Source organism: Salinarimonas sp. NSM (assembly GCF_052380005.1).
Taxonomy (GTDB): domain Bacteria; phylum Pseudomonadota; class Alphaproteobacteria; order Rhizobiales; family Beijerinckiaceae; genus Salinarimonas.
The window spans coordinates 1-55309 of record NZ_JBQTCJ010000025.1 but is presented as its reverse complement, the minus strand read 5'-3'; the positions used below and the strand labels follow the sequence as shown (position 1 = coordinate 55309).

51 protein-coding genes, 1 pseudogene and 1 riboswitch (1 of these 53 cut by a window edge) are annotated in these 55309 nt (G+C 72.0%); of the genes and pseudogenes, 33 read left to right on the top strand and 19 right to left on the bottom strand.

Features of this window, described 5'->3' with window-relative positions:
• A protein-coding gene (locus ACTZWW_RS11140; protein WP_444781029.1) for a hypothetical protein crosses the window boundary here: on the top strand, positions 1 to 187 show its 3' portion. Its footprint begins 65 nt before the window's first position; only the last 187 of its 252 coding nucleotides appear in the window; its start codon lies off the left edge, out of view; it ends in the stop codon at positions 185 to 187.
• Here the strand turns inward: ACTZWW_RS11140 and ACTZWW_RS11135 are convergent.
• Positions 184 to 1422: an NAD(P)/FAD-dependent oxidoreductase gene (locus tag ACTZWW_RS11135; RefSeq protein WP_444781028.1), complete on the bottom strand. Its 1239-nt coding sequence runs from the start codon at positions 1420 to 1422 to the stop codon at positions 184 to 186. The two genes, ACTZWW_RS11140 and ACTZWW_RS11135, sit on opposite strands and share 4 nt — an antisense overlap.
• A gap of 144 nt (positions 1423 to 1566) precedes the next feature.
• Between ACTZWW_RS11135 and ACTZWW_RS11130 the strand changes: the two genes are divergently transcribed.
• The 10 genes from ACTZWW_RS11130 (at position 1567) to ACTZWW_RS11085 (ending at position 10101) form a co-directional block, all read left to right on the top strand.
• The gene (locus ACTZWW_RS11130) at positions 1567 to 2553 is read left to right on the top strand and encodes a hypothetical protein (RefSeq protein ID WP_444781027.1); all 987 of its coding nucleotides are present in this window, start codon (positions 1567 to 1569) and stop codon (positions 2551 to 2553) included.
• A 13-nt stretch (positions 2554 to 2566) separates the two neighbouring features.
• On the top strand, positions 2567 to 3241 hold the full coding sequence (gene rpe, locus ACTZWW_RS11125; protein ID WP_444781026.1) for a ribulose-phosphate 3-epimerase: 675 nt from the start codon (positions 2567 to 2569) through the stop codon (positions 3239 to 3241).
• Complete coding sequence (locus tag ACTZWW_RS11120; protein ID WP_444781025.1) at positions 3238 to 4176, top strand: hypothetical protein; 939 nt, start codon at positions 3238 to 3240, stop codon at positions 4174 to 4176. Before rpe ends, ACTZWW_RS11120 begins: the two co-directional genes overlap by 4 nt.
• A gap of 114 nt (positions 4177 to 4290) precedes the next feature.
• On the top strand, positions 4291 to 4869 hold the full coding sequence (locus ACTZWW_RS11115) for a papain-like cysteine protease family protein (RefSeq protein ID WP_444781024.1): 579 nt from the start codon (positions 4291 to 4293) through the stop codon (positions 4867 to 4869).
• An 84-nt stretch (positions 4870 to 4953) separates the two neighbouring features.
• A riboswitch (TPP riboswitch) is annotated at positions 4954 to 5059 on the top strand.
• Positions 5049 to 5852: a hydroxyethylthiazole kinase gene (gene thiM / locus ACTZWW_RS11110; protein ID WP_444781023.1), complete on the top strand. Its 804-nt coding sequence runs from the start codon at positions 5049 to 5051 to the stop codon at positions 5850 to 5852. Its footprint overlaps the riboswitch before it by 11 nt.
• Positions 5849 to 6547, top strand: coding sequence for a thiamine phosphate synthase (gene thiE, locus ACTZWW_RS11105; RefSeq protein WP_444781022.1), 699 nt, complete (start codon positions 5849 to 5851; stop codon positions 6545 to 6547). Before thiM ends, thiE begins: the two co-directional genes overlap by 4 nt.
• A complete protein-coding gene (gene thiD, locus ACTZWW_RS11100; protein ID WP_444781021.1) occupies positions 6544 to 7341 on the top strand; it encodes a bifunctional hydroxymethylpyrimidine kinase/phosphomethylpyrimidine kinase in 798 nt (265 codons plus the stop codon). Before thiE ends, thiD begins: the two co-directional genes overlap by 4 nt.
• The gene (locus ACTZWW_RS11095; RefSeq protein ID WP_444781020.1) at positions 7328 to 8410 is read left to right on the top strand and encodes a TRAP transporter substrate-binding protein; all 1083 of its coding nucleotides are present in this window, start codon (positions 7328 to 7330) and stop codon (positions 8408 to 8410) included. Before thiD ends, ACTZWW_RS11095 begins: the two co-directional genes overlap by 14 nt.
• Positions 8411 to 8496: 86 nt before the next feature.
• Positions 8497 to 9201 carry a ribonuclease activity regulator RraA gene (locus tag ACTZWW_RS11090; RefSeq protein WP_444781019.1) on the top strand — a complete coding sequence of 235 codons (705 nt, stop codon included), beginning with the start codon at positions 8497 to 8499 and terminating at the stop codon, positions 9199 to 9201.
• Between the two features lie 18 nt (positions 9202 to 9219).
• Positions 9220 to 10101: a YdcF family protein gene (locus ACTZWW_RS11085; protein ID WP_444781018.1), complete on the top strand. Its 882-nt coding sequence runs from the start codon at positions 9220 to 9222 to the stop codon at positions 10099 to 10101.
• Between the two features lie 308 nt (positions 10102 to 10409).
• Here ACTZWW_RS11085 and ACTZWW_RS11080 read toward each other — a convergent pair whose 3' ends face one another.
• The 3 genes from ACTZWW_RS11080 to ACTZWW_RS11070 all read right to left on the bottom strand — a co-directional run bounded on the left by ACTZWW_RS11080 (position 10410) and on the right by ACTZWW_RS11070 (position 13499).
• A complete protein-coding gene (locus ACTZWW_RS11080; RefSeq protein ID WP_444781017.1) occupies positions 10410 to 10898 on the bottom strand; it encodes a tripartite tricarboxylate transporter TctB family protein in 489 nt (162 codons plus the stop codon).
• Positions 10888 to 12429: a tripartite tricarboxylate transporter permease gene (locus ACTZWW_RS11075; protein ID WP_444781016.1), complete on the bottom strand. Its 1542-nt coding sequence runs from the start codon at positions 12427 to 12429 to the stop codon at positions 10888 to 10890. Before ACTZWW_RS11075 ends, ACTZWW_RS11080 begins: the two co-directional genes overlap by 11 nt.
• 131 nt (positions 12430 to 12560) lie before the next feature.
• Complete coding sequence (locus ACTZWW_RS11070) at positions 12561 to 13499, bottom strand: tripartite tricarboxylate transporter substrate binding protein (protein ID WP_444781015.1); 939 nt, start codon at positions 13497 to 13499, stop codon at positions 12561 to 12563.
• 239 nt (positions 13500 to 13738) lie between these two features.
• On the opposite strand from ACTZWW_RS11070, the gene ACTZWW_RS11065 reads away from it, so the two are divergent.
• From ACTZWW_RS11065 to ACTZWW_RS11045, 5 genes are all read left to right on the top strand, one after another.
• Positions 13739 to 14026, top strand: a complete 288-nt coding sequence (locus ACTZWW_RS11065; protein ID WP_444781014.1) for a UxaA family hydrolase — start codon at positions 13739 to 13741, stop codon at positions 14024 to 14026.
• A gap of 10 nt (positions 14027 to 14036) precedes the next feature.
• Positions 14037 to 15218 (top strand): UxaA family hydrolase, encoded by a 1182-nt coding sequence (locus tag ACTZWW_RS11060; RefSeq protein WP_444781013.1) that lies wholly within the window; start codon positions 14037 to 14039, stop codon positions 15216 to 15218.
• A gap of 327 nt (positions 15219 to 15545) precedes the next feature.
• Positions 15546 to 16592, top strand: a complete 1047-nt coding sequence (locus ACTZWW_RS11055) for a YeiH family protein (RefSeq protein ID WP_444781012.1) — start codon at positions 15546 to 15548, stop codon at positions 16590 to 16592.
• A 17-nt stretch (positions 16593 to 16609) separates the two neighbouring features.
• Entirely contained in the window at positions 16610 to 17551 is a 942-nt protein-coding gene (locus tag ACTZWW_RS11050; protein ID WP_444781011.1) for a hydroxyacid dehydrogenase, read from the top strand.
• 4 nt (positions 17552 to 17555) lie between these two features.
• On the top strand, positions 17556 to 18548 hold the full coding sequence (locus ACTZWW_RS11045; protein WP_444781010.1) for an Ldh family oxidoreductase: 993 nt from the start codon (positions 17556 to 17558) through the stop codon (positions 18546 to 18548).
• A 21-nt stretch (positions 18549 to 18569) separates the two neighbouring features.
• Here ACTZWW_RS11045 and ACTZWW_RS11040 read toward each other — a convergent pair whose 3' ends face one another.
• On the bottom strand, positions 18570 to 20117 hold the full coding sequence (locus ACTZWW_RS11040) for an indolepyruvate oxidoreductase subunit beta family protein (protein WP_444781009.1): 1548 nt from the start codon (positions 20115 to 20117) through the stop codon (positions 18570 to 18572).
• A 13-nt stretch (positions 20118 to 20130) separates the two neighbouring features.
• Entirely contained in the window at positions 20131 to 22284 is a 2154-nt protein-coding gene (locus tag ACTZWW_RS11035; RefSeq protein ID WP_444781008.1) for a thiamine pyrophosphate-dependent enzyme, read from the bottom strand.
• 154 nt (positions 22285 to 22438) lie between these two features.
• Here ACTZWW_RS11035 and speB point away from each other — a divergent pair, with 154 nt between their 5' ends.
• From speB to ACTZWW_RS11005, 6 genes are all read left to right on the top strand, one after another.
• On the top strand, positions 22439 to 23482 hold the full coding sequence (gene speB / locus ACTZWW_RS11030; RefSeq protein WP_444781007.1) for an agmatinase: 1044 nt from the start codon (positions 22439 to 22441) through the stop codon (positions 23480 to 23482).
• A 105-nt stretch (positions 23483 to 23587) separates the two neighbouring features.
• The gene (locus tag ACTZWW_RS11025) at positions 23588 to 24433 is read left to right on the top strand and encodes a transporter substrate-binding domain-containing protein (RefSeq protein WP_444781006.1); all 846 of its coding nucleotides are present in this window, start codon (positions 23588 to 23590) and stop codon (positions 24431 to 24433) included.
• 213 nt (positions 24434 to 24646) lie between these two features.
• A complete protein-coding gene (locus tag ACTZWW_RS11020) occupies positions 24647 to 25504 on the top strand; it encodes a transporter substrate-binding domain-containing protein (protein ID WP_444781005.1) in 858 nt (285 codons plus the stop codon).
• A 55-nt stretch (positions 25505 to 25559) separates the two neighbouring features.
• Positions 25560 to 26282 (top strand): ABC transporter permease, encoded by a 723-nt coding sequence (locus ACTZWW_RS11015; RefSeq protein WP_444781004.1) that lies wholly within the window; start codon positions 25560 to 25562, stop codon positions 26280 to 26282.
• Positions 26282 to 27022 (top strand): ABC transporter permease, encoded by a 741-nt coding sequence (locus tag ACTZWW_RS11010; protein WP_444781003.1) that lies wholly within the window; start codon positions 26282 to 26284, stop codon positions 27020 to 27022. Before ACTZWW_RS11015 ends, ACTZWW_RS11010 begins: the two co-directional genes overlap by 1 nt.
• A 25-nt stretch (positions 27023 to 27047) precedes the next feature.
• A complete protein-coding gene (locus ACTZWW_RS11005) occupies positions 27048 to 27812 on the top strand; it encodes an ABC transporter ATP-binding protein (protein ID WP_444781002.1) in 765 nt (254 codons plus the stop codon).
• On the opposite strand, the gene ACTZWW_RS11000 is transcribed toward ACTZWW_RS11005, so the two are convergent.
• Positions 27793 to 28107: a hypothetical protein gene (locus tag ACTZWW_RS11000; protein ID WP_444781001.1), complete on the bottom strand. Its 315-nt coding sequence runs from the start codon at positions 28105 to 28107 to the stop codon at positions 27793 to 27795. The two genes, ACTZWW_RS11005 and ACTZWW_RS11000, sit on opposite strands and share 20 nt — an antisense overlap.
• Before the next feature lie 151 nt (positions 28108 to 28258).
• Here ACTZWW_RS11000 and ACTZWW_RS10995 point away from each other — a divergent pair, with 151 nt between their 5' ends.
• The 5 genes from ACTZWW_RS10995 (at position 28259) to ACTZWW_RS10975 (ending at position 33495) form a co-directional block, all read left to right on the top strand.
• Positions 28259 to 28963: a YcbK family protein gene (locus ACTZWW_RS10995; RefSeq protein ID WP_444781000.1), complete on the top strand. Its 705-nt coding sequence runs from the start codon at positions 28259 to 28261 to the stop codon at positions 28961 to 28963.
• Between the two features lie 68 nt (positions 28964 to 29031).
• Complete coding sequence (locus tag ACTZWW_RS10990) at positions 29032 to 29817, top strand: DUF3750 domain-containing protein (RefSeq protein ID WP_444780999.1); 786 nt, start codon at positions 29032 to 29034, stop codon at positions 29815 to 29817.
• Between the two features lie 70 nt (positions 29818 to 29887).
• Positions 29888 to 32290 carry an ATP-dependent helicase gene (locus ACTZWW_RS10985; protein WP_444781030.1) on the top strand — a complete coding sequence of 801 codons (2403 nt, stop codon included), beginning with the start codon at positions 29888 to 29890 and terminating at the stop codon, positions 32288 to 32290.
• Between the two features lie 15 nt (positions 32291 to 32305).
• Entirely contained in the window at positions 32306 to 32860 is a 555-nt protein-coding gene (locus ACTZWW_RS10980; RefSeq protein ID WP_444780998.1) for a metallophosphoesterase family protein, read from the top strand.
• A complete protein-coding gene (locus ACTZWW_RS10975) occupies positions 32857 to 33495 on the top strand; it encodes a pyroglutamyl-peptidase I family protein (RefSeq protein WP_444780997.1) in 639 nt (212 codons plus the stop codon). The genes ACTZWW_RS10980 and ACTZWW_RS10975 overlap by 4 nt, the downstream gene beginning before the upstream one ends.
• Here ACTZWW_RS10975 and ACTZWW_RS10970 read toward each other — a convergent pair.
• The 10 genes from ACTZWW_RS10970 to ACTZWW_RS10925 all read right to left on the bottom strand — a co-directional run bounded on the left by ACTZWW_RS10970 (position 33481) and on the right by ACTZWW_RS10925 (position 43276).
• Entirely contained in the window at positions 33481 to 34074 is a 594-nt protein-coding gene (locus tag ACTZWW_RS10970) for a nucleotidyltransferase family protein (protein ID WP_444780996.1), read from the bottom strand. The two genes, ACTZWW_RS10975 and ACTZWW_RS10970, sit on opposite strands and share 15 nt — an antisense overlap.
• On the bottom strand, positions 34071 to 35123 hold the full coding sequence (locus ACTZWW_RS10965) for a molybdopterin-binding protein (protein WP_444780995.1): 1053 nt from the start codon (positions 35121 to 35123) through the stop codon (positions 34071 to 34073). Before ACTZWW_RS10965 ends, ACTZWW_RS10970 begins: the two co-directional genes overlap by 4 nt.
• Positions 35120 to 35812 carry an XdhC family protein gene (locus tag ACTZWW_RS10960; protein ID WP_444780994.1) on the bottom strand — a complete coding sequence of 231 codons (693 nt, stop codon included), beginning with the start codon at positions 35810 to 35812 and terminating at the stop codon, positions 35120 to 35122. Before ACTZWW_RS10960 ends, ACTZWW_RS10965 begins: the two co-directional genes overlap by 4 nt.
• 10 nt (positions 35813 to 35822) lie before the next feature.
• Entirely contained in the window at positions 35823 to 36167 is a 345-nt protein-coding gene (locus ACTZWW_RS10955; protein WP_444780993.1) for an XdhC family protein, read from the bottom strand.
• A gap of 18 nt (positions 36168 to 36185) precedes the next feature.
• On the bottom strand, positions 36186 to 37406 hold the full coding sequence (locus tag ACTZWW_RS10950; protein WP_444780992.1) for a vWA domain-containing protein: 1221 nt from the start codon (positions 37404 to 37406) through the stop codon (positions 36186 to 36188).
• Positions 37407 to 37641: 235 nt separating this feature from the next.
• Positions 37642 to 38550: an AAA family ATPase gene (locus ACTZWW_RS10945; protein ID WP_444780991.1), complete on the bottom strand. Its 909-nt coding sequence runs from the start codon at positions 38548 to 38550 to the stop codon at positions 37642 to 37644.
• A gap of 82 nt (positions 38551 to 38632) precedes the next feature.
• Positions 38633 to 39436 carry an FAD binding domain-containing protein gene (locus tag ACTZWW_RS10940; RefSeq protein ID WP_444780990.1) on the bottom strand — a complete coding sequence of 268 codons (804 nt, stop codon included), beginning with the start codon at positions 39434 to 39436 and terminating at the stop codon, positions 38633 to 38635.
• A gap of 68 nt (positions 39437 to 39504) precedes the next feature.
• Positions 39505 to 41868, bottom strand: coding sequence for a xanthine dehydrogenase family protein molybdopterin-binding subunit (locus ACTZWW_RS10935; RefSeq protein ID WP_444780989.1), 2364 nt, complete (start codon positions 41866 to 41868; stop codon positions 39505 to 39507).
• A 140-nt stretch (positions 41869 to 42008) separates the two neighbouring features.
• Positions 42009 to 42503 (bottom strand): (2Fe-2S)-binding protein, encoded by a 495-nt coding sequence (locus tag ACTZWW_RS10930; RefSeq protein WP_444780988.1) that lies wholly within the window; start codon positions 42501 to 42503, stop codon positions 42009 to 42011.
• A gap of 230 nt (positions 42504 to 42733) precedes the next feature.
• Positions 42734 to 43276: a GNAT family N-acetyltransferase gene (locus tag ACTZWW_RS10925; protein ID WP_444780987.1), complete on the bottom strand. Its 543-nt coding sequence runs from the start codon at positions 43274 to 43276 to the stop codon at positions 42734 to 42736.
• Positions 43277 to 43366: 90 nt separating this feature from the next.
• Between ACTZWW_RS10925 and pcaD the strand changes: the two genes are divergently transcribed.
• Both pcaD and ACTZWW_RS10915 read left to right on the top strand, forming a co-directional pair.
• Positions 43367 to 44149 (top strand): 3-oxoadipate enol-lactonase, encoded by a 783-nt coding sequence (gene pcaD, locus ACTZWW_RS10920; RefSeq protein ID WP_444780986.1) that lies wholly within the window; start codon positions 43367 to 43369, stop codon positions 44147 to 44149.
• Between the two features lie 30 nt (positions 44150 to 44179).
• Positions 44180 to 44482, top strand: a complete 303-nt coding sequence (locus tag ACTZWW_RS10915) for a pentapeptide repeat-containing protein (protein ID WP_444780985.1) — start codon at positions 44180 to 44182, stop codon at positions 44480 to 44482.
• Positions 44483 to 44608: 126 nt separating this feature from the next.
• Here the strand turns inward: ACTZWW_RS10915 and ACTZWW_RS10910 are convergent.
• A pseudogene (locus ACTZWW_RS10910) lies at positions 44609 to 45613 on the bottom strand (permease); the annotation flags it as partial.
• 41 nt (positions 45614 to 45654) lie between these two features.
• Entirely contained in the window at positions 45655 to 45966 is a 312-nt protein-coding gene (locus tag ACTZWW_RS10905; RefSeq protein ID WP_444780984.1) for an ArsR/SmtB family transcription factor, read from the bottom strand.
• Positions 45967 to 46123: 157 nt separating this feature from the next.
• On the opposite strand from ACTZWW_RS10905, the gene ACTZWW_RS10900 reads away from it, so the two are divergent.
• The 4 genes from ACTZWW_RS10900 to ppdK all read left to right on the top strand — a co-directional run bounded on the left by ACTZWW_RS10900 (position 46124) and on the right by ppdK (position 55214).
• Positions 46124 to 48523 (top strand): transketolase, encoded by a 2400-nt coding sequence (locus tag ACTZWW_RS10900; protein ID WP_444780983.1) that lies wholly within the window; start codon positions 46124 to 46126, stop codon positions 48521 to 48523.
• 128 nt (positions 48524 to 48651) lie between these two features.
• A complete protein-coding gene (gene glyS / locus ACTZWW_RS10895) occupies positions 48652 to 50901 on the top strand; it encodes a glycine--tRNA ligase subunit beta (protein WP_444780982.1) in 2250 nt (749 codons plus the stop codon).
• A gap of 177 nt (positions 50902 to 51078) precedes the next feature.
• Positions 51079 to 52416, top strand: a complete 1338-nt coding sequence (locus tag ACTZWW_RS10890; RefSeq protein ID WP_444780981.1) for a hypothetical protein — start codon at positions 51079 to 51081, stop codon at positions 52414 to 52416.
• A gap of 119 nt (positions 52417 to 52535) precedes the next feature.
• Positions 52536 to 55214, top strand: coding sequence for a pyruvate, phosphate dikinase (gene ppdK, locus ACTZWW_RS10885; RefSeq protein ID WP_444780980.1), 2679 nt, complete (start codon positions 52536 to 52538; stop codon positions 55212 to 55214).
• The last annotated feature ends 95 nt before the right edge of the window (positions 55215 to 55309 follow it).

Here is a 55309-nt window from a genome sequence, read left to right as displayed (position 1 = left end):
GCCGGATGCCGCGGTGGTCGTCGCCGCCTTCGATTCGGCGCTCGCGGCGGGCCGCGCCGAGCACGTCGCCGCCTACGAGGCGCTCGCCGCCCACGGGCGCCTCGACGACGTCGACCTGCCCGGCGACCCGAGCCGCTCCCTGGCGGAGGCCGAGGAGGCGCAGATCGCGCCCGACGACGAAGGCTAGAACCGGTCGGCCCGGAACCAGTAGGGATCGGCGCAGGGCACCGCGTCCGTCATCAGCTCGGCGAGGAGCCGGCCGGTGACAGGCCCGAGCGTGAAGCCGTGGTGGTTGTGGCCGAAGGCGAACCAGAGGCCGCGGTGCCTCGGCGCCGGGCCGATGACCGGGCGCATGTCCGGCAGGCAGGGCCGCGCGCCGAGCCAAGGCTTCTCCTCGGCCCGCGTGCCGAGCGGGAAGATCTCGCGCGCGAGCGGCTCGGCGCGGTCGACCTGCACGGGCGTCGGCGGCGCGTCGCGATGGGCGAACTCGGCGCCCGTCGTCATGCGCACGCCCCGCGTCATCGGCGCGAGGACGAAGCCGGCATCCGTGTCGAAGACCGGATGGTTGAGGACCGCGTTGCCCTGCGGCTTGTAGTGCATGTGGTAGCCGCGCTTCACCGCGAGCGGGATCGCGTAGCCGAGCGGCTTGAACACGTCGTCCGACCACGGCCCGAGCGCGATCACCGCCTCCGCAGCGGACAGCCGCCCGCCCTCGGTCTGCACCGAGAACCCGCCGCCCTCGGGCCCGAAGCTGCGCGCGTCGCCGTGCACGAAGCGCCCGCCGCGCTGGAGGAAGAGCCGCGCGTAGCCCTTCGCGACCGCGCTCGGGTCGGGCACCGTCGCGGGGTCGAGCCAGTGGATGCCGCCGATGATCACGTCGGAGAGGTGCGGCTCGCGGTCGTGCACCTGCGCCTGGTCGAGCACGTCGTAGGCGATGCCGAATGGCTTCGTCGCCTCCGCCTCGCGCAGGGCCTTGTCGAAGGTGCGCTGGGAGCGGAAGCCCTTGATCCAGCCGGTCTTGCGCAGCAGCGGCGCGATCCCGGCGTCGTTCATCAGCTTCTCGTGCTCGGTGACGCACAGCTCGATGAGCGGCAGCATGGCCCGCGTCGCCTCGGCGAGGCCGCGCTTGGAGGAGGCGCGCCAGTAGCGGGCGAGCCAGGGCGCGATTCGCGGCAGGTGGGCGAGATGGTAGTGCGCCTCCGTCGAGCGGTTGAGGCCGTAGCGCACGAGCTTGGCGGGGTCGCGCGGGAACGCGTAGGGCACGATCGAGGCGCGCTCGATCAGCCCGGCGTTGCCGTAGCTCGTCTCCTCGCCGGCCTCGCGCCGGTCGACGAGCGCGACCGAGCGCCCCCGCGCCTGGAGATGCAGCGCGACCGACACGCCGACGATTCCCGCCCCGAGGACCACCACATCCGCACGCATGGATACCGAACCTCGCCCGTGTCCTTCCCGCGCCGTCCGGGTTAAGCCAATTCCGGCCGTCCCGCCATGCCCCCGCGCGCGAAAGCCGCCGTGCGAGGGCGCGTCGCCGGCCGCGAGACGTCATCTCGAGGAGCATCGACCGCCGTGCGTTCCCTCCCCGCCCCGCTCGCCGATCCCCTCGCCTTCGTCGGGCGATGGGGCACGCAGGGGTTCGCGCTCTCGATCTTCGTCGGGCTCGCCCTGCCGCAGTTCGCCGCCGCCGCGCGCCCGCTTCTGGGCCTGACGATCTTCGCCTTCCTCACGATCACCTTCGCGCGCGTCGATCTCGCGGCGCTCGCCGCGCTCGTGCGTCGCCCCGCCCGCATCGGCCTCTCCGCCGCCTGGCTCGTCGCCGCGCCGCCCCTCGTGGCGCTCGCGATCCTCGCGGTCGCGGGGCGCGAGGCGCTCGGGCCCGGGATCGTGCTCGGTCTCGCGCTCTGGGCCGCCGCGCCGCCGATCCTGTCCTCGCCGGCGGTGGCGATGATGCTGAACCTCCCGCCGACGCTCCTCGTGTGCGTGGTCCTGCTCACCACCATGCTCGCGCCGCTGGTCTCGCCGCTCCTCGTCGAGCGGATCGCCGGCGCGGCGGTGGACCTCGACGTGCGCGCCCTCGTCGAGCGCCTCGCGCTGCTGGTCGGCGGCGCGCTCGCGGCCGGCGCGGCTCTGCGCGCGAGCCTCGGCACCGAGCGCATCCGCCGCCACAAGGCGCGCTTCGACGGGCTCGGCGTCCTGTTCTACGCGCTCTTCGCGGTGGCCGCGATGGACGGCGTGCTCGCGGCCATGCTGGACCGCCCCGCCTTCGTCGCCGGCGTGCTCGCGCTCGTCTTCGGCCTCTCTGCGGTGGGCTTCGCCACGAGCCTGCTGGCCCTGCGCATGCTCCCGTCCGCGGAGCGCTTCGTGCTCGGCTACGCCACGGGCCAGCGCAACATCGGCGTCCTCGTCGCGGCGCTGGGCGCGGCGACGCCGGGGGACACGTTCCTGTTCTTCGCGCTGGCGCAATTCCCGATCTACCTGATGCCGCAGATCGTGAAGCCGGTGGCGGGGCGGCTGGTCGCCCGTCAAGACGCCGTTGCGCCCGCCCCGCCCCCGTGATAGCGCCGGGCGCATGACGCGCGACCTCCTCATCGCCCCCTCCATCCTCTCCGCCGATTTCGGCGCGCTGCGCGCCGAGGTGGCCGCGGTCGCCGAGGCCGGGGGGGACTGGATCCACATCGACGTGATGGACGGGCACTTCGTGCCCAACCTCACCTTCGGCCCCGTCGTCGTGCAGGCGATCCGCCCGGCGACCGCCAAGGTGTTCGACGTCCACCTGATGATCGCGCCCGCCGACCCCTACCTGTCCGCATTCGCGGAGGCGGGTGCGGACGTGATCACCGTGCACGTCGAGGCCGGACCGCACGTGCACCGCTCGCTCCAGGCGATCCGCGGCCTCGGCAAGAAGGCGGGCGTCGCGCTCAACCCGGGCACCCCGGCCGAAGCTATCGCGCCGCTCCTCGACGACGTCGACCTCGTGCTGGCGATGACCGTGAACCCCGGCTTCGGCGGGCAGGCCTTCATCGCCCCCGTGGTCGAGAAGGTGCGCCGTATCAAGGAGATGGTCGGGGATCGCGAGATCGCGATCGAGGTCGACGGGGGCGTGACGCCGCAGACGGCGCCGCTCGTCGCGGCGGCGGGCGCGAACGTGCTCGTCGCGGGCTCCGCCGCCTTCAGGGGCGGCCCCTCCGCCTATGCCGGCAACATCGCCGCGATCCGCGCCGCCGCGGCGGGTGCGCGCGGGTGACCGTGGCCGCGCTCGGCTCGGCCTTCGCGAGAGGCCTCGGCCTCGCCCTCGGCACCGCGGCGATCGTCGCCCTGCGCATCGTCGAGCGCGACGAGGCGCTCTCGCCGCGGACCACCCTCGTGATCGCGCTCTTCGGCGCCGCAGGCCTGCTCGCCGGCGTCGCCGCGACACTGCTCCTGCGCCGCCTCGCGCCCGCAGGCGCCATCCGGCGATCGGCGCTCGCCGCCCTCGCGGGACTCGTGCTCGTGCCCGGCGTCGCCTTCGTGCTGTTCGCGATCGACCGCAACGCCATGGACGTCGTCTGGTCCTTCCGCGAGGACGGGCTTCTCTCGACGCTGCGCCATGCCGTGATCGGGCTGACGATCGACGCCGCCGGCGCCTTCGCCGTCACGGCGCGCCCCTACCTGCTGCCCTGGCCGCTCGCGGCGATCGCGGCCTGCGCGATGCTGACGACGGTCGCCCCCGCCCGGCGACCCGTCGCGCTCGCCGCGACGCTCGTCGCGGCGTGCCTCCTCGTGGGCGCGGCCGACCGTCCGGTGCTCGCCCAAGGGGACATGCACAGCGGCGACGGCTTCAGCGGCGAGCACTGGAGCGGCGGCTCCTGGGACGGCGAGCCGGGCGGCGACGCCGGGCCGGGCGACGGCGCGCCGGTCGACGCGTGGAGCGGCGACGCGTGGAGCGGCGACGCCTGGACGCGCGAGAAGTGCGCGCGCTACACCGCCGCCTGGGACGAGGCCACGCGGCGGCTCGGCACCGACGGCATCTCCGCGGAGTTCATCGCCCGCCACGACGCCTTCATCGCCTCGGGCTGCACCGCGCCCGCGGACGTCTGCCCGCGCTCGGCGGAGGAGCTCGCGCTCGCCAACGTCATGGTCATCCTCGCCATGAATGCCGGGACGGCGAGCACCTTTCCGCCGTTCGCTTGCCGGGATTGAGGGACGGCAACGGGAGGCTTCGGGCGTCACGCGGCCTCGGCAAAACTTTCGATTGCCCGGGCCGAGGGCTCGTGACATCGTAGCCGGAGGACAAGACGCCGGGGGGCGGCCGTCATGACACGTCGCGCATGGGCGAGCGCGATCCGCGCTCTCACCTTCCTCTCGTGCTTTCTCGCGCTCTTCGCGACGCGCGGCGACGAGGCCCGCGCGCAGGTGCTGATCGACAGCATCCGGCTGCCGGTGCCCTACCATCCGCAGGACACGATCGTCTGGTGCTGGGTCGCCAGCGCGAAGATGGCCGCGGAATCGTCCGGGCTGCCGACCCCCGGCCAGTGCCGGATGCTGGAGCTCGCCTACGGCGCGCCGTGCTGCCAACGCCCGGATCTCTGCCTGCGCCCCGGGCACATCAGCGAGATCTCCGGTCTCGTCGGGATGTTCGGCGGCCGCATCAGCACGCTTCAGATCAGCCATTGGGCGCCGGACTTCATCACGCACATGCGCCGGACCGGGCGCCCGATCGTGGCGCACGTGGACGGCAGCCACTTCGTCGTGATCACGGGAATGGACGTCTACCAGACGCCGAACGGGCCGTGGGCCGTGGTGACCTATCACGATCCCTTCGTCGCGCCTGGGATGAAGCAGGACTGGCCGCTCTTCGCACAGCGCATGTCCGTGGTGCTGGCGGTTCACTGAGGCGGCTCTCCTGCGCATCCGACCCATGTCGCCTCGCGCCGCGTACCCCTTGCGCGGGCGGTGAGCGCGCGTTACCTAGCCGCCGACGGTCTCACGGGGTGCCCATGCGGGCTGAGAGGCGCAAATCCGCGCCAACCCATCGAACCTGATCCGGGTCGTGCCGGCGGAGGGAACGAGACATGGACGAGAACGCGCCCGCGCGTGCCGCGTCACATGACATCGCAGCGTATCGGATCGCGGAGCACGCCGCGCGGCTCCTCGCCGAGACCCGCGCCCGCCGCCCGCGGGTGCACGCGCTCACCAACGCCGCCGCGCAGGCCTTCACCGCGAACCTGCTGCTGGCCGCCGGTGCCATCCCCTCGCTGACGATCGCCGCCGAGGAGGCCGGCCACTTCGCGCGACGCGCGAACGCCGTCCTCGTCAACCTCGGCACGCTCGATGCGGAGCGCCGGGCGGGCATCCCCGCTGCTGTCGCCGCCGCGTGCGAGGTCGGACGGCCGATCGTACTCGATCCGGTCTTCGTCGAGGCCTCCCCACCCCGGCTCGCGGTCGCCCGCGATCTCCTCGCGGCGGGCCCCGCGATCCTGCGGCTGAACCCCGGTGAGCTCGAGGCGCTCGCGGGTCGCGCGCCGACCGCCGAGGCGGCTGACGACTTCGCGCGCGATCACGCCTGCGTCGTCGCCCTCACCGGCCCGACCGATCTTGTGACCGACGGCACCCGCGCCGTGCGGATCGCCAACGGACACCCGTTGATGGCCCGCGTCACCGCCATGGGTTGCGCGGGCTCCGCGCTCGTCGCCGCCTTCGCCGCGCTGGAGGACGACGCGCTCGTCGCCGCCGCGGCGGCGCTCCTCGTTCTCGGCGTCGCCGGCGAGATCGCCGGCGGTCGCGCCGCCGGCCCCGGCTCCTTCCCCGCCGCCTACCTCGATGCGCTCGACGCGCTCGACGCGGCGGCGCTCGTATCCCGTGCGAGGGTCTCGTGAATCACGCCGACAGGAACCCCGTCGACCTTCGCCTCTACGCCATCGTCGGCCTCGCGGACGCGCGTGGGCGCGACCTCGTCGATCTCGTCGGGCGGGCGGTGGCGGGCGGGGCGACGCTGGTGCAGCTGCGCGAGAAGCACGCGGACACCCGCGCGCTCGTCGATCTCGCCCGCGCACTGCGGACGACGCTCTCCGGCACAGGCGTGCCGCTCCTCGTCAACGACCGCGTCGACGTCGCGCTCGCCGCGGGAGCGGACGGCGTCCATCTCGGCCAGAGCGACATGGACCCGCACGACGCGCGCCGCCTGCTCGGGCCCGACGCGATCATCGGGTGGACGTTGAAGACGCCCGATCACGCCCGCGCGCTCGCGCAGGTCCCCGTCGACTACGGCTGCATCGGCGGCGTCTTCGCCACGACGTCGAAGGACAACCCCGATCCGCCGATCGGGCTCTCGGGCCTCGCCGCGGTCTCCGCCGCAGGCCGCGCGGCCGTGCCGGGCCTGCCCATGGGCGCCATCGCCGGCATCGACGAGACGAACGCCCGCTCGGTGATCGGCGCGGGCGCGGACGGCGTCGCCGTCATCTCCGCGCTGTTCGGCGCGCCCGATCCCGCCGCCGCCGCGGCGCGCCTGCGTCGCCATGTCGACGAGGCGCTCGCCGCCCGCGGCGCTCGAGCCGACGAGGAGACCACATGACCGCCATCGCCCTCACCATCGCCGGCTCGGATTCGGGCGGCGGAGCCGGCATCCAGGCCGACCTGAAGACCTTCTCCGCCCGCGGCGTCTACGGCGCGAGCGTGATCGCCGCGCTCACCGCGCAGAACACCCGCGGCGTCCAGGGCATCCACGACGTCCCGCCGGACTTCGTCGCCGCACAGATGGACAGCGTGCTGTCGGACCTGAAGGTCGACGCGGTGAAGATCGGCATGCTGTCGAAGCCCGCCGTGATCGAGACGGTCGCCGCCGGCCTGGACCGGCACGGCGTGTCCTGCGTGGTGCTCGATCCCGTGATGGTCGCGGCGTCCGGCGACAAGCTCCTGTCGGACGACGCGATCGAGACGCTGCGCGCCGTCCTCCTGCCCCGCGCGCTCGTGCTCACCCCGAACCTGCCGGAGGCGGCGGCGCTGCTCGGCGAGCCCGTCGCCGAGGACGAGGACGCCATGCGCGCCCAGGGCGAGCGGCTGCTGGCGCTCGGCCCCGAGGCGGTGCTGATCAAGGGCGGCCACGCCTCGGGGCCGGAGAGCGTCGACCTGCTGGTCGAGCCGCGGGGCGTCACGCGGCTCGTCGCCCCGCGGATCGCGACGCGCAACACGCACGGGACCGGCTGCACGCTGTCCTCGGCGATCGCGGCCGAGCTCGCGAAGGGCGCCTCCCTCGCCGAGTCCGCACGCGCGGCCAAGGCGTGGCTCGCCGGCGCGATCGCCGCGGCCGACGGGCTCGAGATCGGGAGCGGGCACGGGCCCGTGCATCATTTCCATGGCATCTGGTAACCGCCTCACCCGCCGCGGCGCGCTCGGCCTCGCCGGCGGCGCGCTCGCTGCCCCCGCTCTCGTGCGGGCGCAGGACGCGCCGATCCGCTGGCGCCTCGTGACCTCCTGGCCGCGCGGCCAGGCCGGACCCGGCGTGACGGCGCAGCGCATCGTCGATCGCATCAACGCCATGTCCGGCGGGCGGCTCGTGGTCGACCTCTTCGCCGCGGGCGAGATCGTGCCGGCCTTCTCGGTGCTCGACGCGGTCTCGAACGGCACCGTCGAGGCCGGCCACAGCGCATCGCTCTACTGGCAGGGCCGCATGCCCGAAGCGGCCTTCTTCACCACCGTCCCTTTCGGGCTCGGGCCGATCGAGCACCAGGCCTGGCTCGCCTTCGGCGGCGGGCAGGCGCTGTGGGAGGAGCTCTACGGACGCGTCGGCGTGACGCCCTTCCTGGCGGGCAATACCGGCCCGTGCATGGGCGGCTTCTTCCGACGGCCGATCGGGAGCCTCGCCGACGTCGCGGGCCTGCGCATCCGCGTCGCCGGGCTCGGCGCGCGGGTCTACGAGCGGCTCGGCGCGACGCCGGTGACGATCCCCGCGGGCGAGACCTACACGGCGCTGGAGCGCGGGACGGTCGACGCCGTCGAGTTCCTCGCGCCGGCGAGCGACTACGAGCTCGGCCTCCACCAGGTCGCACCGCTCTATTACGCCCCCGGCTTCGCCAAGCCCAACGGCGCGAGCGAGCTGCTGGTGGGCTCCGACGCCCTCGCCGCCCTGCCCGACGACCTCCGCCGCGTGGTGGCGGAGGCCGCGCAGGCCGAGCACGGGCTCGCGCTGGCCGACGCCCACAGGCGAAACGCCAGCGGGCTCAGGGCCATGCTCTCGGAAGCGGAGGTGCGGCTCGAAGGCTTCCCCGCCGACCTGATGCAGGCCGCGGCCGCGGCCGCCGACGCCGAGATCGACGCCATCGCCGGAGGCTCCGATCTCGCAGCGCGGATCGTCGCGAGCTATCGCGAGGCGCAGGCGCGGATGGCGCCGTGGTCGCGGCTCGAGGCCGACATGGCGCGGGCGCTGGTGCGGGGGTGACGCTCGGGTTACGCGCCCATGACGCCTTCCGCCGAAGCGGCGGGGCGGCTAGGGTGCGCCATCCTCCTCACCCGGACCAAATCCCCATGCCCCTCGACAAGACCATCGCCGACGCCCTCCACGCCGCGACGACCGCGACGCTGACCACCGTGCTGCTCAAGAAGGGCGTGCGCCGCTCCTGGATGTCCGGGCCCAAGGCGGCCTTCGCGACCTCCGAGCGCGTGGTGGGCGAGGCGTTCACGCTGCGCTTCGTGCCGATGCGCGAGGATCTCGCCACGCCGGAGAGCTGGGGCTCGCCCACCTCCACCCGCGCCGCCATCGAGGCGATGCCCGAGGGCGCGATCTGCGTGGCGGATGCGATGGGCGTCACCGATGCCGGCATCTTCGGCGACATCCTGTGCGCGCGCATGAGGAAGCGCGGCGTCAAGGCGCTCGTCACCGACGGCGCCGTGCGCGACGGCGAGGGCGTGCGCGGCACCGGGCTGCCCGTCTGGTGCGACGGCGTCGCCGCGCCCGCGTCGGTCGCGGGGCTGACCTTCGTGGGCTGGGAGCAGCCGATCGGCTGCGGCGGCGTCGCGATCTTTCCCGGCGACGTGATCGTCGCGGACGGGGACGGCGCGGTCGTCATCCCGAAGGCGATGGTCGCAGAGGTCGCGGTCGCGGCCGTCGAGCAGGAGCGGCTCGAGGCCTGGATCATGCGCGAGGTCGAGCGCGGCGTGCCGCTGCCGGGGCTCTATCCGCCCAACGCCGAGACGAAGGCGCGCTTCGAGGCCGAGACGGCCCGGCGCTGAGACGAGGCGGCGATCCCCGTGTTCTTCGTCCTCTCCAAGGTCGTCTGGTTCGTGCTCGCGCCCTCGAACCTGATGCTGATCGCGCTCGTCGCGGGGCTTCTGCTCGCCGGCGTCGCGCGCGCACGCCGCCTCGGGCTCGGGCTCGCCTGGACCGCGGCGGCCGCGCTCGCGCTCTTCGGGCTCTCGCCCGTCGCGAGCCTCCTGATGAACCCGCTCGAGACGCGCTTTCCGCTCTACGCGGAGACCGGGGCGCCGATCGACGGGATCGTCGTGCTCGGCGGGGCGACCGCGCAGGACGCCTCGATCGAGCTCGGCCAGCCCGTCCTCAACGAGGCGGCGGACCGGCTGACCTCCGCCGTCATCCTCGCGGGGCGCCACCCCGACGTGCCGATCGTGCTCTCGGGGGGCAGCTCGAGCCTGATCGGCGCCGATCGCTACACGGAGGCGCAGGCGATGGCGCAGGCGCTCGTCTCCATGGGCGTCGCGCCCGAGCGTCTGGTGATTGAGGATCGCTCGCAGAACACCTTCCAGAACGCCGTCTACTCCCGCGAGGCGGTCGACCCCGCGCCCGGCAGCCGCTGGCTCCTCGTGACGTCCGCCTGGCACATGCCGCGCTCGATGGGCGTGTTCCGGCGCGCGGGCTTCGAGGTCGTGCCCTACCCCACCGACTTCCGGACGGTGGGCGGGCGCGAGGGAACGAGCGGCTTCCGCTCGATCTCCGCCGGGCTCCAGCGCCTCGACGTCGCAATGCGCGAGTACGTGGGGCTCCTCGCCTATCGGCTGACCGGGCGCACCGACGCGCTCTTCCCCGCGCCCGACCACGCCTCGTCAGTCGCGCATGGCATGTACCAACACTCTCAAAATTCTACAACCAATGCCGAACTCTGTTCTTCGACCTAAAGGACGTGGATTTGAAAATGATAGGCTTCGGAACAGTTCTCTCATTATTTGCTCCGGTCTATTTTGGCTTCAAGGGCGTTCCTTATCTGTTTGTGATAGGGTGGGCTCTATTGTGCGCCATCGGCTGGATGTGGAACCGACGCGGCGGCCTGAAGGCCTCAAGGGCGCAGGTTTATGGTTCAGACGAGAATTCCGGATTTGCAAGATTTGCAACCGTCATGATATATTTTTCGGTGGCGGCTGTATTCTTGATAACGCATTCTGTACTGTATTTCCTCGTCTCGATGTTCACATAACTTTGGGCGGCCTCAGAACAGCACGCCGCGGGGCACGGGCACGAGCAGCACCTCGACGAAGAGCAGCCAGAAGCCCCCGACGAGCGCCAGCGCCGCGGCGACGTAGGCCGCCGTGCGCTTCGCGGTCCAGGCATCGTACTCGGCGATGGCGAGGACGGCGAGGAAGCCCGCGATCGAGGTCGCGAAGAAGCCGAGCCGCGGCATCAGCACGGCCCAGGCGACGAGCACCACGCAGAGCATGAGCCGCCGCGGCGTCGAGCCGGCCTCGACGACGGGCACCGGCCCCGCCCGCCCAAGCGCCCGCAGGGCGAGGATGCCGAGCGCGCTCGCGATCATGATCCCCGCGATCACCCGCGGGAACACGGCGCCGAGCGGGCTCATCGCCATGCTGCCGGCGATCATCCAGCCGCCGAGCGCCACGAAGAGCACGCACAGCACGATCGTTCCGATATCGCCGCGCGCGCGCTCCGGCGCGGGGCTCGAGCCGGGCTCAGTCCGCATCGATCGTCTCCCGGGGCGTCGCCGCCGTGCCGCCGCGGCGGGCGCGGCGGGCTTTCAGCGTGTCGGTGAGGATTGGGTAGAACAGCGTCAGCAGCGCCAGCCCCGCGATGGCGAGGCTGATCGGGCGCCCGAGGAACATGCCGAGCACGTTGCCCTGCGCGTTGCCGATGAGCCAGGCCTGCACGAAGCCCTGCTCGGCGATCGGCCCCAGGATGATGCCGAGCACGATCGGCGACGGCGCGAAGCCGAAGCGCGCCAGGATCCAGCCGAGGAAGCCCAGGCCGAGCATCGTGTAGACGTCGGTGATCGAGTTGTGGATCGCGAACGAGCCGATGATCGTCAGGAACGCCACGGTCGGCACCAGCACCGCCTTCGGGATCGAGACGATCGCCTGGTAGGCGTAGCGCCCGATCAGCAGGCCCACGGGCAGCATCAGGACGGTCGCGATCAGCAGGCCGAAGATGAAGGTGTAGACGATGTCGCCCTGGCCCGTGAACAGGCCGGGCCCGGTTCGGATGCCCTGGACGAGGAGCGCGCCGAGGATGACGGCGTCGGGTGGCGTGCCGGGGATGCCGAGCACGAGCGTCGGGATGAAGCCGCCGCCCACGGTGGCGTTGTTGGCGCTCTCGGTGGCGAGGATGCCGCCGGGCTCGCCCTTGCCCCAGCGCTCGGGATGCTTCGACGAGCGACGCGCCTCCGAGTAGGAGACGAGCGACGCGATCGAGCCGCCGGCGCCGGGCAGGATGCCGACCACGGTGCCGATCACGGAGGAACGGATCAGGTTGAACCAGTTGCGCGCGCAGTGCCCCACCGCCTCCGCCAGCCGGAAGCCGCCGGCCTGGACGGAGACCTTCAGGTGCGGATCGGGCCGCGCCACGAGGTCGATCACCACGGGGATGCAGTAGAGTCCGATCAGCGCGGCGATGACGTCGAAGCCGCCCACCAGCATCGGCTGGTCGAGCGTGTAGCGCACGTCGCCGCCCACGACCGCGACGCCGACGGTCGCGAGGAACAGGCCGAACGAGGCGCCGAGGATGCCCTTGAGCGTGTCGCCCTGCGAGAGCGCGGAGATGAGCGTCAGGCCGAAGATCGCGAGCCAGAAGTACTCCGGCGGCCCGAAGGCGAGCGCCACCTTCGACAAGGGCGGCGACAGGAACAGCAGCGCCAGCGCGCCGACGAGGCCGCCGACGACGGAGGCGAGCGTGGCCAGCGTCACGGCGAGGTTGCCGTCGCCGCGCTTGGCCATCGGGAAGCCGTCGAAAGTCGTCGCGATGGCCGAGGGTGTGCCGGGCGTGTTGACGAGGATCGCCGCGAAGGCGCCGCCGTAGATCGCGCCGGTGTAGATCGCGCCGAGCCCGATCAGGCCGGAGGCGGGCGCCATGGCGAAGGTGAAGGGCACGAGCACCGCGACCGCCATCGTGGCGGAGAGGCCCGGCAGCGCGCCGATGAGCGTGCCGAGCACCACACCACCCAGCGCGAGCAGCAGGTTGAACGGCGTGAGCGCCTGGGCGAGGTACGGCAGGAGGTCCATGGACGCACGATCCTCGAGCGCCCGCGTGCGGAGCGCGCGGCGTCGACGTGATGCGGGGGAGGTCCGGCGGGCGGCGCGGAGGGATGCGCCGCCCGCCGGAACGACGGGCCGTCAGGAAGGCGCCGGCGCGCTCAGTTCGCGGCCTCGGCCGCGGCCGCGATCTCCTCGCGGCGCTCGGCCATGAACGCCTCGACCTCGGCGTACGGCACGTCGATCACCACGAAGGCGCCGTCGTCCATCGCCTGGCGCATCGCCGGCTCGTTGTTCATCGCCTGGAAGGCGTCGGACACCGCCCGGCGGGTCTCCTCCGGCGTGTCCTTGGGCACCGCGACGCCGCGATAGGCGCCGCCGACCATGTCGAAGCCGGCTTCCTTGAAGGTCGGCACGTCGGGGAAGAGCGGCAGCCGCTCCTCGGAAGCGACGGCGAGCATGCGCACCTGGTCGCCCTGCGCGGCGGCGACCGTGGAGTAGCCCCAGGAGGCAGAGACCTGGTCCCCCAGCAGCGCCGTCGTCGACGGGCCGGTGCCGGAGAACGGCACGTAGGTGGTGGTGATCCCCGCGAGCGTGTCGAAGCGCGTCTGCGCGAGGCTGTTGGCCGAGTTCGAGCCCGAGCCGGAGAAGGTGACCATGCCCGGGTTCTCGCGCGCGAAGCTCACCAGGTCCTCGAGCGTCTCGAACTGGCTCGACGCGTTCACGATGATCGCGTCGGGCGTGTAGTGGAACCAGTAGACCGGGGTGAGGTCCGCCGTCTCGTAGCCCGGTGAGCTCATCATCGGCTGCAGGATCACGTGGGGCAGGTTGATGCCCATGATCGTATGGCCGTCGGCCGGCATGGAATTGAGCTGCGACCACGCCTGCGCCCCGCCGGCTCCCGCCTGGTACTTGACGATGAGCTGATGACCGAACGCGTCGGCGAAGACCGGCTGCTGCAGGCGCGCGGCGACGTCCGACTCGCCGCCGGGCGAGAACGGGATGATGTAGTCGACGTCCTTGTCGGGGAAGGCGAAGGCCGGCGCGGCGACCATGCCGGCGGCGAGCGCCAGCGCGAGGATCGGGGTGGGGCGGTTCATGCGGCTGTTTCCTCTCCGATGGGGATCGCGGTTGGTCCCGCGGCGCCCTCTCGCGGGGCGTTCCACCGAAGGAGAGCGCGGCGAAGCCCCCCTGTCAATCCATTTCATGTCTATTGTCTTATGCAAGACTGGATGGGAAAACGCGCCCCGACAACGCATTGCCGAGCTCCGGACGTGCCTTGACCCCCGATCATGTGTCTTATACAAGACTGGCACCACCAATTCGTCGAGAGGACACCATGGGGATCCCGCATCTCCTCGTGCACGACAAGAAGGACACCGTCGGTGTCGTCGTCGTGGAGGACCTGAAGGCCGGCATCGAGATGCTGTGCGTCGTCACCGAGGACAACTCGTCCTTCCGGCTCACCGCGAAGATGGACGTCCCGATCGGCCACAAGATCGCGCTGAAGGACATCGCCGAGGGCGATACGATCTGGAAGTACGGGCAGGACATCGGCAAGGCCGTGAAGCCCGTCGGCGTGGGCGAGCACGTCCACGTCCACAACGTCAAGACCAAGCGCTGGTGAGGACGAAGCCATGACGATGCAGTATTCGAGCCTCGAGTTCATGGGCTGGCGTCGCGAGAACGGCCGCGTCGGCGTGCGCAACCACGTCGTCCTGCTGCCCCTCGACGACCTGTCCAACGCCGCCTGCGAGGCGGTGGCGAACAACATCAAGGGCACGCTCGCGCTGCCGCACGCCTACGGGCGCCTGCAGTTCGGCGAGGACCTCGACCTCCATTTCCGGACGCTGATCGGCATCGGCTCGAACCCGAACGTCGCCGCCGTCGTGGTGATCGGCATCGAGGACGGCTGGACCCAGCGCGTCGTCGACGGCATCGCCAGGACCGGCAAGCCCGTCACTGGCTTCGGCATCGAAGGCACGGGCGACATCATGACGATCGCCAAGGCCTCGCGCGTCGCCAAGGACTACCTGCAGTGGGCGTCCGAGCTGCAGCGCGAGACCTGCCCGATCAAGGACCTGTGGGTCTCGACGAAGTGCGGCGAGAGCGACACGACGACGGGTCTCGCCTCCTGCCCGACGGTCGGCAACATGTACGACAAGCTGATCCCGCTCGGCCTCACGGGCGTGTTCGGCGAGACGTCCGAGATCACCGGGGCCGAGCATCTGTGCAAGGCGCGCGCGGCGAGCCCGGAGATCGGCGAGAAGTTCATGGCGACCTGGCAGGCCTACATGGACGAGGTGATCGAGCCCTTCAAGACGTCTGACCTCTCCGAGAGCCAGCCTACCAAGGGCAACATCGCCGGCGGCCTGACCACGATCGAGGAGAAGGCGCTCGGCAATCTCGAGAAGATCGGCCGCGAGTGCACCTACATCGACGTGCTCGAGCCGGCGGAGGCGCCCGCCAAGGGTCCGGGCCTCTACTTCATGGATACGTCCTCGGCCGCGGCCGAGTGCGTCACCCTGATGGCGGCGGCCGGCTACGTGGTCCACACCTTCCCGACGGGCCAGGGCAACGTCATCGGCAACCCGATCGTCCCGGTGGTGAAGATCACCGGCAACCCGCGCACCGTCCGTACGATGTCCGAGCACGTCGACGTGGACGTATCCGGCGTGCTGCGTCGCGAGATGACGATCCCGCAGGCGGGCGACGCGCTCATCGACATGGTGGTGCGCACCGCCAACGGCCGCCTCACCGCCGCGGAGGCGCTCGGCCACCGCGAGTTCGTGATGACGAAGCTGTACCGCTCGGCTTGATCGAGACGGGTTGCCGCGCCTCGGGAAGCCGAGGTGTGGCGGCCTTCATGACTGCCGCGATCGTCCTGCACGCCCCACACCCCTAGCCCCTCTCCACGAGGGAGAGGGGAACAGGTCTCACGCTTCGCCGCCGTGCGATCGAGACGGCCGGCCCGGCCAGGCAATCGCGCAAGCCGAGGCCGCCGCCGTTCTCCCCTCTCCCTCGTGGAGAGGGGCCGGGGGTGTGGGGCGTTGGCGGTTGGCGCGACGCCGATGCCATCGCTTCGGCAATGGATCCGTCCGTGGCTGGGGATGACATCGCCGGCTCGGTCCAGCACAAGAGCGCGCATGAACGCCCCCTCCCCTCCGACGAGCGGCTCGATCACCGGGACCGCACGCGATCTCGCCCCCGGCATCCTGTTCGCCACCGCCATCGCCGTGGCGGCGACGCTCGCCGCGCCCGCCGTGGCGCTCGTCTTCCCCATCCCCGCGATGGTGCTGGCCCTCCTCCTCGGCATCGCGCTGAACCGCCCCGCCGCCGCGCCCGTCTTCCAGCCGGGCCTCACCTTCTGCGTGAAGAAACTGCTGCGCTGGGCCGTGGCGTTGCTGGGCCTGCGCATCGCGCTCGGCGACATCGTCGCGCTCGGGATCGGCGTGGCGCTGATGGTCGTCGCCTCGATGGCGCTCACCATCCTCGCCGGCTTCGCGCTGGCGCGCGCGCTGGGCCAGCGCGCGGAGTACGGCGCGCTCGCGGGTGCCGCGACCGCCGTGTGCGGCGCCTCCGCGGCCCTCGCCACGACGACGGTTCTCCCGAACTACAAGGGCAAGGAGGCCGACGTCGCCTTCGTGGTCGTCGCGGTGAACGCGCTCTCCACGCTGGCGATGATCGCCTACCCTCCGCTCGGCGCGCTCCTCGGCTTCGACCACCAGACGACGGGCGTGCTGCTCGGCGCCACCATCCACGACGTCGCGCAGGTGGTGGGCGCGGGCTATGCCGTCTCCGAGACCGCCGGCAACACCGCGGTCGTGGTGAAGCTGTTTCGCGTGTTCCTGCTGCTCCCGGTCGTGCTCGTGATCGGCTGGTGGTTCGCCCGCGCCGGCGGCCACGCGGAGAACGCGAAGGTGCCCGCACCCGTCTTCGCCTTCGTGTTCCTCGGCCTGTGCCTCCTCAACACGGCGATGGCCTATGCGCCCGCGCTCGCGCCGGTCTACGCGCCCGTCCGCGAGCTCGCGATCCTGGCCTCCACCTGGGGCCTGCTCATCGCGATCGGCGCGCTGGGGCTCGGCACCTCGCTCTCGGCCATCGCCCGCCTCGGCTGGCGCCACATCGCCACCGTGACGGGCACGACCCTCGTCATCCTCGCGCTCGCCGCGGGCGCGCTCCTCGTCATCTGAGGCAACGGATCACCGCCATGGCAGACATCGTCATCAGCGAGTTCATGGACGAGGCCGCGATCGCCGCCTCCCTGTCCGGCTTCGACGTCCTCTACGATCCGGGCCTCGTCGACCGCCCGGATGACCTCGCCGCCGCGGTGAAGGGCGCGCGCGCGCTGATCGTGCGCAACCGCACGCAGGTGCGCGGGGCGCTGCTCGAGGCGGCGGACGCGCTCGTCTGCGTCGGGCGGCTCGGCGTGGGCCTCGACAACATCGACGTCGGCGCCTGCGCGGCGCGCGGGGTGAAGGTCTTCCCCGCCACCGGCGCCAACGACATCGGCGTCGCCGAATACGTGATCGGCACGGCGATGCTGCTGATGCGCGGCGCCTACGGCGCCACCGACGAGGTGATCGCCGGCGCCTGGCCGCGCAACCGGCTGATGGGGCGTGAGGTCTGGGGCAAGACGTTGGGCCTCGTCGGCTTCGGCGCGATCGCGCGTGAGACCGGCAAGCGCGCGGCCGCGCTCGGCATGCATGTCGTCGCCCACGATCCGTTCGTCCCCGCGGGTGATCCCTCCTGGTCGCAGCCCTGGGGCAGCGTCGGCAAGCGGGAACTCGACGCGCTTCTGGCGGAGGCGGACGTCGTCTCGCTGCACGTCCCGCTCACCGACGAGACCAGGAACCTGATCGACGCCGCCGCGCTGGCCCGCTGCAAGCCCGACGCGATCCTGATTAACGCCGCCCGCGGCGGTGTCGTCGACGAGCCGGCGCTGGCCGCAGCCCTGAAGGCGGGTCGCCTCGGGGGTGCCGCGCTCGACGTGTTCGAGGCGGAGCCGCTCTCCGCCGAGAAGGGCGCGGTCTTCGCCGGCTGCCCCAACCTCGTGCTGACCCCGCACATCGCCGGCGTGAGCGTCGAATCGAACGTGCGCGTCTCGGCCGTCACCGCCGAGACCGTCCGCCGCGCGCTGACGGAGGGCTGATCCGATGCCGGTCCTGACCATCACGCAAGCGGAGCACGTCGTCGCCGCCGCGCTCGAGCGGGCGAACACCTCCCCCGAGAACGCCGCCCGGGTCGCCCGCGCGCTCGTGTCCGCGGAGGCGGACGGGCTCAAGGGCCACGGCCTCTCGCGCGTGCCGACCTACGCGGCGCAGGCCAGGGCCGGCAAGGTCGACGGCCGCGCGACGCCGACGGCGACCCGCCCGCGGCCGGGCGTGCTCGCCGTCGACGCCGCTCACGGCTTCGCCTATCCGGCACTCGCGATCGTCGCCGACGAGCTTCCGGAGATCGCTCGCGCGCAGGGCGTGGCGGCGGCGGCGATCCGGCGCTCGCACCATTGCGGCGCGGCCGGGCATCCGGTGGAGGCGCTCGCGGAGGCCGGCCTCGTCGCGCTGCTCTTCGCCAACACGCCCGCGGCGATCGCACCGTGGGGCGGCAGGCTCCCGGTCTTCGGCACGAACCCGATCGCCTTCGCCTGCCCTGTGCCGGGCCGCGCGCCGATCGTGGTCGACCTGTCGCTCTCCAAGGTCGCGCGCGGCAACATCCTCGCCGCGAAGCAGAAGGGCGAGCCCATCCCCGAGGGCTGGGCGCTCGACGCCGACGGCAACCCCACGACCGATGCCGAGGCGGCGCTGAAGGGCACGATGCTGCCGCTCGGCGATGCCAAGGGCACGGCGCTGGCGCTCATGGTCGAGCTGCTCGCTGCGGGCATCACCGGCGCGAACTACGCGGCCGAGGCCTCCTCCTTCCTCGACGCCGAGGGCCCGCCGCCCGGCACCGGGCAGCTGATCCTGGCGCTCGACCCGCTCGCGCTCGGCGGCGAGGCGGCGCTGATGCGCGTCTCGGCGCTCGCGGCGATGATGGAGGGGCAGGAGGGCGCGCGACTGCCGGGGGTGCGCCGCCTCGCGCTGCGCGAGACGGCTCGGAGGGAGGGCCTGTCGGTCGCGGAGGCCACGCTCGCCGCGATCGCGGCGCTCTGAGGCCGGATCGGCACGCGCGCGTCACCCCTCCAGCGACGCCACCGTCCTGAGCGCGCCCTCGAGCGCAGTGCCGGGCTCATCCATCAGCGCGGCCTGCTTCAGCCGCCGGAGCCAGTCGGCGCCGTCGGCGCGGTCGACGAGAAGAGGCACGGCGGAGAGGACGCGGTCGAGCTTCGCCTCGCCGCGGGCGTGGGTGTCCGAGTAGCCCTTCACCAGCCGGCGACAGCCGACGATCTCGACGGCGAGCTGGTAGTTCCTCGGCAGCACCTCGAGCGCCCGGCCGAGCCAGGCGTCGATGTGCGCCGCCTCGCGGGCGTGGCGCAGCGTGCGCAGCCGCATGGGCTTGAGACCCGCGACCGCGTAGAGCGCGAGGTACGAGCGGATCGTCCCCGTGCGCACCCGCCGCCCGCGCGAGACGACGCGGTCGAGGCGTTTCACCAGCCCGGGACGCGCCTCGAGCCAGCGGCCCATCCCGGCGGGCATGGTGCCGATGATCTCCTCCATGCGCGGATGCATGAACTCGGTCGTGTAGAGGATCTCGTCCTGCTTGACGCCCACCTCGCCGACGACCCGGTCCCAGCGACTGCCGCGGGTCTTCAGGTCGGCGACGCGGATGACGTCGTCGTAGGCCATCGCCACGGCGAGATACTTGGCGCAGGCCGTGGTGAAGGCGTGGGCGTGCGCCTCGCCGCCGGCGGCGCGGTCCGCCGCGAGGAGCTCCCGCATCCGGTCGAGATAGGCGCCGCCATAGGCGAGATCCTGGAAGTCCACCACCTTGCGCAGGCCTGCCGCCAGCAGAGGCTGCGCTTCGACGGGGAAGTCCGCGCGCACCCGCACGAGCAGCGCGTCGTAGACGACGTGTCCGACGTCGGCGAGCGGATCGGGCTTCCTGGGCGCAGGCGGCTCGGCATGCGCCTCGGGGTTGCGCGCCCGGTCGAAGGCCGCGCCGAACGCCTTCAGGCTCGCGGCCACGCCCTTGCCACCGGCCTTGATCGCGTCCTCGAAGGCCTCGCGCGGGAACGGCAGCACGTCCGCCCCCGCGAGCGAGCCGAACAGAGCCGCGGAGACGACGCTGCCGTTGCGCGCCGCAAGCGCGTCGAGATCCGACGCGATCACCCGCTTGGCCGCGACGCCCGACGCCGTCACCACGGCCTGCGGGTCGGCGGCGCCGTCGCCCGGTCTCTGCTTCTCGGCGACCGCGAAGGCGCGATGGGTCGAGGCGATCAGCGTCGTCCGGTCGGGCGTGACGAGCCCGCGCAGGATCGAGCGGCCCGCCTCCATGAACTCGGCGGCGAGCACCACGTCGACGTCGCCCGGCGTCGGCATCAGCGCCAGGATCGGCTCGGCGCCGTCGGGCGCCTTCACCATCTCGATGTAGTAGATCGTCGCGCCCGTGCGCTGCGCGACGCCCGGGACGGAGGTGGACTGCGCCGTCCAGCCCTGCGCCTCCGCCATGCCGACGATCCAGTCCGCCAGCACGCCGCCGCCCTGCCCGCCCATGGCGAGGATCGCGAGCGTGATCGGGCGATCGGTGGAGAGCGTCGTCGGAAACGTCTCGCGACGGGTCATGTCTCGCGCCTCCTCAGCCCGGGAAGGCGATGCGGCGCCGGTCGCGGCGCGCGGCGAGCCAGGAGATGACCGAGCGCCGCACCCGCGCGAGAGCGCGGTCGATCCCGGTCGGATTCACGATCACGTCCGCGCGGTAGAAGGACGGGCAGAGCACGGCGGCCTCCGCCACCTCGCCGCAATTGCCGCACCCGACGCAAGATTGGTCGATGGACGCGACGGGGTCGTCCCGCAGCGGGTCGTCGAGGTGCTTCATCGACAACGACGGGCAGCCCGAGAGGCGGATGCAGGCGTGATCGCCGGTGCAGACGTCCTCGTCGACGCCGAAACGCTCGCGCACGATGCGCTCGCCCTCCTTGGCCGCCTTGGCCAGGAGCGGCTTCACCCGGCGCTGCTTGTTGAGCATGCATTCGGACGAGGCGACGATGACCTTGGGGCCCTTCTCCTTCGTCGTCAGCGCCTCGCGCAGCGTGTCGCGCATCCTCGCCACGTCGTAGGTGTGGTCGATCCGGCGCACCCACTTCACGCCCACGCCCTTCACCGCGTCGACGATCGAGTTGTTCGTCGCCCGCCGCTCGCTGTCGGCCCGCGAGGACATGATGTCCTGCCCGCCGGTCGCGGCGGAGTAATAATTGTCGACGATCATGATCACGCCGTCGTGCTTGTTGTAGACGGCGTTGCCGACGGAGGAATTCAGGCCGTTGTGCCAGAACCCGCCGTCGCCCATGATCGAGATCGGCCGCTTGTCCGCCTCGACGTTGAAGGCGGAGGCCGAGGCGGGGCCGAGCCCGTAGCCCATCGTCGTCGCGCCGATCTCGAAGGGCGGCAGGATCGAGAACAGGTGGCAGCCGATGTCGGCGGCGACGTGGTGAGGGCCGAGCTCCTTCTCGACGAGCTTCATCGCCGCGAAGATCGGGCGTTCCGGGCAGCCGGTGCAGAAGCCCGGCGGGCGCGGCGGCACCACGTCGGCGAGGGCTCTCACCGAGGGATCGGCGAGGACGGGCTCGGGATCGGGGATCGGCGGCTCGTTGCCGAGCGCGGGGCGGTCGTGCGCGGCGAAGAAGGCCTTGAGCCCCTTCAGCAGCACCTGCGTCGTGTACTCGCCAGCCATCGGCAGCACGTCCTTGCCGGACAGCTTCGTCTGGATGTCGCGCTTGCGCAGGATGTGGGCGAGCGCCTGCTCGAGGAACTCGGGCTGGCCCTCCTCGACCATCAGCACCGCCTTCTTGCCGGCGCAGAAGGCCGCGAGCTCGTCCTCCACCAGCGGATAGGTGACGTTGAGGACGTGCAGCGGAACGAGCGTGTTGCCGTAGAGGTCGGCGAGGCCGAGCAGCTGGAGCGCGCGCATGGTGTTGTTGAACATGCCGCCCTGCACGATGATGCCGGTCTCGCTCTCCTGCGGCCCGAAATGCTCGTTGAGCCCGCGCTCCTTGATGAACCGGACGGCGGCGGGCCAGCGCGTCTCGATCTTCTCCTTCTCGTGGAGATAGGAGGCGGGCGGCAGCACGATGCGGTTCACGTCGCGCTTTGGGTTCTCCAGCGCCTGGCGCAGCGTGAACTCGGGTTTCTTGTTGGCCTTCGTCCTGAACCGGCCGTGGACGTGGCAGGTGCGGATGCGCACCTCGAGCATCACCGGCGTGTTCGAGGCCTCCGAGAGCGCGAACCCCTCCTCGACCATACGCACGATGGTCTCGAGGTTCGGACGCGGGTCGAGGAGCCAGATCTGCGACTTCATCGCGAACGCATGAGAGCGCTCCTGCATGATGGAGGAGCCCTCGCCGTAATCCTCGCCGACGATGATCATCGCTCCGCCGGTCACCCCGCCCGAGGCGAGGTTGGCGAGCGCGTCGGAGGCGACGTTGGTGCCCACCGTCGACTTGAACGTGACCGCGCCGCGGATCGGGTACATCACGGAGGCGGCGAGCGTCGCCGCGGCGGTCGCCTCCGAGGCCGAGCTCTCGAAATGCACGCCGAGCTCGTCGAGCACGTCCTCGGCGTCGGCGAGCACGTCCATCAGATGCGAGATCGGCGCGCCCTGGTAGCCGCCGACATAGGAGACGCCCGCCTGCAGGAGCGCCTTGGTGATGGCGAGGATCCCCTCCCCCCGGAAGACGTCGCCGTCCCCGAGCTTCAGGTCCTCCACCTCGCGCGCGAACGAGCGTTCCGCCATCGCCTCCCTCCCGCAGAAGCGCGTCCCCCGGACGGGGTCGCCGACCTAGTCGTATTGCGCGCTCGCACGCTTGTCACGGGCGCCCCTTCCCGAAGGTCGCGCGGGGTGCTTTGATCGCGTCCGCATGGACGAGGAACCGAGGGCGAGGACCGGAATGGACGAGGACAAGCTCGCGCGCCTGCGCGCCCGCTACGGCGAGGCCAAGGGCGGGGACATCCACGATCCCGCGTTCAAGACGGTGGCGGACACCCAGTTCCGGGACGGCGAGCGCCGGCGCTGGCCCTTCGCGGACGTCGCGACCTTCCTCGGCGCGCCACATCGCCCGAACGCGCTCGCGGAGGGCTTCGCCGATCTCGACGTCGCGATCTTCGGCGTGCCGATGGATCTGGGCGTCACCAACCGCACCGGCACCCGCTTCGGCCCCCGCGCCGTGCGCGGGATCGAGCGCATCGGCCCCTACGAGCACGTGCTGAAGGCACTGCCGACCTACGAGCTGCGGGTCGCCGACGTCGGCGACGTGCCGATGGAGAGCCGTTTCTCGCTCGCGCGCTGCCACGCCGACATCGAGGCCTATGCCCGGCGAATCGTCGATGCGGGCGTGCGGACCCTGGCGGTGGGCGGCGACCACTCGATCTCGCTGCCGATCCTGAAGGCCGTCGGCACCGGGCGGCCCGTGGGCATGATCCACATCGACGCGCACGCCGACACGTCCGGCCCCTACGAGGACACCAAGTTCCACCACGGCGGCCCCTTCCGCCAGGCGGTGCTCGACGGCGTGCTCGACCCAGAGCGGACCATCCAGATCGGCATCCGCGGCTCGGCCGACTGGCTCTGGGAGTTCTCGACCGAGAGCGGCATGACGATGATCCACGCCGAGGAGGTGGACACGCTCGGCATCCCGGCGATCGTCGAGAAGGCGCGCGCCGTCGTAGGCGACGGGCCGACCTACCTCTCCTTCGACATCGATTCGATCGATCCCGCCTTCGCGCCCGGCACCGGCACGCCGGAGGTGGGCGGGCTCACCCCGCGCGAGGTGCTCGCGCTGATGCGCGGCTGCGCGGGGATCGACATCGTCGGCGGGGACGTGGTCGAGGTCGCACCGCAATACGATGCGACCACAAACACGGCCCACGTCGCCGGCCAGATGCTGCTCGAGATTCTGTCGCTGATGAGCAGAGCGCCCTCTCTGCGCGATTGACCGCGCGCGCCCGAACGGCTTGAGTTGCGCCATCCGCGGGCCGAGGGGGCCCGCCCGGCCCCTGGAAGGAGGCCGGAGAAGCAAGACATCCGAGGGAAGAACGACATGCGCTTTCTGAAGACGCTCGGCCTCGCAATCGCCGCCTCCGCCTTCGCGCTCGGCGCCGCGACGGCGCAGGAGCAGGTCACGATCGCGACCGAGGGCGCCTATGCCCCGTGGAACTTCTCCAACCCCGACGGCACGCTCGACGGCTTCGAGATCGAGCTCGCCCGCGACCTGTGCGAGCGCATGGGTGCCGACTGCGAGATCATCGCTCAGGACTGGAACGGCATCATCCCGGGCCTGACCGCCGGGCGCTACGACGCCATCATGGCCGGCATGTCGATCACCGCCGAGCGCGAGGAGGTGATCTCCTTCTCCAGCCCCTACACGCTCTCGCCCAACGGCTTCCTCGTGCCCAACGGCTCGGACCTCGCGGACATGCCCGGCACCGGCGAGCGCTTCAACCTCGACACCAGCACCGAGGCGGCCATGGCCGCGCTCGAGGAGGTCAAGCCGCTGCTCGAGGGCAAGACGATCGGCGTCCAGGGCTCGACCACGCACGCCAACTTCGCTCGCGAGTACCTCGCCGACGTCGCCGAGATCCGCGAGTACGGCACCACCGAGCAGCACGACCTCGACCTGCAGGCCGGCCGCCTCGACGCGGTTCTCGCGGACGCGCCGACGCTGCAGGCGACGATGCAGAAGCCGGAGTTCCAGGGCGCGTTCTCGATCGTCGGTCCGGGCTACGTCGGGGGCATCCTCGGCCGTGGCGTGGGCGTCGGCATCCGCCAGGAGGACGAGGCGCTGCGCACCCGCTTCAACGAGGCGATCGCGGCCGCGGCCGCCGACGGCACCATCAAGGAGCTGTCCGAGAAGTGGTTCGGCACGGACCTGACGCCCGCGATGTGAGGCGGCGAGGCTCGGCGGGATGGTGGCGGAGCCGGCGGCTCCGCCACCTTTGATTTAGATGCTGGATTTTTGGGCGTTTCGCGCAGCATCTCGCAAAAAAGTAGTGCTTGCCAGCCCGGACACCCTGCCTGTTAGGTAGGCAGCAATGGACGCACCAAGCGTCCCGGACAGGAGATCCGCCGGAAGCGGATCCCTCCAGAGGGGAACGAGAGCATGTCGAAGTCGAAGGCCTTCGGGCCGGGGCTCGCGGGCGCCGCCGTGGCGCTCGCGCTGGCGATGCAGCCCGCCGCGGCGCAGGGCTGGGAGACCGTCCGGATCGCGACGGAGGGCGCCTACGCGCCGTGGAACTTCTCGAATCCCGACGGCACGCTGGCCGGGTTCGAGATCGATCTCGCGAACAACCTGTGCGAACGCATGGAGGTAACCTGCGAGATCGTCGTGCAGGACTGGGCGGGCATCATCCCCTCGCTCCAGTCCGGCAAGTACGACGCCATCATGGCGGGCATGAACATCACCGACCAGCGGCTCGAGGTGATCGGCTTCTCGATCCCCTACGCAGGCGGCCCGCACGGGCTCGCCGTGATGGCCGACAGCCCCCTCGCGGACTTGCCGGGCGAAGGCCGCCTCTCGCTCGACAGCGATCCGGACGCGGTCGCCGCGCTGATCGCGGAATGGACGCCGATGCTGGAGGGCAAGGTGATCGGCGTGCAGGGCTCGACCACCAACTCGAACTTCCTCACGGAGTACCTCGGCGACATCGTCGAGATCCGCGAGTACGGCACGACCGAGCAGCACGACCTCGACCTCTCCGCCGGGCGCCTCGACGGCATCTTCGCCGCACATTCGGCCTTCAACGCCACGATGCAGAAGCCCGAGTTCGCGGACATGAAGATCGTCGGCCCCGGCCTGTCGGGCGGCGTGCTCGGCCGCGGGGTGGCGGTGGGCGTGCGCCAGGAGAACGAGGACCTGCGCGACATGTTCACCAAGGCGATCGAGGACGCCAAGGCCGACGGCACGATCAAGGAGCTGTCGGAGAAGTGGTTCGGCCTCGACATGACCCCGGCGGGCTGACGCCGCCCAACGGACGTCCCGGCGGCGCACCGGCGCCGGGACGCTGCGGGACCACATGACGCCAATCGGTTTCTTCGAGATCGTCGGGTTCGGGGAGCGCGGCTGGGGGGCGGCGCTCCTCCTCGCGACCGGCGTGACGCTGGCGGTCGCGGTGTGCGGCTTCCTCGTCGGCTCGGTCCTCGGCGCGCTCGCGGCGGCGGCGAAGCTGTCGCGCTCTCGCCTCGCGGCGACGATCGGCGACACCTACACCACCGTCCTGCGGGGCATCCCGGACCTGCTCGTCATCTACCTGTTCTACTTCGGGGGCTCGCTGGCGCTCACCAACATCGGCCGGATGCTCGGCTACGACGGCTTCCTCGGCCTGCCCGTCTTCATCACCGGCGCGCTGGCGCTGGGCGTCGTCAACGGCGCCTACCAGGCGGAGGTGTTTCGCGGCGCCTACCTTTCGCTCTCGAAGGGCGAGCTCGAGGCGGCGCGCTCTGTGGGCATGAGCCGCGCCCTCATGTTCCGGCGCATCGTCGTGCCCCAGGTCATGCGCTACGCCATTCCCGGGCTCGGCAACGTCTGGCAGCTGGCGCTCAAGGAATCGGCGCTGATCTCGGTGATCGGCCTCGTCGAGCTGCTGCGACAGGCGCAGATCGGCGCCGGCTCGACCCGCCAGCCGTTCTACTTCTTCCTCGCGGCGGCGATCCTCTACCTCGCGCTCACCACGGTCTCGACCATCGCCTTCCAGAAGGCGGAGAACCGCGCCATGCGCGGCGTGCGGAGGGCGGGCTGATGGATCTCGCCTTCATGGGCCGCACCTTCATGACCCTCATCGAGGGCGTGCCGTTGCTGCTCGAGCTCGCCGGCCTGTCCCTGTCGATCGGCGCGGTCTTCGCGCTGATGCTCGCCACGATGCGGCTCTCGGGCGTCGCCGTGCTGGACTGGACCGCGCAAAGCTACATCTTCGTCTTCCGTGGCACGCCGCTCTTGGTGCAGATATTCCTGATCTACTACGGGCTGGGCCAGTTCCGTCCCGCCCTGCAGGAGCTGGGCCTGTGGTGGTTCTTCCGCGAGCCGTTCTACTGCGCCGTCTTCGCGCTCACCCTCAACACCGCCGCCTACGCCGCCGAGATCTTCCGCGGCGGCCTGCTCTCCGTGCCCCACGGGCAGATCGAGGCGGCGAAGGCCTGCGGCATGTCGCGGCTCCAGCGCTTCCGGCGCATCACGCTTCCCATCGCCATCCGCCAGGCGCTGCCGGCCTACGGCAACGAGATCATCCTGATGGTCAAGGCGACCTCGCTCGCTTCGGTGATCACGCTGATGGAGGTCACCGGCCTCGCCCACCGGCTGATCGCGCAGAGCTTCCGCGCGGTGGAGGTGTTCGTGGTCGCGGGCGCCATCTACCTCTTCATCAACTTCGTCATCACCCGCGCCATCCTCGCCATCGAGTGGCGCCTGTCGCCGCACCTGCGCCAGGCGCCGGAGATCGAGGCGCCGTTGAAGCCCTCCCCCGCCCACGCCCGCGGGGCGTGACACTCGAGGAGCCGAGGAAGCCGCCATGACAGACGTCGCCGTCAGCGTCCGCAACCTCCGCAAGAGCTTCGGCGCGCTCGAGGTCCTCAAGGGCGTCTCGCTCGAGGCGCGCGAGGGCGACGTGATCTCGATCCTCGGCGCGTCCGGCTCGGGCAAGTCGACAATGCTGCGCTGCATCAACATGCTCGAGATCCCCGACGACGGCGAGGTCACGATCGGCGGGGAGACCATCGCGCTGAGGAAGACCCGCCGCGGCGTGCAGCCGGCGGACGGGCGCCAGGTCGACCGCATCCGTTCCGAGGTCGCGATGGTGTTCCAGAGCTTCAACCTCTGGTCTCACATGACCATCCTAGAGAACGTGATCGAGGCGCCGATCCACGTCCAGGGCCGCGACAAGGTCGAGGCGCGCGAGGAGGGCATGGCGCTGCTCGAGAAGGTCGGCATCGCCGACAAGGCGAAGCACTACCCCTCCCACCTCTCCGGCGGCCAGCAGCAGCGCGCCGCCATCGCCCGCGCGCTCGCCATGCGCCCGCGCGTGATGCTGTTCGACGAGCCCACCTCCGCGCTCGACCCCGAGCTCGTCGGCGAGGTGCTGCGCGTCATGCGTGCGCTCGCCGAGGAGGGCCGCACCATGCTCGTCGTCACCCACGAGATGGGCTTCGCGAAGGACGTCTCCAACCGGGTGATGTTCCTCCACCAGGGCGTCGTCGAGTGCGAGGGCGCGCCGCAGGCGATGTTCGCGAACCCCGAGAGCGAGCGCTTCCGCCAGTTCATCTCCTCCCATCGCTGAAGCGCTCGCGGTCGCGCGTCGCCTTGCCGATCACGGCGGCGGTGCCCAGCGTGATGGCGCTCGCCACGAGCCAGATCGCGACGATGGCGGCCAGCCCGAAATCGCGCAGCGTGTCGAACAACCAGGCGATCCACGCCACCTGCTCGGGATCGCGCGCGGCCATGTCCGCCCGGTCCACCGCGAAGCCGCCGACGAGATCGACGGCACCCCAGGCCGCGAGGGCGACGAGCGAGAACAGGGCGACCAGGATCCAGGCGATGGTCCAGGCGAGGCGACGGGTTGCGCGCGTCGTCATGATTTGGCCTCCCTCGGCGGGTTTGTCACATCGGTCCGGCGAGAACGGCCGAGCGGAGGCATTCGATCCGCGACGGCCGCACCGGCTCGACGAACGGCCCGCAGAGGCCGCGCCCACTCTCTCGGGGCGCCCCCACCAGGATGCCGACCGCATGCGATGTGCTAATCCCCATCGCAGGCGCGCGCGAACGCGTGCCCTGCTCCACCCCGCCGCCCTCGCCCTCACGGCGACGCTGGCGATCGCGCCCCTGTCGGCGCCGTCGGCCGACGAGCTCTCCCACGTCTACGCGACGATCAAGCCCCCGGAAGATCCCGCGCTCGAGCCCGAGGCGGCCGGCGAAGCCGCGGCCGCGACCGCGGCCGCCGTCGCGGATACGGACACCGACGCGAACGCCGAGACCGCCGAGGCTCCAGCCGCTCCGGCCACCGGCGACGGCGGTCTCACGAACGTCTACGCCACGCTGAAGCCGGGGCAGGACCTCGACGTCGAGACGACCGGCTCGATCGCGCGGGCGCAGCCCGCCTTCGCGACGCAGGTCGAGCGGGGCGCCATCTGGGTGCGGGCGCGCACCCCGACGCAGTGCCTGCCGGGCGACCTCACCCGGGTCGTGGCCGAGGTGGCGGAGCGCTTCGGCGAGGTCCGCATCATGTCGACCCACCGAACCCGGGGGCACAACCGTCGCGCCGGCGGCGCCCCGCGCTCGATGCACCTCGCCTGTCGTGCCGTCGACTTCCGCGTGGCCGGCTCGAGCCGCGCGGTGATGGCCTACCTGCGCGATCACCCCGCGGTGGGCGGCCTGAAGCGCTATCGCTCCGGCCTCATCCACATCGACAACGGCGACCGGCGCTCATGGTGAGGCCGGATCCCGCATGATCGCGCCTTCGTGAGATGGACGCCGTGCACGAGCGCGCTAAGACCTCGCGCATGCCTCCCATCCTCCGTCGGGGCCTGCGCCTCGCCCTCGGTGCGCTCGCCACCGTCCTTCTCATCTTCGTCCTGCCGCTCGGCACGCACGCGGCCTGGTGGATGTCGCGTGACGCCATGCCGGCGCGCTGGAGCGCGGCCGACTGGTCGAGCGCGGGGCTCCTGCCCGCCGACGCGCGCGCGGCGCCGCAGGCGCTGGTGCGGGTCTATGCGGCGCGCACCGGCCGCTGGCGCGGCATCGTCGCGCATCACACCTGGATCGTGATCAAGGAGGCGGGCGCGCCGGCCTACACGCGCTTCGACAAGGTGGGCTGGGGCTCGCCGATCCGCGTCAACGGCTGGGCGGCGGACGGGCGCTGGTACTCGAACCCGCCGCAGGTCGTCCTCGCGCTCGACGGCGAGGCGGCGCAGGCCGCGATCCCCGCCCTGCGCGCCGCGGTCGAGGCCTATCCGTTCGACGGCTACGGCGACTACCGCGCCTGGCCCGGGCCGAACTCCAACACGTTCGTGGCGCACGTCCTGGACGCGGCGGCTCGCTACGATCCCGCCCTCGCCGTCGCCCTGCCGCCCACCGCGCTCGGCAAGGACTGGACGCCCGACCGGCTGCACGCCGGCCCCACCGCGAGCGGCACCGGCCTGCGCCTCGGCCTCGGCGGCTGGGCGGGCGTGACGATCGGCTGGATCGAGGGCGTCGAGATCAACCTCATGGGCCTCGTCGCCGGCCTCGACCTGCGCCGGCCGGCGCTGAAGCTGCCCGGCTGGGGGCGGATCGGCGTGCCGCCATGAGCCGGATCATGAGCCGGAGGGCGCCCCGCCGGACTCGACGCCGTTCCCGATTTGCTCCATGGTCCAGCGCATGACTCGCAGCGAGGAAATCCGGCCCGAGACATCCGGCGATCGTGGGCCGAGCGGGGGTTCGCTCTCCGCCCGCGCGCGTGCCGGCGCGGGGCCGCGCGCGGCCTATCTCGAGGGATTGAACCCCGAGCAGCGCCAGGCGGTGGAGACGACCGAGGGTCCCGTCCTCGTGCTCGCGGGCGCGGGCACGGGCAAGACGCGCGTGCTCACCACCCGCATCGCCCACCTGCTGGCCACCGGAAGGGCACGCCCGTCCGGCATCCTGGCCGTGACCTTCACCAACAAGGCCGCGCGGGAGATGAAGGAGCGCGTCGCCGCCCTCGTCGGCGGGGTGGCCGAGGGCATGCCCTGGCTCGGCACGTTCCACTCGATCTCGGCCAAGATCCTGCGCCGCCACGCCGAGCTCGTCGACCTCGGGAGCGACTTCACCATCCTCGGCATGGACGACCAGCTGCGCCTCATGAAGCAGCTCATCCAGGCCGACGGCGACATCGACGAGAAGCGCTGGCCCGCCCGTCAGCTCGCCGGCGTCATCGACGACTGGAAGAACCGCGGGCTCGAGCCCCATCGCGTGCCGAAGGGCGAGGCCGCCGCCTTCGCCTTCGGCAAGGGCATCGCGCTCTACGAGCAGTATCAGGAGCGGCTGAAGACGCTCAACGCCGCCGATTTCGGCGACCTGCTGCTGGAGGCGCTGCGCCTCTTCCGCGAGCATCCGGACGTGCTGGAGCAATACCAGGACCGCTTCCGCTACATGCTGGTGGACGAGTACCAGGACACCAACGTCGCGCAATATCTCTGGCTGCGGCTGCTCGCCCAGAAGCGCGCCAACCTCGCCTGCGTCGGCGACGACGACCAGTCGATCTACGGCTGGCGCGGGGCGGAGGTGGACAACATCCTGCGCTTCGAGCACGACTTCCCCGGCGCCACGGTCGTGCGGCTCGAGCGGAACTACCGCTCGACCGGGCACATCCTGAAGGCGGCCTCGCACCTCATCGCCTACAATCAGGGGCGGCTCGGCAAGACCCTGCGGACCGACGACGAGCCCGGCGAGAAGGTGATCCTCACCGGCGCCTGGGACTCCGAGGAAGAGGCGCGGCTCATCGGCGAGGAGATCGAGAGCCTGCACGGCAAGGGGCACTCCCTGTCGCAGATGGCGGTTCTCGTGCGCATCTCGGCCCAGATGCGCGAGATCGAGGACCGTTTCGTCCAGCTCGGCCTGCCCTATCGTGTCATCGGAGGCCCGCGCTTCTACGAGCGCGCGGAGATCCGCGACGCGCTCGCCTACCTTCGGCTCGTCGCCCAGCCGGCGGACGACCTCGCCTTCGAGCGGATCATCAACACGCCCAAGCGCGGGCTGGGCGACGCGACGGTCCAGCTCCTGCACAATCACGCCCGCGCCGCGCGCATGCCGCTGTTGCAGGCGGCGCGGTTTCTCGTCGAGACCGACGAGCTCAAGCCGAAGCCCCGCGCCACGATCCGCGAGTTCGTGCGCCAGATCGACGAATGGGCGCGCGCCATCGACGCGGTGCCGCACGCGGAGCTGGCCCGGCGTGTGCTCGACGAGAGCGGCTACACCGAGATGTGGCAGCGCGACAAGTCGGCGGACGCGCACGGGCGGCTCGAGAACCTCAAGGAGCTCGTGCGCTCCATGGAGGACTTCCCCGACCTCGCCGCCTTCCTGGAGCACGTCTCGCTGGTCATGGACGTCAACGACGGCGACACCCAGGACAAGGTGTCGCTGATGACGCTGCACGCGGCCAAGGGGCTCGAGTTCGACACGGTGTTCCTGCCCGGCTGGGAGGAGGGCCTCTTCCCCTCGCAGCGCGCGCTCGACGAGAGCGGCCAGGCCGGGCTCGAGGAGGAGCGGCGCCTCGCGCACGTGGGCCTCACCCGCGCCCGGCGGCGGCTGATGATCTGGTTCGCCGCCAACCGACGCATCCACGGGATGTGGAACGCGACCGCACCCTCGCGCTTCATCGACGAGCTGCCCGAGGGCTCGGTGGACGTGCGCGAGGCGCCCGCGCAATTCTCCGGCGGCGGCTACGGCGGCGGCTCGCGCTTCGACCAGATCGCGCCCTTCGGCTCGACCTATTCCACGCCGGGCTGGCAGCGGGCGCAGGCGAACACGCGGGCGCAGGCGGAATTCGGCGGCTCCGGCTACGGGCAGGCCCCCGGGCGCGGCCGCGGCGGATTCTCGGAAGCGCGCCGGGGGCCGCTCGTGATCGAGGGCGAGCTCGTGGCGAAGTCGACGGGCGCGGCCTCCGCCTACGGCGTCGGCACCCGCGTCTTCCACGTCAAGTTCGGCCCGGGCTCGGTGTCGGCGGTGGACGGCAACAAGCTCACGGTCGACTTCGACAAGGCCGGGCGCAAGATGGTGCTGGACTCCTTCGTCGAGCCGACGTGAGGCGCGAGCCACTCGATGGCGATCTACTTCACCGCCGACACCCACTTCTCCGATCCGCGCGTGCTCGCGATCGACCGCCGTCCGTTCCCTTCGCTCGATGCGCACGACGCGGCGCTGATCGCGCTCTGGCGCGAGATCGTGGGCGCGGACGACGTCGTCTGGCACCTGGGCGATTTCGCCCGCGACAAGCCGGAGGGCCGCGCGGCGGCGATCCTGGCGCAACTACCGGGCGAGAAGCACCTGATACTCGGCAACAACGACCCCGAGAGCGTCGCGCGCGACCCCGCCTGGGCGAGCGTGCGGCACTATGCCGAGATAGCGGTGGACGGGCAGCGGCTCGTGCTGTGCCACTACCCGTTCCGGACCTGGCGCGACAGCGGCAAGGGCGTGATCGACCTGCACGGCCACAGCCACGGGCGGCTGACGCCGATCCCGCGGCAGTACGACGTCGGCGTCGACGTCTGGGACCATCGCCCGGTGACGCTCGCCACGATCCGCGCGCGCCGCCGGCGCGGCCCGCCGCGTCCTCCGCCGGCGTCGAAGAGCACTGCGAAGAGCGCCTCGTCATGAGCCGCCTGCTGATCACCGGCTTCGGCCCCTTCCCCGGCGTGCCGCGCAACCCGACCGAGATCCTGGCGCGCCGGCTCGCGGCCGATCCACGCTGGCGCAGGCGCGGCATCGCCGCCGAGGCGCTCGTCCTGCCGACGACCTGGCGGGCGGTGGACGAGATCCTGCTGCCGCGTATCCGCCAGATCCGGCCGGACGCCGTGCTGATGCTCGGCGTCGCCGCCCGGCGCCGGCGGGTGACGATCGAGGTCCGTGCGCTCAACCGCGTCGGGCGGCTCCTGCCGGACGCCGCCGGCGGCCTGCCGATGCGCCTCGCCTACCGCCCGGGCGAGCCCTTCGTGCGCCGCGCGCGCATCGCCGTCGCCCCTCTGCTCGCGGCGATGAACGCGGCCGCGCCGGGCACGACGCGCCTGTCGCGCAACGCCGGGCGCTACCTATGCAACGGCGCCTCCTACGCCGCCCTCGGCGAGCCTGGCCCCGCGGCGCTGATCTTCGTTCACGTCCCGATGCCGCGCGAGACCGGCCGGCCCCTCGGCACGGCGGGGGATCGCCCGGACGCGGCGCGCATGCTGCGCGCGCTGACGGCCGCCGCCGGCCGGGTCGCGCAGGCGGGACGGCGACGGTCAGCGCCCGCCTGACGCCAGCGCCGCGAGGGCGGCGGGCGTATCGACGTCGCGCAGGATGCTCTCGTCACCCCAGTCGATCTCCCGCACGTCGGCGCGGCCCTTCAGCAGCGGCCCCGCGCCGCGATCGCCCGTGAGCCCCACGATGTCCGGCGCCAGCCGTCGGGCGAGCAGCACGGGATTGCCCCGCTCGCCGGCGTGGACCGGCACGATCGCGGCGACGTCGGGCGCATCCTCGTGGGCGGCGACGAGCGCGTCGAGGAGCGCGGGCGCGAGGAGCGGCATGTCGCCCAGGCACACGATCGCCGCGCGGGCGTTCGCCGGCAATGCGGCGAAGCCCGCCTGCAAGGACGTCGAGAGCCCGTCCTCCCAGCGGGGATTGTCGACGACCCGCACCGGGAGCCCGGCGAGCGCGGCCGCCACCTCGCCGCCGCGCCGGCCTACGACGACGATCACCGGATCGGCGCGCGATGCCACCGCCGCCTGCGCCACGCGCCGCACGAGCGGCACGCCGTCGAGGGTCGCGAGCACCTTCGGCGCCTCGCCGAAGCGCGCGCCGCGGCCGGCGGCCAGCACGATCGCGGCGACGGTCAATCCTCGCCCTCCTCCGCGTGGGGTCCGGCGCTCGGCTCGCCGCCGCGGGGCTGGGGCCGGGAGACGATCTCCATCAGGAGCCCGCCGACGCCCATGCCCGTCAGGTCGGCGCGCGTCACCGCCAGGCCCGCGAGGAGCCGGTGGAGCACCCAGTCGAAGCCGTTCTCCCTGGGCGAGCGCGCGCAGCCCGGCGCGCCGATGACGGGCCGCCCGGCGATCTCGCCCACGAGGAGCAGGTTGCCGGGGTCGACCGGCATGCCGAAATGCTCGACCCGCCCGCCCGCGGCCTCGATCGCGGCGGGGATGACGTCGCGCCGATCGGCGATGGCGGAAGCGCCGAAGACGACGATCAGCTCCACCTCCTGCGCATTCATGGCGGCGAGCGCCCCGGCGAGATCCGGCACCGCGTGGGGTGTGCGGGTCTCGGCCACGATTCGCGCCCCCGTGGGCGCGAGGCGCCTCTCCAGCACGCGCAGGGTCTTGTCGACGACAGTGGGCTTGAGCGCCGGCAGCAGCGTCGACACGACCCCGATGCGTCGGCGGATATAGGGTGCGACCGACAGCGGCCCGCTTCCCGCCCCCTGCGCTCCCGCGGCCGCGAGGGCGCGCGCCAGCGCCTCCTGCGGCACGGCGTAGGGAATGATCTTGACGGTCGCGACCATCTCGCCCTCGACGACGGGCGCATGGGCGGGAAGCGTCGCGATCGTGATCGCCTCGTCGACGGCGTTGATGCGCCCGACCGCGGCGGCGTCGGCGACGAAAACGCCCGGCGTCGTCGCGAAGAGGTTGACGCGCCCCGTGAAGGGCGCCTCGCAGCGCACCCCCTCCCCCGCCGCAGCGCGCGCCAGCCGGGCCGCGGCGGCGTCCTCGCCGACGTCGCCGGGCTCGAGCCGCACGGCCACGATCTCGCGTATGCCCGCCGCCCCGAGCGCCGCCGCCTCGGCCTCCCCGATCGCGGCGCCCTTCTTCAGCACGACGCCCGGCGCCTTGACGGCGTGGACCGAGAGCGCGCCGATCGCGTCGCGGACCGGGAGCGTGGCGAAGATCATCGCACGCGCCTGCGGTCGCGGCGCAGCTCGCCCACGATCTCGCCGAGCACGGAGACCGCGATCTCCGCGGGCGAGACGGCGCCGATGTCGAGCCCGATCGGTGCGTGGATGCGCGCAATCGCCTCCTCGCCGAAGCCGGCTCCTCGCAACCGCTCGACGCGCCTGGCGTGCGTCTTCTTCGAGCCGAGCGCGCCGATGTAGAAGCACTGAGCCCGAAGCCCGGCATCGAGCGCCGGATCGTCGATCTTCGGGTCGTGGGTGAGCGCGACGAGCGCCGTGTAGCGGTCGAGCGGGCGGGCGGCGAGCGCCTCGTCGGGCCAGACGTCGAGGAGCTCGACGTCCGGGAAGCGCTCGGGCGTGGCGAAGGCGCCGCGCGGATCGACGATGGTGACGTCGAAGCCGGCGATCCGCGCCATCGGCGCCAGCGCCTGCGAGATGTGCACGGCGCCGATCACCACGATCCGCGTCGGCGGCACCTGCACGTTGAGGAACATCTCCGCACCGTCGACCTCGACGATGCCGGACTTGCCCTTGCGCAGGGCGTCGTGCAGCGCGTCCGCGAGCGGATCGGCATCGATCTCGGCCTCCGGCACGAGCCGCTGCTCGCCCGAGGCGAGATCGGTCACGAGCACCGCGGCACGGCGTGCCGTACGCTCGGCGTTGAGGGCGGCGAGGAGGGGCAGCTTCATGGCGCCTTCCTCATTCCACCCGCTCCACGTAGACCCGGATGCGCCCGCCGCAGGACAGCCCCACCCGCCAGGCGGTCTCGTCGGCGACGCCGAATTCCAGCATCTTCGGCGCGCCGATCTCGATCACCTCGAGCGCGTCCGCGATCACCGCGCCCTCGACGCAACCGCCGGAGACCGAGCCGAGGAAATCGCCCTCCTCGTCGATGACGAGGTGCGAGCCCACGGGGCGCGGGGCCGAGCCCCAGGTCTCGACCACCGTGGCGATGGCGACGCCGCGGCCGGCCTCGCGCCAGCCCTGCGCCGCCTTCAGGATGTCCTCGTCGGTGGCGACGGGGATGGCCGTGTCGGTCGTCATGCGAGCCTCCTCCTCGGGTCAGGCGACGGCGCGCAGCCAGGCGCGCGGGTCGGCGTCGCGCGAGCGCCGTGCGGAGAGCGCCTCGCAGAGCGTCTCCATCGAGCCGATGGTGTGGATCGGCCGGAACTCGTGCACATGCGGCAGCATCGCACGAATTCCCGACGCCCGCGCCTCGAAACGATCGTATCTCAGAAGCGGATTGAGCCAGATCAGGCGCCGGCAGGAGCGCTTGAGCCGGTCCATCTCGAACGCGAGCGTCGCGTCCGGGTCGCGCTCGAGCCCGTCGGTGAAGAGCAGGACGGTCGCCCCCTGCCCCAGCACGCGGCGCGACCAGTCCTTGTTGAAGGCGTGCAGGCAGGTGGCGATGCGCGTGCCGCCCTCCCAGTCCTGCACACGGCCCGCCGCGCGGGCGAGGGCCTCGTCTGGATCGCGGTTCGTCATCTCGCGGGTGACGTTGGTGAGCCGCGTGGCGAAGACGAAGGCGTGCACGCGCCGGCGCTTCTCCGCCATGGCGTGGAGGAAGTGCAGGAACAGCCGCGAGTAGTCCGCCATCGACCCCGAGATGTCGAGGAGCGCGACGAGCGGCGGTGCCACGATCACCGGTGCGCGCCAGGCGATGTCGATCGAGGCGCCGCCGGCGCGCATCGAGCGGCGCAGGGTGCGGCGCATGTCGACGACGGCGCCCTTCGGGTCCGCCGCGAAGCGCCGGGTCGGGCGGGCGTCGTCGGGCAGCCGCAGAGCGGCTATGAGGCGCTTCGCCCGGGCGATCTCGGCGGCGGACATCTGCGAGAAGTCCTTCTCGCGCAGCACCTCGCGATCGGACACCGTGAGCCGGGCGGAGAAGCGCTCCTCCTCCTGCAGCGGCGGCCGCTCGCGCTTGGGCGGGTTCATCCCCGCCTCGACCCGCGCCGCGCCGGCCTTCGGCTTGTCCTCCGGCTTCTTCGCGCCCGGCGCGATCGGCGACATCTGCTGGATCAGCTTCTCGATCAGCGCCCGGCGCCGCCAGAACAGCCGGAAGGCCTGGTCGAACAGGATCGTGTGCTCCCGACGCTTCACGAAGACCGCATGCAGCGTCCAGTAGAAATCCTCCCGCTCGCCGATCCGCGCCGCCTCCACCGCCGCGATGGCGTCGACGACCGCGCCGGGGCCGACGGGGAGCCCCGCGGCCCGCAGCGCGCGGGCGAAATAGGCGATGTTGTCGGCGAGCTTGCCGGGGGTGGGGTCGGCGGACCCCGTCATGGCGGCCATCCCTCTATCACCTCGGGGCGCGAAGCGGGCCCGTGGCCTAGAACCACAGGGGTATGTTCAGCGTGCGCGACAGCGCGCGCGTCCACGAACGCCGATGGAGGCGGCTCGCGCCGCGGCGTTGGCACGCCGCTCGGCGACGCTCCGGAGCTTCCGGGTTCCGGACTTGCTTCGCAATCCGGGATGACAGCCGTTCGGGAAGCTCTCACCGACGATATGACGTCCTCCATCACTCGCGCGCCTCCGCGCGCACCCGATCCAGCACCTCCTTCGCCTTGGACCCCTGCATCTTCTGTATGTCGTCCTGGTACTTCAGCAGCACCCCGAGCGTGTCCGACACGAGATGCGGGTCGAGCGCGACCGCATCGAGCTCGACCAGCGCCGACGCCCAGTCCAGCGTCTCCGCGACGCCGGGGACCTTGAACAGCTCCTCCTTGCGGATCGCCTGGACGAAGGCGACGATCTCGGCGGACAGCCGGGCGGGCGCGCGCGGCGCCTTGGCGCGCAGGATGGCGAGCTCGCGCTCGGCGTTCGGATAGTCCACCCAGTGGTAGAGGCAGCGACGCTTGAGCGCGTCGTGGATCTCGCGGGTGCGGTTGGAGGTGAGGATCACGATCGGCGGGCGCTCGGCCTTGATCGTGCCGAACTCGGGGATCGTCACCTGGTAGTCGGAGAGGATCTCGAGCAGGAAGGCCTCGAAGGCCTCGTCGGTCCGGTCGAGCTCGTCGATCAGCAGGACCGGCGGCCCGGCCGGATCGGGCTCGAGCGCCTGCACCAGCGGGCGCTTGACCAGATGTCGCTCGGAGAACACGTCCGCCGCGAGCCGCCCCTTGTCGGTCTCGCCGGCGGCCTCGGAGAGGCGGATCTCCATCATCTGGCCGGCGTAGTTCCACTCGTACACCGCGGCCGCGACGTCGAGCCCCTCGTAGCATTGCAGGCGGATGAGCTTGCGGCCGAGCGCGGCGGCGAGCACCTTGGCGATCTCGGTCTTGCCGACGCCGGCCTCGCCCTCGAGGAAGAGCGGGCGCCCGAGCTTGAGCGCGAGGAACAGCACGGTGGCGAGCGGGCGGTCGGAGACGTAGCCCGCCCCCTTCAGGAGCGCCTGCGTGGCGTCGATGCTGGCGGGGATGTCGGTCACGTCACTATCGACCTCGCTGACCTCTACGACGTGCGGGCGGGGCGGCGTCGGCCGCACCCGCCCGCTCGATCCTGGCGCGCGTTCACCGCGCCGTCGCTGCCTCGACCGCGCGGCGCGCCATGACGCCCACGAGATGCGCGCGGTATTCCGCGTCCGCGTGAATGTCCGCGTTCATCATCGAGACGTCGGCGGACATGCCGGCGAGCGACTTTGCGGAGAAGCGCGCCTTCAGCGCCTCCTCGGCGGCCGTCCAGCGGAACACGCCGTTCGCGCCCGCCCCCGTCACCGCGACGCGGATCTCCGAGCCGCGCTTGGCCACGAACACGCCGGCGAGCGCGTAGCGGGAGGCGGGATTGCGGAACTTGGCGTAGGCCGCCTTGCCCGGCACCGGGAACGAGACCTTGGTGATGATCTCGCCCTCCTCCAGCGCCGTGTCGAACATGCCCTGGAAGAAGTCGTCGGCCTCGATCTTGCGCTTGTTGGTGGTGATCGTCGCGGCGAGCGCGAGGCAGGCGGCGGGGTAGTCCGCGGCGGGGTCGTTGTTGGCGACCGAGCCGCCGATCGTGCCGCGCGCGCGCACCGCCGGATCGCCGATCATCTCGGCCATCTCGGCGAGGCCGGGAATCGCTTCGCGCACGACGTCGGACGACGCCACCGCACCGTGGGTCGTCATCGCGCCGATGACGACGGAGCGGCCCTTGCGCTCGATCCCCCTGAGCTCGTCGAGGGCGCCGAGGTCGACGAGGCTCGCGGGCGCAGCCAGGCGCTGCTTCATGGTGGGCAGGAGCGTGTGGCCACCGGCCAGGATCTTCGGGTCCTCGGCCTTGGCGAGCATGGAGGCCGCCTGCCGCAGGCTGGTCGGCTTGTTGTATTGGAAGGCGTACATGGGTCGGGTCCTCGCGAAATCGGGCGAGCGGCGCGCCGGGCCGGCGCGCCGCTACAGGGACGGTCCGATCACTCGGCGGCCATGGCGGGACGCGCGCGCTGAACGGCGCGCCAGACGGCCTGGGGCGTCGCCGGCATGGCGATCTCCTCGTGGCCGATGGCGTCCGTGATCGCGTTGATCACCGCGGGCGGCGCGGCGATGGCGCCGGCCTCGCCGCAGCCCTTGATCCCGAGCGGGTTCGAGGGGCAGGGCGTCGAGGTCATGCCGACCTGGAAGGACGGCAGGTCGCCCGCGCGCGGCATCTGGTAGTCCTGGTAGCTCGCGGTGACGAGCTGGCCGTTCTCGTCGTAGATCGCCCCCTCCATCAGCGCCTGGCCGACGCCCTGGGCGATGCCGCCGTGGACCTGGCCCTCGACGATCATCGGGTTGATGACGACGCCGAAATCGTCCACCGCCGTGAACCGCTCGATCTTCGTCACGCCGGTGTCCGGGTCGATCTCGACCTCGCAGATGTGCACGCCCGCCGGGAAGGTGAAGTTGGTGGGATCGTAGAACGCCCCCTCCTTCAGCCCCGGCTCGAGGTCCTGACCGGAGAACTTGTGGGCGACGTAGGCCTGCAACGCCACCTCGCCGAAGGCGAGCGAGCGGTCGGTGCCGGCCACCTTGAAGCGCCCGTCCTCGAACTCGATGTCGCCTTCCGACGCCTCGAGCGCGTAGGCGGCGACCTTCTTGCCCTTGGCGATCACCTTGTCGATCGCCTTGGTGATCGCCGACATGCCGACCGCGCCGGAGCGCGAGCCGTAGGTGCCCATGCCGAACTGCACCTTGTCGGTGTCGCCGTGGACGATGTTCACCGTGTCGATCGACACGCCGAGCCGGTCGGAGACGAGCTGGGCGAAGGTGGTCTCGTGGCCCTGGCCGTGGGAGTGCGAGCCGGTCAGCACCTCGATCGAGCCCGTCGGATTGACCCGCACCTCGGCCGACTCCCAAAGCCCGACGCCGGCGCCGAGCGAGCCCACCGCCTGGGAGGGGGCGATGCCGCAGGCCTCGATGTAGGACGAGTAGCCGATGCCACGCAGCTTGCCGCGCCTGGCGCTCTCGCGCTTGCGCTTGCCGAAGCCCTTCACGTCGGCGATCTCCATCGCCTTCTCGAGCGAGGCCGTGTAGTCGCCGACGTCGTAGTTCATGATGACCGGCGTCTGGTGCGGGAAGCGCTTGATGTAGTTCTTCTTGCGGAACTTGGCCGGGTCCATGCCGAGCTGGCGGGCCGTCACCTCGACGAGCCGCTCGACGACGTAGGTCGCCTCCGGGCGGCCGGCGCCGCGATAGGCATCCACCGGCGCGGTGTTGGTGTAGACGCCGTCGACCTCGGCGTAGATCGCCGGGATGTCGTACTGGCCCGAGAGCAGCGGCGCGTAGAGGTAGGTCGGCACCGAGGACGAGAAGGTCGAGAGATAGGCGCCGAGATTGGCCGTCGTGTGCACGCGCAGCCCGATGATCTTGGCGTTCTCGTCGACCGCGAGCTCGGCGTGGGTGACGTGGTCGCGCCCGTGGGCATCCGCCAGGAAGGCCTCGGTGCGGTCCGAGGTCCACTTCACCGGGCGCCCGACCTTCTTCGCGGCCCAGACGCAGACCGTCTCCTCGGCGTAGATGAAGATCTTCGAGCCGAAGCCGCCGCCGACGTCCGGCGCGATCACGCGCAGCTGATGCTCGGGCGCGATGCCGATGAAGGCCGAGAGCACGAGGCGGGCCACGTGCGGGTTCTGGCTCGTGGTGTAGAGCGTGTAGCCGCCCGTCCCGGCATCGTACTCGCCGATGGCGGCGCGGGTCTCGATCGGGTTGGGGATCAGGCGGTTGTTGGTGATGTCGAGCCGGGTGACGTGCGTCGCCCGGGCGAAGGCGGCCTCCGTCGCGTCCTTGTCGCCGAGGTGCCACTCGTAGACGAGGTTGTCTGGAGCCTCGTCGTGGACGACGGCGCCGGCGCCCTTGGCCTTGGCGGTGTCGACCACCGCGGCGAGCGGCTCGTAGTCGACCTCGACCTTCTCGGCCGCGTCTCGTGCCTGGGCCAGCGTCTCGGCGATGACGACGGCGACGTGGTCACCGACGTAGCGCACCTTGCCCTGGGCGAGCGCGGGATGCGGCCCGGCCTTCATCGGCGTGCCGTCCTTGGAATGGATCATCCAGCCGCAGATCAGCCCCCCGATCTTGTCGGCGGCGAGGTCGTCGCCCGTCAGGATCGCGACGACGCCCGGCATCGCCGCGGCGGCGGCCGTGTCGATCGAGCGGATGCGGGCGTGCGCGTGCGGAGAGCGCACGAAGGCGGCATGCGCCTGCCCGGGCCGGGCGAGATCGTCCGTGTAGCGGCCCTGGCCGGTGATGAAGCGCTGGTCTTCCTTGCGGCGCACGGGTGCGCCGATACCGGTACCCGTCATGGCGGTTGTCCTCCGAGAACGCCTCTTTGCGGGCGCTGCTTCAAGTCATGCATGAAAAGGATGGCGGAGCCGCGCAGTATCGGCGCGATCGAGATGAGCTCCGGAAGGCGTCGGCGCGCGTGCGGTGCCGGCGCGCGGCGTCACTCCGCCGCTTCGCGCATCGGCTGGCCCGCCATCGCACGGGCGCCGGCTTCCACCGCGCGCACGATGTTGTGGTAGCCGGTGCAGCGGCAGATGTTGCCCTCGAGCTCGGAGCGGATCGTCTCCTCGGAGAGATCCGGGCCCAGCCGGTTCGCCATGTCGACGGCGGTCATGATCATGCCCGGCGTGCAGTAGCCGCACTGGAGGCCGTGATGCTCGCGGAAGGCCGCCTGCATCGGGTGGAGCTCCGCGCCGCTGGCGAGGCCCTCGATCGTCACGACCTCGGCGCCGTCGGCCTGTATCGCGAGCACGGTGCAGGCCTTCACGGCCGCGCCGTTCATGTGCACGACGCACGCGCCGCACTGGCTGGTGTCGCAGCCGACATGCGTGCCGGTCAGGCGCAGGTGCTCGCGCAGGAACTGCACGAGCAGCGTACGAGGGTCGATGTCGGCGGTCACGGGCTTGCCGTTCACCGTCATGGAGACGATGGCCATGGGTCTTGTTCCTCCTCTTGTCCGGCGGGTGGGCCGGCTCGGCCGAGCGGCGGGCGCCGTCGGCTCTCGTTGGACGACGAGCGCGGCCGGCTCCGCCCGAGCGAAGCGCCACCTTCGAATGCGTCGAATTCGAGTGTGAACCGCCCGAAATCGCCGGTCAAGCGCCGTTCCGCTCGACGAAAGGACGATTTTCGCGGCTCATCCGGAGCGTTTCGGAACGACCCGAACGCCTAGCCGACCAACGGCTTGGCCATTGCGACGGCGCCCGGCCCGTAGCCCGCGAGCGCGCCCGCGTCGCCCGGCACGAGCTGCGGCCGGAAGCCGCGACGCGCCCAGAACCGGTCCTTGCCGGAGACGGCGACGAGGCACAGGCGCGGGACGCGTCCGCGCGCGACGTGCTCCACATGCGCGATCGCGAGGTCCGCCAGGCCGCGGCCGCGCAGCTCCGGGGCGATCACGAGATCGTGAATCTGGACGGCGTCCGGCGCCTCGAGGAGACGGCCGATCAGCGTGTCGAGGGGCGGCGGCCCCGCGGCGGTCCAGGGATGCGCGATCAGGTAGCCGGCCACACGCCCCGCATCGTCGAGGACACGGCACAGGTCGGGCGCGAGCGAGCGGCGCTCGGCGAACACCTCCGGACGCTCCGGAAAGGTGGGATGCGCCCGCCCGGCCAGCGCCATCACGGCCGGCAGGTCCGCCTCGCGCATGCCGCGCCAGGATGCGCCGCCCTCCCTGGTTCCCCGCTCCGTCATCGTGCCGATCCCGTCTCGCATCCCCGCGCCTTCGCCTCGCGGGCGCCCTGCCCTATGGTGCGTCGGCGCGCCGCGCAAGCCGCGTTGCGCGAGCCGAAGGAGAGCCGCCCCATGCCCATCGTCGTCGACGGGATCCGCTTCAACGTGCGCCTCGACGGTCCCGAGACCGCGCCGGTCCTGATGCTGTCGAACTCCCTGTCGTCGAACCTGACGATGTGGGAGCCGCAGATGGAGGCGCTCACGCGCCGCTGGCGGGTCCTGCGCTACGACCAGCGCGGCCACGGCGCGACGCAGGTCTCGCCGCGTCCCTTCACCATCGACCATCTGGCGGACGACGTGGTCGGCATCCTCGACGCGCTGGGGATCGCCAAGGTGCATTTCTGCGGCGTGTCGATGGGCGGCATGACCGGCATGAGCCTTCTGCGCCGGCACAGCGCGCGCGTGGAGCGCGCCGTCCTCGCCAACACCGCCGCCCACATGGGTCCGCCCGACCTTTGGAACCAGCGCATCCGCACGGTGCGCGCCGGCGGCATGGAGGCGGTCGTCGACGCCACCGTCGAGCGCTGGCTCACCGCCGGCTTCCGCGCTTCGGCCCCCGAGGCGGTGGCCGCGATCCGCGCCATGATCCTCTCGACGCCGCCCGAGGGCTACGCGGCCTGCTGCGCCGCGATCCGCGACATGGACCAGCGCGAGTTGATCCGGACGATCGCGAGGCCCGTCCTCGTGATCATCGGCGCCCACGACCCGGCGACCACGCCGCAGGCCGGCGCCATCGTCCAGGCGGCCATCCCCGGCGCCCGCGCCGTGACGCTGGAGGGTGCGCACCTGACCAATATCGAACAGCCGGACGCCTTCTCGCGTGCGACGATGGATTTCCTCGACGCAATGCCGTGAGGGCGGGCCGCCACGAGGAGGGAATTCGGGATGAAGCTCCACCGCGTCACCGAGCGGCTCGACGTGAACGACGCCGATCTCTCGTCGTCCGTCTTCAACAACGCCAACATGGCGTCGTCATCGTTCAACCAGATCGAGCTCTCCGGAGCCCGGTTCGACGACAGCAACATGTCCGGCCTCCACGTGAACGACGTGAACCTCTCCGGCTCGACGATCCGGGACGCCAACCTGTCGCGCGTGCGGATCGAGGGCTGCCGGCTTTCGGGCATGACGATCGACGGGATCGCCGTGGAGGAGCTGCTCGCCGCCCATCGCGCGGCGGGCGGGGCGTGACTCGGGGGCCGCGATGGGCTCTCGACGAGAGACGTCCCCGCGGGCCGCAGCCCGCCCGGGCGGGTCGGGAGCGGCCGGGGGGGGCGCGCGCCGCCGGCAGGCCCCCCCCGGGGACAACAGCCCCGCCGCGCTCGCTACCGTGAACGCGAAGGCGAGGTAGAGCGCGAAGACCGGCTTCTTCACGAGGGCGAAGACCGCGATCGCCGCGGGGATCGAGGAGACGCCGCCGGCGACGAGGAAGGCGAGGCCGGCTCCCGGCGCCATGCCCTGCTCGACGAGGCCCGATACGAGGGGGAGCGCCGCATAGCCGTTGAGGTAGGCCGGCACGCCGACGAGGGTGGCGATCACGATCGGCACGATCCCCTCGCCGCCCACGAGCGACGCGACGGCATCCGCGGGGACCCAGGCGATCATCAGGCTCTCCAGCACGAAGGCGAGGGTGAGCCACTTGCCGAGGAACAGCGAGGTCTTGAGGGCCTCGCGACCGAGCTTCTCGCGCCGGGCCTCCTCCCGCCAGACGGCCCAGACCGGCGGCTTGGGATTGCGCACCCGCGCACCGCCGCAGCCGCCGTTGCCGACGCCCTCGCGCAGCGCCCCGTCGAGGACGCCGCTGCGCGCCAGCGCCGCCGTGACGAAGCCGCCGAAGAGGCCGATCCCGATCGCGGCGAGCGTCTTGGCGATCGCGAACTCGAGCCCCAGCGCGCCCGTGGTGAGGGCGAACATCGCAGGGTCCATCAGCGGCGAGGCGAGCCAGAAGGCCATCACCGGCGCGAGCGGCACGCCCATCGCGAGGAGCGCCGCGATGAGCGGGATCACGCCGCACGAGCAGAACGGCGACAGCGCCCCGAGCAGCGCAGCGAGCACGATCATCACCGCGACGCGACCCTGGAACGCCTTGGCGATCAGGTGGTCCGCCCCGCTGGCGGCGGCGTAGGCCGCGATGCCCACGGAGAGGGCGAGCCACGGCGCGACGCCGATCAGCGCCTGCGCCGCGAAACGCAGGCTCTCGGCGGCCTGGGCCGGATCGAGGAGCGCGAGGGCCGCGAGTATCGCGACGATGGCGAGGAGGACCCGGTCCACGGAGGCCGCCACGCCTCCGACCCGGCGCAGTCCGACTGCGATCTGAGACATGGCTAAACTCCTAGCATTCTAGTTGTTTCGGGGCGAAAAAATCAGGCCGCATCGCCGCGGGCGGAGGACACCCCGCGGCAGCATTCCTCTTCCACGAAGGCGAAGACCCGGCGCATCGCCTCGGTCCCCGCGTGGTTGATCACCTCGCGCCCCACCTTCTCCTGGGACACGAGCCCGGCGCGCACGAGCGCGCCGAGATGGTGGGCGAGCGTCGAGGGCGGCGCGCCGATGAGGCGGCCGATCTCGCCGATGTTGAGCCCTTCCGGCTCCGCACGGACGAGGAGCCGGAAGATCTCGAGACGCGCCTCGTGCCCGAGGGCCGAGAGCGCGAGGGCTGCGTGTGCACTGTCCATGAGACGCATCATGCCTACTTTTCTAGGTATGTCGAGTCTTTTCTCGCGGCCCGTCGCGACACCGGACCCGCCGCGGCGCTTGGCGCGGCGGGCCCGCGGCCCTAGTCTCGGCCACTCGTCGTGTCGCCCCGCCTCCCCCGAACGGATCCCTCCCGCGATGCCCGCCACCACCGACCCGCGCCTGCCCTACCTCGCCGCGCTCGAGAAGAAGCTCCTGTGGCTGTCCACCTGGACCATCCACAACGCCAACCACCTGCGTGAGAGCGCCGACGGGCTGAAGGTCGGCGGGCACCAGGCGTCGTCGGCCTCGCTCGCCACGATCATGACGGCGCTCTACTTCGCGACGCTGCGCCCGCAGGACAGGGTCGCGGTGAAGCCGCACGCGAGCCCGGTCTTCCACGCGATCCAGTATCTCCTCGGCAACCAGACCCGCGAGAAGCTCGAACGCTTCCGCGGCTACAAGGGCGCGCAGTCCTACCCGTCCCGCACCAAGGACGGGGACGACGTCGACTTCTCCACGGGGTCGGTCGGGCTCGGCGTCGCCCAGACGCTGTTCGCCTCGCTGGCGCAGGACTACGTGCGCGCCCACGGCTGGGGCGCGGAGCGGCCGGAGGGCCGCATGATCGCGCTCGTCGGCGACGCCGAGATGGACGAGGGCAACATCTTCGAGGCGCTGCTCGAGGGCTGGAAGCAGGGCGTTCGCAACACCTGGTGGATCGTCGACTACAACCGCCAGAGCCTCGACGCCGTGATCCGCGAAGGGCTCTACGCCCGCTTCGAGGCGCTCTTCCGCGCTTTCGGCTGGGAGGTCGTGACGCTCAAGTACGGCTCGCTGCTGGAGGAGGCCTTCCGCGAGCCCGGCGGCGACCGCCTGCGCACCTGGATCGACACCTGCCCGAACCAGCTCTATTCCGCGCTGACGTTCCAGGGCGGCGCGGCCTGGCGCAAGCGCCTCCTGGACGATCTCGGCGACCAGGGCGACGTCACCGCGCTGATCGAGCGGCGCGACGACGCCGCGCTCGGCCGGCTGATGACGAACCTCGCCGGCCACGACCTCCCCACCCTGCTCGAGGCCTTCGAGGGCATCGACCACGACCGCCCGGTCGTCTTCATCGCCTACACGATCAAGGGCTTCGGCCTGCCCCTCGCCGGCCACAAGGACAACCACGCCGGCCTGCTCACGCCCAAGCAGATGGAGGGCTTCCAGGCGCAGATGAACGTGCGGCCGGGGCGCGAGTGGGAGCCCTTCGAGGGGCTCGATCTCCCCGAGGCGGCACTGCGCGACTTCCTCGCGCGCGTGCCCTTCGCGGCGCAAGGCCGTCGCCGGCTCTCCGCGCCCGCGATCCCGGTGCCGGAGACCCTCGCCGCCCCGCGCCAGGAGACGCTCTCGACGCAGGCCGGCTTCGGGCTCGTCCTCAACGAGCTCGCCCGCTCGGACGGTCCGCTCGCCCGGCGCATCGTCACGACCTCGCCGGACGTGACCGTCTCGACCAACCTCGGTCCCTGGGTGAACCGCCGCGGGCTCTTCGCCCGCGAGGCGCTCGCCGACACGTTCAAGGCCGAGCGCATCCCCTCGACCTTCACCTGGGACTACGGCCCGAGCGGGCAGCACATCGAGCTCGGCATCGCCGAGATGAACCTGTTCATCCTGCTCTCGGCGCTGGGGCTTTCGCATTCGCTCTTCGGCGAGCGGCTGATCCCCGTCGGCACGCTCTACGACCCGTTCATCGCGCGGGGCCTCGATGCGCTCAACTACGCCTGCTACCAGGACGCCCGCTTCATCCTGGCCGCGACGCCGTCGGGCGTGACGCTCGCGCCGGAGGGTGGGGCGCACCAGTCGATCTCCTCGCCGCTGATCGGGCTCGCCCAGGACGGGCTCGCCTCCTTCGAGCCGGCCTTCGTCGACGAGCTCGCCGAGATCCTGCGCTTCGCCTTCGCCTACGTGCAGCGCGACGGCGACGCGGAGCCGGACGAGCGGACCTGGCTGCGCGACGCGACCGGCGGCTCGGTCTACCTGCGGCTGACCACCCGTGCCATCGAGCAGCCGCGGCGAACGATGACGCCGGCGCTGGCGCAGGGCATCGTCGACGGGGCCTATTGGCTGCGCGAGCCCGGCCCGAACGCGCAGATCGTCGTCGCCTACGCGGGCGCGGTGGCGCCGGAGGCGATCGAGGCGGTGGGGCTGATGGCGGAGGACCGCCGCGACGTCGGCCTCCTCGCCGTGACGTCGGCGGACCGGCTGAACGCCGGCTGGACGGCGGCACAGCGCGCCCGCGAGGCGGGGCAGGTCCATGCCCGCGCACACATCGAGCGCCTGATGGAGGCGGTGCCGGCGCAGTGCGGGCTCGTCACCGTGCTCGACGGGCACCCGGCGACGCTCGCCTGGCTCGGCGCGGTGGCCGGCCACCGCACGCGCTCGCTCGGCGTCGAGCATTTCGGCCAGACGGGGACCCTCGCCGACCTCTACCGGCACTACGGCATCGACGCCCAGGGCATCGTCCAGGCCGCCCAGGCGATCGCCCCGGGCCGCCCGATCCGGCATCTCAAGGCGATCTGACCCGCGGGCGCCCCGCGGGGCGGGAGACCGTCCTCCCCCACCTCGGGGGCTTGCGTCTCGCCCCGCGCCCCTCTATCCGCGACGGGTCCCGCGCACGCCCCCGAGGCTCCGCTTCCAAGGCCCCGTCCATGCCCGATCTCCTGCTCGAGCTCTTTTCCGAGGAAATCCCCGCGCGCATGCAGCGCAAGGCGGCGGACGACCTGCGCCGGCTCGTCACCGACGCGCTCGTCGAGCGCGGCTTCCTCTACGAGGGCGCGAAGGCCTTCCACGGCCCGCGGCGGATCGCGCTGCACGTAGCGGGCCTGCCGGCCAAGGGGCAGGACGTGCGCGAGGAGCGCAAGGGGCCGCGTGTCGGCGCGCCGGAGAAGGCGCTCGAGGGCTTCCTCAAGGCCGCCGGCCTCGCCTCGATCGACGAGGCCAAGGTCGAGAGCGACCCCAAGAAGGGTAATTTCTACGTCGCCGTGATCGAGCGCCCCGGGCGCCCGACGCCGGACGTGCTGGCCGAGATCCTGCCCGACATCGTCCGCAAGTTCCCCTGGCCGAAGGCCATGCGCTGGGGCGCGGCCTCCGCCGAGCCGGGCGCGCTCACCTGGATCCGCCCCCTGCGCGCCATCGTGTGCACCTTCGGGCCGGAGACCGAGGAGCCCGAGGTGGTGCGCTTCCGCGTCGGCGACATCGAAAGCGGCGACACCACCTTCGGTCACCGCTTCCACGCGCCGGAGCCGATCCGCGTGCGCCGTCTCGACGACTGGGCGTCGAAGCTCGCCAAGGCGAAGGTGCGCGTCGACGCCGACGAGCGCAAGGACGTCATCCTCCACGACGCCCGCGACCTCGCCTTCGCGCAGGGCCTCGCGCTCGTCGAGGACGAGGCGCTGCTCGAGGAGGTGGCGGGGCTCGTGGAGTGGCCCGTGGTAATGCTCGGGTCCTTCGACGCGAGCTTCCTCGACATCCCGGCGGAGGCCATCCGCGCGACGATCCGCGCCAACCAGAAGTGCTTCGTGCTGCGCGACCGGGAGACCGGCGCGCTCGCCCCCGCCTTCGTGCTCGTCGCCAACATCGAGGCGACAGACGGCGGCGCGGCGATCGTCGCGGGCAACGAGCGCGTGGTGCGCGCGCGGCTGTCGGACGCGAAGTTCTTCTTCGAGACGGACAAGGCGACGCCGCTCGAGGCGCGACTGCCGAAGCTCGAGACGATCGTCTTCCACGAGAAGCTCGGCACCGTGGCCGAGCGGGTGGCGCGGGTGACGGCGCTCGCCGAGGCGCTGGCGCCGGTCGTCGGGGCCGATCCCGCGCTGGCGAAGCGGGCGGCGCAGCTCTCCAAGGCCGATCTCGTCACCGAGATGGTGGGCGAGTTCCCCGAGCTGCAGGGCCTGATGGGCCGCACCTACGCCGCCCTCCAGGGCGAGGACCCGGCCGTCGCCGCCGCGATCGAGGAGCACTACAAGCCGCTCGGCCCCTCCGACCGCGTGCCGACCAGGCCGGTCTCGGTGGCGGTGGCGCTCGCCGACAAGCTCGACCTGCTCGCGGGGTTCTGGGCGATCGACGAGAAGCCGACGGGCTCGCGCGATCCATTCGGGCTGCGGCGGGCGGCGCTGGGGGTGGTGCGGATCGTGCTGGAGAACGGGCTACGCATCTCGTTGCGGTGGCAGCTAGAGGACGCATTGGCGCGCATCGAGAGCCAGCTCGCCATCAAGACTGCGGCCGGTGAGCTTTCTCGCGCCGAGGAGGCCATCGACGAAGGCCTCTTCACGCGTGACACGGCAATGGACGACTTCATTGGTCGTATGCGGATCCGCATGCCGGACATCGCACTCGCAAGCGCTTCTCGTCTGGCAACCAGCATTGCGGACCTCCTCGCCTTCTTCGCAGACCGCCTCAAGGTCCACCTGCGCGAGGAAGGCCTGCGCCACGATCTCATCGACGCCGTCTTCGCCCTCCCGGGCCAGGACGATCTCCTGATGATCGTCGAGCGGGTCAAGGCGCTCGACGCATTCCTGAAGACCGACGACGGCGCGAACCTGCTCGCGGGTCATCGCCGCGCGGCGAACATCCTGCGCATCGAGGAGAAGAAGGACGGCGTCTCCTGGGACGCGGCGCCGGACGCGGCCCTCGTCGCCGCCCGCGGCGAGCCCGCCGAGCAGGCGCTCCTCGCCGCGCTCGGGAGCGCCGAGGCGGACGCGTCGGCGGCGATCGCAGGGGAAGACTTCGCCGGCGCCATGCGCGCGCTCTCGCGCCTGCGCGCGCCGGTCGACGCGTTCTTCGAGCACGTGACGGTCAACGCGGACGATCCCGAGCTGCGTGCCAACCGCCTGCGCCTGCTGGCCGGCCTGCGTCGGGCGACGCTGGCGGTGGCGGACTTTTCGCAGATCCAGGGGTGATGTTCATAATACGAGCGCATTCATCATGCGTCCGTGCGCATTGTACACCAGGAAACCGAATCGCAGAGGTTAACTAAATTCCTGTCGGGCATGAGGAATCCCGCCTTCCCCTTGATGAAACGACTAGGGATTGGCGGTATATTCCAGCTGTCGTAGTACGCCCACGGGAATGCGCACGTGTCGAGCTCGGGTATCCAGCACCCGCCCTACATCCCGCCTGTGGATCCGAAGGACCCGCAGTCGCTCGACAACGCCTCCCGCGACTTCCTCGACGTGCTGAACGCCGACCGGCGGCTCGCCGTGGCGCGCGACCGGGAGCGCGACCAGGGGCGCAACCGCCGCGGCCCGCAGACACCCGGCGACGACCGCAAGCCCGGCCCCGCCCTCGCCCTGCCCGGCCCCGCCTCCGCCGCACCCGAGGGCGAGCCGCAGCGCACGCCGGCGGGCCCCCTCGTCGCCCAGCCCCGTCAGCAGGGCGCGCCGCCACAGGATCCCCTCCCGCAGCAGGGCGCGGCCCAGGGCGATCCCGTCCTGGTGCGCAACCAGGGCCAGTCCCGCGGCGGCATCGTCGGCGAGACGCCCGGGCGCCTTCCAACCGGCGCGCCGCAGCAGCCTCCCGGCACCGGCATGGCCCGCGGGCCGCAGGCCGCCCCGCAGATCGGCCAGCCTCCCCTCGCTCAATCGCCCCCGGGCTTCGGCGACGGCGCCCCCTTCGCCGTGGTCGACGCGCGCACCCTCGCGCTCCTCGCCAACGGCGGCGCGGGCGCCACGCAGACGACGGGCCGCCTCGTCGGCCCGATCAACGGCGCCGCCGGCGCGACCCGAGGCACCGGCGAGACCTTCGGCACATCCCTGGTCGGGCCGGCCCAGCGCGCCGGGCTCGGCCTCACCCGCGCCGCCGCCGCGACGCTGTCGGCGGTGACGCCGACCGAGGTGCGCGAGCGCATCCAGCTGTGGATGGCGACCGGCGTCCTCGACACCTCGCCCTTCCGCTTCCCGCCCTTCGAGCCGCTGGCGCAGCACGAGCCGGGCGCGGCGCGCGGCGGCACGACCCGCGGCGCGCCGGTCTCCCCGCTCGCCCGGACGGTCGGCGGGAAGCCCGCGGCGCCGACGGACCTCACGCCGGCCAACGACGGGCCCGGCCCGTGGAATCCGCTCGCGGCGAACGACGGCGTCGTCGGCTTCGGCCAGGCGATGATGCACGACATGGCCCGCCGCGGCTCGGGCGCCCCGGCCCAGCCGCACGCGCCGGCGCAGGGCCAGCCTCAGATCCAGCCCCAGCCGCAGACGACGCCCCAAGGCCACGCCCCCGTGGGGACGCCGGCCGCGCAGCAGGCCTCGCTCCTCGGGAGCCGCGGCGGCGGCGAGCCCGCGCGTCCCGGCGCGCCCGCGCGGGGCGTCCCGACCCGGCCCTTCGACTTCGCCGCGGCCGAGGCCGAGGAGCGCGCCCTGCGCGAGGAGAACGGCGTGCCCACACGCCTCGATGTGCCGGGCCTCGGCATCCCCCGCGTGTAGCGCCGCGCGCGCCCTTCCCGCCGCGCGCAACCCGGCTGCGCATCCCGCCCGTTTGGCAAATCCCGTCCGGGGGTCTATGGCTGGGGCGCGTTTTCCCAATCACGCGATCGAGGTGGACGATGACGAAATGGGTCTACACCTTCGGCGACGGCAAGGCCGAGGGCGAGGCGGCGATGCGCGACCTGCTCGGCGGCAAGGGCGCCAACCTCGCCGAGATGTCGAACCTGGGGCTCCCGGTTCCGCCCGGCTTCACCATCACCACCGGCGTGTGCACCTATTTCTACGACCACGACCGCACCTACCCGCCGGAGCTCGAGGACGCCGTGAACGCGGCGCTCGCGGAGGTGGGCCGCATCGCCGGGCGCGGCTTCGGTGACGCGAAGACCCCGCTGCTCGTCTCCGTCCGCTCCGGCGCCCGCGCCTCGATGCCCGGCATGATGGACACGGTCCTCAACCTGGGGCTCAACGACGCGACCGTGGATGCGCTGGCCGAGGACGCGGGCGACGCGCGCTTCGCCTACGACAGCTACCGCCGCTTCATCACGATGTATTCCAACGTGGTGCTGGGACTGGAGCATCACGACTTCGAGGACGCGCTCGAGAGCTACAAGGAGCGCAAGGGCTACGAGCTCGACACCGACCTCTCGGCGGACGACTGGAAGAGCCTGATCGAGCGCTTCAAGGCGATCGTCCAGGAGAAGCTGGGCCAGCCCTTCCCGCAGGACCCGCGCGACCAGCTCTGGGGCGCGGTGGGCGCCGTCTTCGGCTCCTGGATGAACCCGCGGGCGAGGAAGTACCGCGAGCTGCACGCCATCCCCGCCTCCTGGGGCACGGCGGTGAACATCCAGGCCATGGTGTTCGGCAACATGGGCGACACCTCGGCCACCGGCGTCGCCTTCACCCGCAATCCCTCGACGGGCGAGAAGCGCCTCTACGGCGAGTTCCTGGTCAACGCCCAGGGCGAGGACGTGGTCGCCGGCATCCGCACGCCGCAGGACATCACCGAGGCGGCGCGCCGCGAGTCCGGCGCCGACAAGCCGTCGATGGAGACGGTGATGCCGCAGGCCTACGCCGAGCTCGTCGCGATCTGCGATCGGCTCGAGGCGCACTACCGAGACATGCAGGACCTCGAGTTCACGATCGAGAAGGGCAAGCTCTGGATGCTCCAGACGCGCAACGGCAAGCGCACCGCGCGCGCCGCCCTGAAGATCGCCTGCGACCTCGTCGAGGAGCGCGTGATCTCGCAGCAGGAAGCGATCGGCCGGGTCGAGCCGCAGGCGCTCGACCAGCTGCTCCACCCGACGATCGACCCGAAGGCCGCGCGCGACCTGCTCGCGTCGGGCCTCCCCGCCTCCCCGGGCGCGGCGTCCGGCGAGATCGTGTTCACGTCGGAAGCCGCCGAGGCCGCGAAGAAGGCCGGGCGCAAGTGCATCCTCGTGCGCGTCGAAACCTCGCCGGAGGACATCCACGGCATGCACGCGGCGGAGGCGATCCTCACCACCCGCGGCGGCATGACCTCGCACGCGGCGGTCGTCGCCCGCGGCATGGGCAAACCCTGCGTCTCCGGCGCGGGCTCGATCCGCGTCGACGCCAAGGCGAAGACGCTCACCGTCGCGGGCCGCACGCTGACCGAGGGCGACGTCGTCACGGTGGACGGCGGCGCGGGCCAGGTGCTCGTCGGCGAGGTGGCGATGCTCCAGCCCGAGCTCTCGGGGGACTTCGCCAAGCTGATGGAGTGGGCCGACGGCGTGCGCCGCCTCAGGGTGCGCGCCAACGCCGAGACGCCGCTCGACGCGCGCACCGCGCGCAACTTCGGCGCGGAGGGCATCGGCCTGTGCCGCACCGAGCACATGTTCTTCGAGGGCGACCGCATCGTCGCGGTGCGCGAGATGATCCTCGCCGACGACGCGGAGGGGCGGCGCGCCGCCCTCGCCAAGCTCCTGCCGATGCAGCGGGCCGACTTCGTCGAGCTCTTCACCATCATGAAGGGCCTGCCCGTCACGATCCGCCTTCTCGACCCGCCTCTGCACGAGTTCCTGCCGCACACCGACGAGGAGCTCGCCGAGGTGGCGAAGGCGATCGGCGCCTCGCCGGACAAGCTCAAGCGGCGCGCCGCCGAGCTCTCCGAGGCGAACCCGATGCTCGGCTTCCGAGGCGTGCGCCTCGCGGTCGCCTATCCCGAGATCGCCGAGATGCAGGCGCGTGCCATCTTCGAGGCGGCGGTCAAGGCGGCGAAGGACACCGGGGCGCCGGTCACCCCGGAGGTGATGGTGCCACTCGTGATGACGAAGCCCGAGCTCGACCTCGTCAAGGCCCGCATCGACGCCATGGCGACCGCCGTCATGGAGGAGACCGGCGCGACGTTCGAATACCAGGTCGGCACCATGATCGAGCTGCCGCGGGCCGCGCTGCGCGCCGCCGAGATCGCCGAGGCGGCGGAGTTCTTCTCCTTCGGGACGAACGACCTCACGCAGACCACGCTCGGCATCTCCCGCGACGACGCCGCCTCGTTCCTCGGGCCCTACGTGCAGAAGGGGCTCATCGAGTTCGACCCCTTCGTCACGCTCGACCAGGAGGGGGTGGGCGAGCTCGTCGCGATGGCGGCGGAGCGCGGGCGCGCGACGCGGCCGGACATCAAGCTCGGCATCTGCGGCGAGCACGGCGGCGACCCGGCCTCGATCCGCTTCTGCGAGGGGATCGGGCTCGACTACGTCTCATGCTCCCCCTACCGCGTCCCCATCGCCCGCCTCGCGGCGGCGCAGGCGGCGCTCGCGGGGGAGGCGCGCTCGCTGGCGTGAGGCGGATCGTGCGGTTGGAACGGCCCCACCGCCCGTGCTGCGTGTCCAGCGGATAAAAGGTTGACAGATCTGACCGGATGAATGGTTGACAGATC

What these genes read in the sequence shown, in the direction of transcription:
- ACTZWW_RS10935 (WP_444780989.1), bottom strand. Translation starts at nt 41,868, where the DNA reads ATGACGGGTACCGGTATCGGCGCACCCGTGCGCCGCAAGGAAGACCAG.
- ACTZWW_RS11070 (WP_444781015.1), bottom strand. Translation starts at nt 13,499, where the DNA reads ATGAACCGCCCCACCCCGATCCTCGCGCTGGCGCTCGCCGCCGGCATG.
- ACTZWW_RS10900 (WP_444780983.1), top strand. Translation starts at nt 46,124, where the DNA reads ATGCCCGCCACCACCGACCCGCGCCTGCCCTACCTCGCCGCGCTCGAG.
- ACTZWW_RS11065 (WP_444781014.1), top strand. Translation starts at nt 13,739, where the DNA reads ATGGGGATCCCGCATCTCCTCGTGCACGACAAGAAGGACACCGTCGGT.
- ACTZWW_RS10955 (WP_444780993.1), bottom strand. Translation starts at nt 36,167, where the DNA reads ATGACGACCGACACGGCCATCCCCGTCGCCACCGACGAGGACATCCTG.
- speB (WP_444781007.1), top strand. Translation starts at nt 22,439, where the DNA reads ATGGACGAGGACAAGCTCGCGCGCCTGCGCGCCCGCTACGGCGAGGCC.
- ACTZWW_RS11020 (WP_444781005.1), top strand. Translation starts at nt 24,647, where the DNA reads ATGTCGAAGTCGAAGGCCTTCGGGCCGGGGCTCGCGGGCGCCGCCGTG.
- rpe (WP_444781026.1), top strand. Translation starts at nt 2,567, where the DNA reads ATGACGCGCGACCTCCTCATCGCCCCCTCCATCCTCTCCGCCGATTTC.
- ACTZWW_RS10940 (WP_444780990.1), bottom strand. Translation starts at nt 39,436, where the DNA reads ATGTACGCCTTCCAATACAACAAGCCGACCAGCCTGCGGCAGGCGGCC.
- ACTZWW_RS10980 (WP_444780998.1), top strand. Translation starts at nt 32,306, where the DNA reads ATGGCGATCTACTTCACCGCCGACACCCACTTCTCCGATCCGCGCGTG.
- ACTZWW_RS10995 (WP_444781000.1), top strand. Translation starts at nt 28,259, where the DNA reads ATGCGATGTGCTAATCCCCATCGCAGGCGCGCGCGAACGCGTGCCCTG.
- ACTZWW_RS11025 (WP_444781006.1), top strand. Translation starts at nt 23,588, where the DNA reads ATGCGCTTTCTGAAGACGCTCGGCCTCGCAATCGCCGCCTCCGCCTTC.
- ACTZWW_RS11095 (WP_444781020.1), top strand. Translation starts at nt 7,328, where the DNA reads ATGGCATCTGGTAACCGCCTCACCCGCCGCGGCGCGCTCGGCCTCGCC.
- ACTZWW_RS10905 (WP_444780984.1), bottom strand. Translation starts at nt 45,966, where the DNA reads ATGGACAGTGCACACGCAGCCCTCGCGCTCTCGGCCCTCGGGCACGAG.
- ACTZWW_RS10985 (WP_444781030.1), top strand. Translation starts at nt 29,888, where the DNA reads ATGACTCGCAGCGAGGAAATCCGGCCCGAGACATCCGGCGATCGTGGG.
- ACTZWW_RS11050 (WP_444781011.1), top strand. Translation starts at nt 16,610, where the DNA reads ATGGCAGACATCGTCATCAGCGAGTTCATGGACGAGGCCGCGATCGCC.
- ACTZWW_RS10960 (WP_444780994.1), bottom strand. Translation starts at nt 35,812, where the DNA reads ATGAAGCTGCCCCTCCTCGCCGCCCTCAACGCCGAGCGTACGGCACGC.
- pcaD (WP_444780986.1), top strand. Translation starts at nt 43,367, where the DNA reads ATGCCCATCGTCGTCGACGGGATCCGCTTCAACGTGCGCCTCGACGGT.
- ACTZWW_RS10930 (WP_444780988.1), bottom strand. Translation starts at nt 42,503, where the DNA reads ATGGCCATCGTCTCCATGACGGTGAACGGCAAGCCCGTGACCGCCGAC.
- ACTZWW_RS11135 (WP_444781028.1), bottom strand. Translation starts at nt 1,422, where the DNA reads ATGCGTGCGGATGTGGTGGTCCTCGGGGCGGGAATCGTCGGCGTGTCG.
- ACTZWW_RS10965 (WP_444780995.1), bottom strand. Translation starts at nt 35,123, where the DNA reads ATGATCTTCGCCACGCTCCCGGTCCGCGACGCGATCGGCGCGCTCTCG.
- ACTZWW_RS11035 (WP_444781008.1), bottom strand. Translation starts at nt 22,284, where the DNA reads ATGGCGGAACGCTCGTTCGCGCGCGAGGTGGAGGACCTGAAGCTCGGG.
- ACTZWW_RS11000 (WP_444781001.1), bottom strand. Translation starts at nt 28,107, where the DNA reads ATGACGACGCGCGCAACCCGTCGCCTCGCCTGGACCATCGCCTGGATC.
- ACTZWW_RS11115 (WP_444781024.1), top strand. Translation starts at nt 4,291, where the DNA reads ATGACACGTCGCGCATGGGCGAGCGCGATCCGCGCTCTCACCTTCCTC.
- thiD (WP_444781021.1), top strand. Translation starts at nt 6,544, where the DNA reads ATGACCGCCATCGCCCTCACCATCGCCGGCTCGGATTCGGGCGGCGGA.
- ACTZWW_RS11055 (WP_444781012.1), top strand. Translation starts at nt 15,546, where the DNA reads ATGAACGCCCCCTCCCCTCCGACGAGCGGCTCGATCACCGGGACCGCA.
- ACTZWW_RS10990 (WP_444780999.1), top strand. Translation starts at nt 29,032, where the DNA reads ATGCCTCCCATCCTCCGTCGGGGCCTGCGCCTCGCCCTCGGTGCGCTC.
- ACTZWW_RS10915 (WP_444780985.1), top strand. Translation starts at nt 44,180, where the DNA reads ATGAAGCTCCACCGCGTCACCGAGCGGCTCGACGTGAACGACGCCGAT.
- ACTZWW_RS11005 (WP_444781002.1), top strand. Translation starts at nt 27,048, where the DNA reads ATGACAGACGTCGCCGTCAGCGTCCGCAACCTCCGCAAGAGCTTCGGC.
- ACTZWW_RS11015 (WP_444781004.1), top strand. Translation starts at nt 25,560, where the DNA reads ATGACGCCAATCGGTTTCTTCGAGATCGTCGGGTTCGGGGAGCGCGGC.
- thiM (WP_444781023.1), top strand. Translation starts at nt 5,049, where the DNA reads ATGGACGAGAACGCGCCCGCGCGTGCCGCGTCACATGACATCGCAGCG.
- ACTZWW_RS10925 (WP_444780987.1), bottom strand. Translation starts at nt 43,276, where the DNA reads ATGCGAGACGGGATCGGCACGATGACGGAGCGGGGAACCAGGGAGGGC.
- ACTZWW_RS11045 (WP_444781010.1), top strand. Translation starts at nt 17,556, where the DNA reads ATGCCGGTCCTGACCATCACGCAAGCGGAGCACGTCGTCGCCGCCGCG.
- ACTZWW_RS11090 (WP_444781019.1), top strand. Translation starts at nt 8,497, where the DNA reads ATGCCCCTCGACAAGACCATCGCCGACGCCCTCCACGCCGCGACGACC.
- ACTZWW_RS11075 (WP_444781016.1), bottom strand. Translation starts at nt 12,429, where the DNA reads ATGGACCTCCTGCCGTACCTCGCCCAGGCGCTCACGCCGTTCAACCTG.
- ppdK (WP_444780980.1), top strand. Translation starts at nt 52,536, where the DNA reads ATGACGAAATGGGTCTACACCTTCGGCGACGGCAAGGCCGAGGGCGAG.
- ACTZWW_RS11080 (WP_444781017.1), bottom strand. Translation starts at nt 10,898, where the DNA reads ATGCGGACTGAGCCCGGCTCGAGCCCCGCGCCGGAGCGCGCGCGCGGC.
- glyS (WP_444780982.1), top strand. Translation starts at nt 48,652, where the DNA reads ATGCCCGATCTCCTGCTCGAGCTCTTTTCCGAGGAAATCCCCGCGCGC.
- ACTZWW_RS11060 (WP_444781013.1), top strand. Translation starts at nt 14,037, where the DNA reads ATGACGATGCAGTATTCGAGCCTCGAGTTCATGGGCTGGCGTCGCGAG.
- ACTZWW_RS11010 (WP_444781003.1), top strand. Translation starts at nt 26,282, where the DNA reads ATGGATCTCGCCTTCATGGGCCGCACCTTCATGACCCTCATCGAGGGC.
- ACTZWW_RS10950 (WP_444780992.1), bottom strand. Translation starts at nt 37,406, where the DNA reads ATGACGGGGTCCGCCGACCCCACCCCCGGCAAGCTCGCCGACAACATC.
- ACTZWW_RS10975 (WP_444780997.1), top strand. Translation starts at nt 32,857, where the DNA reads ATGAGCCGCCTGCTGATCACCGGCTTCGGCCCCTTCCCCGGCGTGCCG.
- ACTZWW_RS11040 (WP_444781009.1), bottom strand. Translation starts at nt 20,117, where the DNA reads ATGACCCGTCGCGAGACGTTTCCGACGACGCTCTCCACCGATCGCCCG.